The organism is Amycolatopsis saalfeldensis (assembly GCF_900110575.1).
Classification (GTDB): domain Bacteria; phylum Actinomycetota; class Actinomycetes; order Mycobacteriales; family Pseudonocardiaceae; genus Amycolatopsis; species Amycolatopsis saalfeldensis.
Window position 1 is genome coordinate 230,687 of record NZ_FOEF01000012.1, and the last position, 56,782, is coordinate 287,468.

51 protein-coding genes (1 of these 51 only partly in view) are annotated in these 56,782 nt (G+C 71.5%); 26 read left to right on the plus strand and 25 right to left on the minus strand.

Translation table 11 applies throughout. The features are described 5' to 3' along the window. Both BMY97_RS26230 and BMY97_RS26235 read left to right on the plus strand, forming a co-directional pair. Positions 1–520, plus strand: the 3' portion of a protein-coding gene (locus tag BMY97_RS26230; protein ID WP_143086300.1) for a hypothetical protein. It extends 740 nt beyond the left edge of the window; only the last 520 of its 1,260 coding nucleotides appear in the window; its start codon lies beyond the left edge, outside the window; its stop codon occupies positions 518–520. A gap of 6 nt (positions 521–526) precedes the next feature. Beyond that, positions 527–1,090 carry a chloramphenicol phosphotransferase CPT family protein gene (locus BMY97_RS26235; protein WP_091621118.1) on the plus strand — a complete coding sequence of 188 codons (564 nt, stop codon included), beginning with the start codon at positions 527–529 and terminating at the stop codon, positions 1,088–1,090. 349 nt (positions 1,091–1,439) lie between these two features. Here the strand turns inward: BMY97_RS26235 and BMY97_RS26240 are convergent, their stop codons facing one another. Further along, positions 1,440–2,015: a TetR/AcrR family transcriptional regulator gene (locus BMY97_RS26240; protein ID WP_091621120.1), complete on the minus strand. Its 576-nt coding sequence runs from the start codon at positions 2,013–2,015 to the stop codon at positions 1,440–1,442. Positions 2,016–2,110: 95 nt separating this feature from the next. Between BMY97_RS26240 and BMY97_RS26245 the strand changes: the two genes are divergently transcribed. Continuing rightward, positions 2,111–3,187 carry a saccharopine dehydrogenase NADP-binding domain-containing protein gene (locus BMY97_RS26245; protein ID WP_091621123.1) on the plus strand — a complete coding sequence of 359 codons (1,077 nt, stop codon included), beginning with the start codon at positions 2,111–2,113 and terminating at the stop codon, positions 3,185–3,187. A gap of 1 nt (position 3,188) precedes the next feature. On the opposite strand, the gene BMY97_RS26250 is transcribed toward BMY97_RS26245, so the two are convergent. Then, positions 3,189–4,577 (minus strand): mercuric reductase, encoded by a 1,389-nt coding sequence (locus BMY97_RS26250; protein WP_091621126.1) that lies wholly within the window; start codon positions 4,575–4,577, stop codon positions 3,189–3,191. A 514-nt stretch (positions 4,578–5,091) separates the two neighbouring features. Here BMY97_RS26250 and BMY97_RS26255 point away from each other — a divergent pair. The 8 genes from BMY97_RS26255 (at position 5,092) to BMY97_RS26290 (ending at position 13,816) form a co-directional block, all read left to right on the plus strand. After that, positions 5,092–5,781, plus strand: a complete 690-nt coding sequence (locus tag BMY97_RS26255; protein ID WP_091621128.1) for a response regulator transcription factor — start codon at positions 5,092–5,094, stop codon at positions 5,779–5,781. After that, positions 5,774–7,528 carry a sensor histidine kinase gene (locus BMY97_RS26260; protein ID WP_091621131.1) on the plus strand — a complete coding sequence of 585 codons (1,755 nt, stop codon included), beginning with the start codon at positions 5,774–5,776 and terminating at the stop codon, positions 7,526–7,528. The genes BMY97_RS26255 and BMY97_RS26260 overlap by 8 nt, the downstream gene beginning before the upstream one ends. 57 nt (positions 7,529–7,585) lie before the next feature. Continuing rightward, positions 7,586–8,167 carry a hypothetical protein gene (locus BMY97_RS26265; RefSeq protein WP_091621134.1) on the plus strand — a complete coding sequence of 194 codons (582 nt, stop codon included), beginning with the start codon at positions 7,586–7,588 and terminating at the stop codon, positions 8,165–8,167. After that, positions 8,164–9,252 (plus strand): peptidoglycan-binding domain-containing protein, encoded by a 1,089-nt coding sequence (locus tag BMY97_RS26270; RefSeq protein ID WP_091621136.1) that lies wholly within the window; start codon positions 8,164–8,166, stop codon positions 9,250–9,252. The genes BMY97_RS26265 and BMY97_RS26270 overlap by 4 nt, the downstream gene beginning before the upstream one ends. Next, complete coding sequence (locus BMY97_RS26275) at positions 9,249–9,944, plus strand: ABC transporter ATP-binding protein (protein ID WP_091621139.1); 696 nt, start codon at positions 9,249–9,251, stop codon at positions 9,942–9,944. The genes BMY97_RS26270 and BMY97_RS26275 overlap by 4 nt, the downstream gene beginning before the upstream one ends. Then, positions 9,941–11,143 carry an ABC transporter permease gene (locus BMY97_RS26280; RefSeq protein ID WP_091621142.1) on the plus strand — a complete coding sequence of 401 codons (1,203 nt, stop codon included), beginning with the start codon at positions 9,941–9,943 and terminating at the stop codon, positions 11,141–11,143. The genes BMY97_RS26275 and BMY97_RS26280 overlap by 4 nt, the downstream gene beginning before the upstream one ends. A 110-nt stretch (positions 11,144–11,253) precedes the next feature. Beyond that, a complete protein-coding gene (locus BMY97_RS26285; RefSeq protein WP_091621144.1) occupies positions 11,254–12,234 on the plus strand; it encodes a LacI family DNA-binding transcriptional regulator in 981 nt (326 codons plus the stop codon). A gap of 139 nt (positions 12,235–12,373) precedes the next feature. After that, positions 12,374–13,816 carry a GntP family permease gene (locus BMY97_RS26290; protein WP_091621148.1) on the plus strand — a complete coding sequence of 481 codons (1,443 nt, stop codon included), beginning with the start codon at positions 12,374–12,376 and terminating at the stop codon, positions 13,814–13,816. A 102-nt stretch (positions 13,817–13,918) separates the two neighbouring features. Here the strand turns inward: BMY97_RS26290 and BMY97_RS26295 are convergent, their stop codons facing one another. Continuing rightward, entirely contained in the window at positions 13,919–15,391 is a 1,473-nt protein-coding gene (locus BMY97_RS26295; RefSeq protein WP_091621151.1) for a carboxylesterase/lipase family protein, read from the minus strand. Between the two features lie 23 nt (positions 15,392–15,414). Beyond that, positions 15,415–16,320, minus strand: a complete 906-nt coding sequence (locus tag BMY97_RS26300; protein ID WP_091621154.1) for an MBL fold metallo-hydrolase — start codon at positions 16,318–16,320, stop codon at positions 15,415–15,417. Between the two features lie 129 nt (positions 16,321–16,449). Between BMY97_RS26300 and BMY97_RS26305 the strand changes: the two genes are divergently transcribed. Beyond that, positions 16,450–17,334: a helix-turn-helix domain-containing protein gene (locus tag BMY97_RS26305; protein ID WP_091621156.1), complete on the plus strand. Its 885-nt coding sequence runs from the start codon at positions 16,450–16,452 to the stop codon at positions 17,332–17,334. Here the strand turns inward: BMY97_RS26305 and BMY97_RS26310 are convergent. Then, entirely contained in the window at positions 17,310–18,173 is an 864-nt protein-coding gene (locus BMY97_RS26310) for an SDR family oxidoreductase (protein ID WP_091621159.1), read from the minus strand. The two genes, BMY97_RS26305 and BMY97_RS26310, sit on opposite strands and share 25 nt — an antisense overlap. A 49-nt stretch (positions 18,174–18,222) precedes the next feature. Here BMY97_RS26310 and BMY97_RS26315 point away from each other — a divergent pair, with 49 nt between their 5' ends. Both BMY97_RS26315 and BMY97_RS26320 read left to right on the plus strand, forming a co-directional pair. Then, entirely contained in the window at positions 18,223–18,798 is a 576-nt protein-coding gene (locus BMY97_RS26315; protein ID WP_091621162.1) for a TetR/AcrR family transcriptional regulator, read from the plus strand. 271 nt (positions 18,799–19,069) lie between these two features. Continuing rightward, positions 19,070–19,846, plus strand: a complete 777-nt coding sequence (locus tag BMY97_RS26320; RefSeq protein ID WP_091621164.1) for an SGNH/GDSL hydrolase family protein — start codon at positions 19,070–19,072, stop codon at positions 19,844–19,846. Here the strand turns inward: BMY97_RS26320 and BMY97_RS26325 are convergent. After that, entirely contained in the window at positions 19,807–21,027 is a 1,221-nt protein-coding gene (locus tag BMY97_RS26325) for a PucR family transcriptional regulator (protein WP_091621167.1), read from the minus strand. The two genes, BMY97_RS26320 and BMY97_RS26325, sit on opposite strands and share 40 nt — an antisense overlap. 129 nt (positions 21,028–21,156) lie before the next feature. Here BMY97_RS26325 and BMY97_RS26330 point away from each other — a divergent pair, with 129 nt between their 5' ends. Together BMY97_RS26330 and BMY97_RS26335 are read left to right on the plus strand one after the other, a co-directional pair. Then, positions 21,157–22,095 carry an SGNH/GDSL hydrolase family protein gene (locus tag BMY97_RS26330; protein WP_091621171.1) on the plus strand — a complete coding sequence of 313 codons (939 nt, stop codon included), beginning with the start codon at positions 21,157–21,159 and terminating at the stop codon, positions 22,093–22,095. A 49-nt stretch (positions 22,096–22,144) separates the two neighbouring features. Then, a complete protein-coding gene (locus BMY97_RS26335) occupies positions 22,145–25,090 on the plus strand; it encodes an alkaline phosphatase family protein (RefSeq protein ID WP_091621174.1) in 2,946 nt (981 codons plus the stop codon). On the opposite strand, the gene BMY97_RS26340 is transcribed toward BMY97_RS26335, so the two are convergent. From BMY97_RS26340 to BMY97_RS26365, 6 genes are read right to left on the minus strand one after another with little or no spacing between them, the layout of a single operon-like run. Next, complete coding sequence (locus BMY97_RS26340; protein WP_091621177.1) at positions 25,078–25,635, minus strand: YbhB/YbcL family Raf kinase inhibitor-like protein; 558 nt, start codon at positions 25,633–25,635, stop codon at positions 25,078–25,080. The genes BMY97_RS26335 and BMY97_RS26340 overlap by 13 nt on opposite strands. Continuing rightward, a complete protein-coding gene (locus BMY97_RS26345) occupies positions 25,632–26,195 on the minus strand; it encodes a cysteine hydrolase family protein (protein ID WP_091621179.1) in 564 nt (187 codons plus the stop codon). The genes BMY97_RS26340 and BMY97_RS26345 overlap by 4 nt, the downstream gene beginning before the upstream one ends. Further along, on the minus strand, positions 26,192–27,901 hold the full coding sequence (locus tag BMY97_RS26350) for an MFS transporter (protein WP_091621181.1): 1,710 nt from the start codon (positions 27,899–27,901) through the stop codon (positions 26,192–26,194). Before BMY97_RS26350 ends, BMY97_RS26345 begins: the two co-directional genes overlap by 4 nt. A 13-nt stretch (positions 27,902–27,914) precedes the next feature. After that, a complete protein-coding gene (locus BMY97_RS26355) occupies positions 27,915–28,349 on the minus strand; it encodes a MarR family winged helix-turn-helix transcriptional regulator (protein WP_091621183.1) in 435 nt (144 codons plus the stop codon). A 27-nt stretch (positions 28,350–28,376) separates the two neighbouring features. Continuing rightward, positions 28,377–29,243, minus strand: a complete 867-nt coding sequence (locus tag BMY97_RS26360) for an alpha/beta fold hydrolase (protein ID WP_091621185.1) — start codon at positions 29,241–29,243, stop codon at positions 28,377–28,379. Beyond that, complete coding sequence (locus BMY97_RS26365) at positions 29,240–29,821, minus strand: GNAT family N-acetyltransferase (protein WP_091621189.1); 582 nt, start codon at positions 29,819–29,821, stop codon at positions 29,240–29,242. Before BMY97_RS26365 ends, BMY97_RS26360 begins: the two co-directional genes overlap by 4 nt. 117 nt (positions 29,822–29,938) lie before the next feature. On the opposite strand from BMY97_RS26365, the gene BMY97_RS26370 reads away from it, so the two are divergent. Then, positions 29,939–30,847 carry a GntR family transcriptional regulator gene (locus tag BMY97_RS26370; RefSeq protein WP_091621192.1) on the plus strand — a complete coding sequence of 303 codons (909 nt, stop codon included), beginning with the start codon at positions 29,939–29,941 and terminating at the stop codon, positions 30,845–30,847. Here the strand turns inward: BMY97_RS26370 and BMY97_RS26375 are convergent. Beyond that, entirely contained in the window at positions 30,844–32,913 is a 2,070-nt protein-coding gene (locus BMY97_RS26375; protein WP_091621195.1) for a phosphocholine-specific phospholipase C, read from the minus strand. The genes BMY97_RS26370 and BMY97_RS26375 overlap by 4 nt on opposite strands. A gap of 169 nt (positions 32,914–33,082) precedes the next feature. Further along, positions 33,083–34,429 (minus strand): ABC transporter substrate-binding protein, encoded by a 1,347-nt coding sequence (locus BMY97_RS26380; RefSeq protein WP_091621197.1) that lies wholly within the window; start codon positions 34,427–34,429, stop codon positions 33,083–33,085. 456 nt (positions 34,430–34,885) lie between these two features. Between BMY97_RS26380 and BMY97_RS26385 the strand changes: the two genes are divergently transcribed. Both BMY97_RS26385 and BMY97_RS26390 read left to right on the plus strand, forming a co-directional pair. Continuing rightward, positions 34,886–36,433: a choice-of-anchor A family protein gene (locus BMY97_RS26385; protein WP_245787499.1), complete on the plus strand. Its 1,548-nt coding sequence runs from the start codon at positions 34,886–34,888 to the stop codon at positions 36,431–36,433. A gap of 26 nt (positions 36,434–36,459) precedes the next feature. Then, entirely contained in the window at positions 36,460–37,011 is a 552-nt protein-coding gene (locus tag BMY97_RS26390; protein WP_091621201.1) for a hypothetical protein, read from the plus strand. Positions 37,012–37,152: 141 nt separating this feature from the next. Here BMY97_RS26390 and BMY97_RS47225 read toward each other — a convergent pair whose 3' ends face one another. Beyond that, positions 37,153–37,329 (minus strand): hypothetical protein, encoded by a 177-nt coding sequence (locus BMY97_RS47225; protein WP_177231555.1) that lies wholly within the window; start codon positions 37,327–37,329, stop codon positions 37,153–37,155. 307 nt (positions 37,330–37,636) lie between these two features. Between BMY97_RS47225 and BMY97_RS26395 the strand changes: the two genes are divergently transcribed. Continuing rightward, positions 37,637–38,287 (plus strand): DUF4232 domain-containing protein, encoded by a 651-nt coding sequence (locus tag BMY97_RS26395; RefSeq protein ID WP_091621203.1) that lies wholly within the window; start codon positions 37,637–37,639, stop codon positions 38,285–38,287. An 18-nt stretch (positions 38,288–38,305) separates the two neighbouring features. Here BMY97_RS26395 and BMY97_RS26400 read toward each other — a convergent pair whose 3' ends face one another. Beyond that, complete coding sequence (locus tag BMY97_RS26400; RefSeq protein ID WP_091621206.1) at positions 38,306–38,506, minus strand: hypothetical protein; 201 nt, start codon at positions 38,504–38,506, stop codon at positions 38,306–38,308. Positions 38,507–38,658: 152 nt separating this feature from the next. Continuing rightward, positions 38,659–39,489, minus strand: a complete 831-nt coding sequence (locus tag BMY97_RS26405) for a hypothetical protein (protein WP_091621209.1) — start codon at positions 39,487–39,489, stop codon at positions 38,659–38,661. A gap of 364 nt (positions 39,490–39,853) precedes the next feature. Between BMY97_RS26405 and dnaE the strand changes: the two genes are divergently transcribed. After that, positions 39,854–43,384 carry a DNA polymerase III subunit alpha gene (dnaE, locus tag BMY97_RS26410; protein WP_245787504.1) on the plus strand — a complete coding sequence of 1,177 codons (3,531 nt, stop codon included), beginning with the start codon at positions 39,854–39,856 and terminating at the stop codon, positions 43,382–43,384. A 5-nt stretch (positions 43,385–43,389) separates the two neighbouring features. Here dnaE and BMY97_RS26415 read toward each other — a convergent pair whose 3' ends face one another. Then, positions 43,390–43,893, minus strand: a complete 504-nt coding sequence (locus tag BMY97_RS26415; protein ID WP_177231556.1) for a GNAT family N-acetyltransferase — start codon at positions 43,891–43,893, stop codon at positions 43,390–43,392. A 24-nt stretch (positions 43,894–43,917) separates the two neighbouring features. Beyond that, positions 43,918–45,000 carry an aldo/keto reductase gene (locus BMY97_RS26420; RefSeq protein ID WP_091621218.1) on the minus strand — a complete coding sequence of 361 codons (1,083 nt, stop codon included), beginning with the start codon at positions 44,998–45,000 and terminating at the stop codon, positions 43,918–43,920. 154 nt (positions 45,001–45,154) lie between these two features. On the opposite strand from BMY97_RS26420, the gene BMY97_RS26425 reads away from it, so the two are divergent. Both BMY97_RS26425 and BMY97_RS26430 read left to right on the plus strand, forming a co-directional pair. Then, on the plus strand, positions 45,155–46,066 hold the full coding sequence (locus tag BMY97_RS26425; RefSeq protein WP_177231561.1) for an AraC family transcriptional regulator: 912 nt from the start codon (positions 45,155–45,157) through the stop codon (positions 46,064–46,066). 79 nt (positions 46,067–46,145) lie between these two features. Further along, positions 46,146–47,624, plus strand: a complete 1,479-nt coding sequence (locus tag BMY97_RS26430; protein WP_091621219.1) for a carboxylesterase/lipase family protein — start codon at positions 46,146–46,148, stop codon at positions 47,622–47,624. Positions 47,625–47,636: 12 nt separating this feature from the next. Here BMY97_RS26430 and BMY97_RS26435 read toward each other — a convergent pair whose 3' ends face one another. Both BMY97_RS26435 and BMY97_RS26440 read right to left on the minus strand, forming a co-directional pair. Further along, positions 47,637–48,386: an alpha/beta fold hydrolase gene (locus BMY97_RS26435; protein ID WP_091621221.1), complete on the minus strand. Its 750-nt coding sequence runs from the start codon at positions 48,384–48,386 to the stop codon at positions 47,637–47,639. 122 nt (positions 48,387–48,508) lie between these two features. Next, positions 48,509–48,958, minus strand: a complete 450-nt coding sequence (locus BMY97_RS26440; protein ID WP_091621223.1) for a MarR family winged helix-turn-helix transcriptional regulator — start codon at positions 48,956–48,958, stop codon at positions 48,509–48,511. A 72-nt stretch (positions 48,959–49,030) separates the two neighbouring features. Here BMY97_RS26440 and BMY97_RS26445 point away from each other — a divergent pair, with 72 nt between their 5' ends. Next, the gene (locus BMY97_RS26445) at positions 49,031–49,927 is read left to right on the plus strand and encodes an alpha/beta hydrolase (RefSeq protein WP_091621225.1); all 897 of its coding nucleotides are present in this window, start codon (positions 49,031–49,033) and stop codon (positions 49,925–49,927) included. A 20-nt stretch (positions 49,928–49,947) separates the two neighbouring features. On the opposite strand, the gene BMY97_RS26450 is transcribed toward BMY97_RS26445, so the two are convergent. The 4 genes from BMY97_RS26450 to BMY97_RS26465 form a co-directional block, all read right to left on the minus strand. Further along, on the minus strand, positions 49,948–51,132 hold the full coding sequence (locus tag BMY97_RS26450) for a cation:proton antiporter domain-containing protein (protein ID WP_091621272.1): 1,185 nt from the start codon (positions 51,130–51,132) through the stop codon (positions 49,948–49,950). A 106-nt stretch (positions 51,133–51,238) separates the two neighbouring features. Beyond that, positions 51,239–51,925 (minus strand): hypothetical protein, encoded by a 687-nt coding sequence (locus BMY97_RS26455; protein WP_245787500.1) that lies wholly within the window; start codon positions 51,923–51,925, stop codon positions 51,239–51,241. Positions 51,926–52,049: 124 nt separating this feature from the next. Then, positions 52,050–53,153 carry a sensor histidine kinase gene (locus BMY97_RS26460; RefSeq protein ID WP_091621226.1) on the minus strand — a complete coding sequence of 368 codons (1,104 nt, stop codon included), beginning with the start codon at positions 53,151–53,153 and terminating at the stop codon, positions 52,050–52,052. Next, positions 53,150–53,806: a response regulator gene (locus BMY97_RS26465; RefSeq protein ID WP_177231557.1), complete on the minus strand. Its 657-nt coding sequence runs from the start codon at positions 53,804–53,806 to the stop codon at positions 53,150–53,152. The genes BMY97_RS26460 and BMY97_RS26465 overlap by 4 nt, the downstream gene beginning before the upstream one ends. Positions 53,807–54,051: 245 nt before the next feature. On the opposite strand from BMY97_RS26465, the gene BMY97_RS26470 reads away from it, so the two are divergent. Next, positions 54,052–54,297, plus strand: coding sequence for a hypothetical protein (locus tag BMY97_RS26470; RefSeq protein ID WP_143086302.1), 246 nt, complete (start codon positions 54,052–54,054; stop codon positions 54,295–54,297). Between the two features lie 35 nt (positions 54,298–54,332). After that, on the plus strand, positions 54,333–56,782 hold a 2,450-nt coding region (lysX, locus tag BMY97_RS26475), incomplete at its 3' end, for a bifunctional lysylphosphatidylglycerol synthetase/lysine--tRNA ligase LysX (RefSeq protein WP_245787501.1).

Below are 56,782 nucleotides of genomic sequence, written 5' to 3' on the forward strand. Positions count from 1 at the left end.
ACTCCGCCCGGCCGCGCCCGGCCCGGTGCGCTACGGCCCGATCACGGTGACCTGGCGCAAGGTGCTGATTCAGCCGATAGCGTGGCCGGTCCCGCACGGCCGGACGTCGGCGAGCATGAGCGAAGTCCGCCAATACCTGGAATCCTGCTCGATTTCACCGGACCAGGTGGACGGCGATGCCCTCCGGCGGCTCCGGCGGCGGATGTACCAGACGGCGGTCGCGTGGCTCGAGGTGGACGTGACGATCAAGGTCGAACCCGCCTTCACGCGAAACCGGATCATCGGCCTTGCGAGCCGCTCCACCGAGCCTTCACCCGCTGCCGGTTGGGTGGACTTCCACCTGCGCGGGCTGGCCGCGGGGCGATCGGAGCTGACGATCAAGTCCTCCATCCCGTTCTCCTTGCAGGGCAAGGAAATGCCGGACGAGTCGTACACACCCGACTTGATCAGCATTCCCGAAGGGCTGACGAACGAGATCGCGCTGAGCGTCGACAACACGCTGATCTTCCCGTCGGCCTGATCGCGCATGCCACGCGGCCGCGTCGTCCTGCTCAACGGACCGTCGAGTTCGGGGAAGTCCGCGATCGGGCGGGCGATGCTGCCGCTGCTGCCCGATCCCTGGTTCCTCGTCCCGGTCGACGGCATCAGCGGGATGCGGTCGACGCAGTACACCCGCGCCCGCGACGAAGCCGAAGTGCGGGAGATCCTGCGACGCACCCGGCGTGGCTACCACCGCGTCGTCGCCGCGCTCGTGTCGACGGGCAACGACGTGATCATGGACTACCCGCTCAGCGAGCCGTGGCGCCTCGACGACCTGCTCGACGTTCTCGACGGCTACGACGTCACCCTGGTCGACGTCCGCTGTTCCGCCGGGGAACTCGACCGTCGCGAACGCGCGCGCGGCGACCGGCCCGTCGGTCTCGCGGCCTCGCAGACGCAGGTCTTTTCCCACGAGGACAACGACCTCGTCGTGGACACGACCCACCGCAGCGCCGCCGATTGCGCCCGCGATGTCGTCGACCGCCTCGACGGCATCGGCGGTCCGAAGGCATTCGAGCGGCTCCGCGCGGGCCGGATGCCCGCGGAGTGACCAAGGCCCTGCGGCCGCCCCGGTTTCCCAGGGCTTGTCCTCAAAGGACCCTGTGCGGGCACACCAGCACGCCGCCGGCGCCGGTCTCACCCAGGGGGGAGCGGATCCTGCGACGGACGGACTGAGCCAGATGATCACGCTAACGGTCGGTCTCGTGGCGGGCCCACCACTACGATCCATCTTCCTTGTGATGGTCATGGACGTCCGCTGTCGGTGGTGTTGACTGGCGCGGCCCGGCCCGGGCAGACACTGGACCCGACCACCGCGGCAACATCGCGCTATCGCCACCCGCCACGGCAAGACCGCCACCTCCCACCAAGGCATGATCAGGTGGCTTTGAGGACACGCCCTAGCGACGCCGCGGCCCGGCCACCGTGGCCCGGAGCGAGGCCGAGACTTCGTCCAAACAGGACCCGAAGTCGTGCTTTCCGCCGCCGTCGAGCCACTGGTCGAAGGCGTTCTGGAACACCACGACGGCGATCTGGGCCACCAGCCTGGCCTGCTGGGGTTCGACGCCGCGTTGCTGCAGCGCGTCGCGGATCGCGGTGGTGACCGCGGCGAACTTGGTGCGCTCGCGTTCCTGGAGTTCCACGCTGCTCTCGATCACGGCGCGGCGCGCCCCGGAGCCCTCGATGAGTTCGACGAGCTGTCCGCCGACCTTGCCGACGGCGTCGAGGACCGCCGGAAGCGGGGCGGCGGTCACGTCGGCGGCGAGGACGGCTTCGGCCACTGCGACGGGCAGCCGTTCCGAGCCCGCGAAGAGGACTTCACGCTTGTCCGGGAAGTACCGGAAGTACGAGCGCCGGGTGATCCCCGCGCGTTCGGCGATCTGCGTCACGGTCACGTTGTCGTACCCGTGCTCGCCGTACAGCTCCAGCGCGGCCTTGGTCAGGCGCTCTTCCGTTCCAGGATCCCATCTCGCCACCCCACGATGGTAGCAAGTGATGCCTCAGTGTGTCGTCACTCGTGCTAACCTCGGTGACGACACACTGAGACATCACCGTTCGAAGGGGATCACCGATGACACAGCACACGGGAAACGGCGAGGTCTGGGTGCTCGGGGCCACGGGCCGGATCGGCCGCGCGGTCGCCGCGCGCCTGGCCGCACGGGGTAGCACGCCGGTGCTGGTCGGCCGCGACCGTGAACGGCTGCTGAAGGTCGGGGCGGGCCTGGACCGAGAACCGAAGGTGGTGGTCGCCGACGCGGCCGAACGCGTCGCGGAGCAGATCACGCGGCAGCGGCCCGCCGTGGTCGTCAACACCATCGGGGATTACGCCGGCACTGCCGAGACGATCGCACGCGCCTGCCTGCCCGGCGGGCACTACGTCGACCTCGCCGCGGATCTGACCGCCATCCCCCGGCTGCTCGGCCTGCAGCCGGACGCCGCCGCCGCGGGCAGCACGTTCGTGACGGGCGCCGGATTCGGTGTGCTGGCAACGGAAGCCGTCGTGGCGAAGCTGTGCGAAGACCGTCCCACCCCACAGCGGGTACGCGTCGACGCGCTGGCTTCGGTGGCCACCGAAGCCGGGGTGATGGGCGCCTTCGCCGTCTCGTTCGTCGACGTGCTGACCACCGGCGGACGTCGTTACGCCAATGGCCGCCTGGTCAAAACGCGGCTGGGCGCGGACGCGCAGAAGCTCGCGCTGCCCGATGGGCAGACCGTGAAGTCCGCGGGAGCCCCGTCGGGTGAGCTGCTGGCCGCGCAACGGGCGAGCGGAGCGCCCTCGGTCACCGTCACCTCCGCGCTGGTGCCGACCGCACCGGCCGTGCGAGCGATGCTGCCCTTGCTCGGAGTGCTGTTGTCCGTTCCGGCCCTGCGCCGGCTGGCCATCCGCCGGATGGCGGTCATGCCGATCAAGGCGGCCGCCCGGCCCCGCGAGCACTCCTGGGGGCACGCGGTCGTCACCTGGCCGGACGGCACCAGCCGCGAAGGCTGGCTGCGCGCCGACGACGGCATGGACTTCACCGCCGACGTCGCCACCGAGGTGGCCGTCCGGCTCTCCCGGGGTGAGGGCAAGCCCGGCGCCTACACCCCGGCCGCCGCCTTCGGTCCCGATCTCGCCGTCGCCGCCGGCGGTTCCTTCGTGCTCGGCTGATTCACTCGTCGAACAGCGAGAAAAGGGTGTTGAGCCCCTCGGCCAGCAGCGGGTGCGTGAAGATCGCGTTCGCCATGTCGGCGGCGGTGAGCTTGCCCAGCATGGCGACCTGGACCATGGTCATGATCTCGCCGCCTTCGCTCCCGAGGACCGCGAAGCCCAGGATCTCCCCGGTGCGGGCCTCGACGACGGCCTTCATGAAGCCGCGCGTCTCGCCGGTTTCGAGGGCTCGGACGACCGCGTTCATCGGCAGCTTCGCCACCCGGATCTCCCGTCCCTGCGCCAGTGCCTCGCGCTCGGTGAGGCCGGCGCGGGCGAGCTGGGGGTCGGTGAAGACCGTGTGCGGGACGAGCCGGCCGCGCGTGCTTGCCTTCTCCCCCTTGACAAGCTGGGCGTGCAGGACGCGGTAGTCGTCGTACGAGGAGTGGGTGAACGAAGCGCCGCCGGTGATGTCCCCCATCGCGTACACGCCGGGGACGCTGGTCTCCAAGTGTTCGTCGACCTCGATGAAACCGCGCTCGTCGAGCCGGATGCCCGCTTCCCCTGGGGTGAGCGCCTCGGTGTTCGGGACGCGGCCGATGGCCGACAGCAGATGTGAGCCTTCGAGCTGCCGCTCACCGTCTTCGGTGCGCACGGTCAGCCGCAGGCGGTCCTCGCCGGCCGGTTCGGCCCGGACCGGCGTCGCCGAGGTCAGGACGGTGATCCCCTCGCCACGCAGGACCTCGGCGACCGCCTCCGAGACGTCGTCGTCCTCGGCCCGCATCAGGCGCGGGCCGTGCTGCACGATGGTGACCTCGCTGCCGAACCGGCGGAACATCTGGCCGAACTCCGGGGAGATGTACCCGCCGCCGAGCACGATCAGGTGCTCCGGGACCTCGTCCAGCTCCATGATCGAAGTCGAGTCGAGCACCGGGACCTCGGCTGCCCCGTCGATCTCCAGCGGCCTCGGCCGGGTGCCCGCGTCGACCACGATCACCGGCGCCCTCAGCTGCCGCAGCCCGCCGCCGGTCAACGCGACTTCGACGGTTTTCGGCCCGGTGAAACGGGCTTCGCCGGCGATCAGGTCGAGCCCGTCCAGCCCCAGCCGGCCCGCGTAACCCGCCCGGGCGCCGGCGACCATGTCCCGCTTGCGCTCCCGCACCGCCGCCAGGTCCACCGAAACCGGGCCGGTGCGCACGCCGTACTCGGCACCGCGGCGTGCCTGATACGCCAGGCGGGCGCTGGCGATCATCGTCTTGGTCGGGGTGCAGCCGGTGTTGACGCACACCCCGCCGAGCGGGCCACGCTCGACCAGCGCCACCCTGCGGCCGGCCTTCGCCAGGTCGAGCGGCAGGAACCGGCCGCCCTGGCTGGTGCCCATCACGATCACGTCGTAGTCCTCAGCCGCCATGATGCCTGCTCCCGTGGGTGCGAATACCGGCTCCTCCTCCGGGAAACTGTACTGGGCGGGCGGCTACCGGGGCGTTGGCCCGGTCGCTGGAAAGCAGGTTGTACTCGTTCACCGCCAGCACCGCCGGCCGCTGCCCGTCCGGGCTGGTGGCCCACATGCTCAGGTAGCCGAGGTCCGCGCCGTCGTGTGTCCACAGTGGAGATCATGGCGCCCGCGGTGCCGCCGAACTGGATGTCGGAGACCGTGACGTCGCGGACCAGGAGCTCGATGATCCGGCTCCGCACCTCGGCCGAGGGCTCGTTGCCGGTGACCGCAGCCAACCTGGACCCGAACCGGCCGTGGACCCCGCAGCAGCTGGTGGACCGAGCACGGTGGTCAGCAGCACGACACTCCATGAGCACCCGTCGGTTCCTCCCCTGCCTGCCGACTTCTCCGCGACGCCAAGGGCCGGGAATGAACTTCCGATGAAACGCCCGCAATAGGATCGCCGGAACAGCCGACCAGGGAGGCTTGGATGTGTGCGTTCGTGCTGGTCGCGGAGGATGACGTGAAACAGGCCGAGCTGCTGCGCCGGTACCTGCGCAGCGAGGAGCACTCGGTGCTGGTGGTGCACGACGGCCGGGAGGCCGTGGAGCAGGCGGCTTTGCGGCACCCGGACCTGCTCGTCCTGGACGTGATGATGCCCGGTCAGGACGGGCTGGAGGTGATGCGGGCGCTGCGGCGGGACTCCGACGTGCCGGTGCTGCTGGTGACGGCGCGCTCGACCGCCGAGGACAAGCTGGCCGGGTTCGACCTGGGCGCCGACGACTACGTGACCAAGCCGTACGACCCGAGGGAGCTGATGGCCCGGGTGCGGTCGTTGCTTCGCCGCGCGGAGCCGTCCGGCCGGCGGCCGGTGCTGCCGCTGCGGGTCGGCGAGCTGGTGCTCGACCAGATCCGGCACGCGGTGCGGCTGCGCGACCGGCCGATCGACTGCACGCCGGCGGAGTTCCGGATCCTGGAAGCGCTCATGGCCGAGCCGGGGCGGGTGCTGAGCAGGCGGCAGCTGCTGAACCAGGCGCACGGCCAGGACACCTTCGTCACCGAGCGCACCGCCGACGCGCACCTGAAGAACCTGCGCCGCAAGATCGAGGCCGACCCGCGGCGGCCCGAATACCTGCACACGGTGTACGGCGTCGGCTACAAGATCGCCCACGATGGCTAGGGCCGGGCTGCGGGTCCGGCTGCTGGCCGGCACGGTACTGGTCGCGGCCGGGGCGGTCGCGGCGACGGCGTGGCTGGCGGTGCAGGGGACCACGGGCTCCATCGCCGAGCAGCAGGGCATGGTGGACCAGGTTTCCGGCCAGGCGTACAGCGCGATGGTCGACTACGCGGCCACGCACGCCGACTGGCACGCGGTCCAGCCCACTTTGGCGCAACTGTCGGCGTACACCGGCACCCGGGTTGTCCTCACTCCCGTCGGCGGTGCGCCGATCAGCAGCGCAGCGGGCTCGGACGGCGCGCCAGCCGGGCCGTCGGTCCAGGTCGACCCGCTGGCCGTGGACAACTCGGTGGGCGGCACGCAGTTCCCCGACGGGATCGACCCCGTGGTCGCCGGTCCGTTCCAGCTGACCACCCAGGAGCACGCCGACCTGGAAGCCCGGATCGAGGGCGATCTGGACTGCCTGCGGGACGGGACGATCGCCGAAGTGCCCAGCGGGCGTCCGTACCTGCGCCTCGACCGGGGCCAGGAGTCCTCGCCGTGCCTCAAGATCCTGGCCGACGCCGGCTGGCCGATCGGCTACCAGGACACCCCCCGGGTGACGCCGACGCCGACCGAACAGGCCGCGCTGGACCGGATCACGCAGGCGATGAAGGACTGCCTGCCGCCGGAGAAGGACGCCACGGTCGTGGTGGACGCCCGCGGCGAAGTGCGCCCGGTCGCCGGGAAGCAGGACCCGCAGGTCGGCAAGTGCCTGGTGGACGCGCGGCGGCAGGTGCTGCGCCCTTACGTCGCGCCGATCGCGCACCTCCAGGTCACGGCGATGGAGAGCAGCCCGCAGGCCGGCATCGGGCTGTCCTCGGGCGGGCTGCTGCGCATTGCCGGGGTGACCGCGATCGTGCTGGTGCTGACCGTCGGGGTGGCGATGCTGCTGGCCAACCGGGTGATCCAGCCGGTCCGGACCCTCACCGCCGCGACGAGGCGCATGCGGGCCGGCGACGGCTCGGCGCGCGCACGGGTGCGGGCGCGCTGGGAGATCGCGGAACTCGCGGGCGCGTTCAACGAGATGGCCGAGCACGCCGCCCGGACCGAGGGGCAGCGGCGCGAGCTGATCAGCGATGTCTCGCACGAACTGCGCACGCCGCTGGGCACCATCCGCGGCTGGCTGGTCGCCGCGCAGGACGGGCTCGCCGACCTCGACGACGAACTGGTGACCTCGCTGCTGCAGGAAACCTCGTTGCTGCAACACCTTGTCGACGACCTCCGCGACCTGGCCCTGGCCGACGCGGGCATGCTGCGGCTGGAACGCGTCGAGCTGAACGCGACGGAACTGCTGCGCCACGTCGCGGCGGCGCACGGCGGCCGGGTCGAGGCCGACGTGCCCGATGATCTGCTGGTGACGGCCGATCCGGTGCGGCTGCGGCAGATCGTCGGCAACCTGCTGGCCAACGCCGTCCGCCACACCCCGCCCGGCGGACGGATCGTCCTGGCCGGCCGGCGGGACGGCCGGGACGTCCTGATCACCGTGACCGACACCGGCGCCGGCATCGCGGCCGACGATTTGGCGCACGTGTTCGACCGGTTCTGGCGGGCGGACAAGTCGCGCACCCGGCGGACCGGCGGCAGCGGCCTGGGACTGGCCATCGTGCGCAAGCTCGCCGAGGCCCAGGGCGGGGAGGTGACGGTGACCAGCGCGCCCGGCGAAGGCAGCGCCTTCACCCTACGGCTGCCCGCGCCCGCGGACCGGTGAAGGACCGTTCACGGCGTTCGCACGGGTTCTTCACAGTCGTCGGGCACGGTGGGCCGCGTGATACTTCCCCGATGGCTGGCCGCCGCGGCCGCGCTGGCCCTGCTCGCCGCCTGCTCGACCCAGGCCCCGCCGCCCGGCCAGGTCGCCACGATGTCCACTCCGGGCACCCCGGCCGCGGCCGCCACCTCGGCGGCGGATCCGGACAACGGCCGGCCTCGCGAACGCGTCGACATGACCGTCGACGATCTGAACGCGCTGGGCGCGCCCTACCGGACCTGCCTGGCCCAGAACGGTTCCCCCAAGGGCGCGGCCGACGGCTCCGGGCAGCCCGGCGTGACGATGCCCGGCCAGTCCGGCAAACAGGCGGAGGACCGGGCCGAGACGGCCTGCCTGGCCAAGAAGCCGCTGCCGCCGTGGGAGCTGGACACCGCCAACCCGCACGCCGCCGACTTCGTGCACGCGGTCGTGCAATGCCTGCGGGACAAGGGCGTGCGGTACGTCGACGCGGAGCCACCGGAGGGTGACCGGGAGGTCTACAGCTTCGGCGGGCCGCAGAACGACCCCGCCTCGATCAGCAAGGGCATGAACCTCGCGCCCACGTGCGAGAAGGAAGTCGCGGCCAGGGGCATCGGCCGGTGAGGAAACGCGTCCTCGCGGGCGTCTGCGCGGCGACGGTCCTCGTCGCCGGCGGGGCGACCGCCTACGCCTTCGCCGCCCGGCCCGCGCCGCCCACGGCCGCCGCGCAGCCGGCGCCGCCCGTGACCACGGCCGTCGTCAAGACCACCCTGACGACTTCGGTGACCCTGAACGGATCTCTCGGCTACGGCAAGGCCACCGTCTACACCGGACGGGAACCGGGCACGCTGACCTGGCTGCCCGCGCCCGGCACGGTGGTGCACCGCGGCGAGCGGCTCTACACGGTCGACGCGAAGCCGGTCCTGCTGTTCGTCGGCGACCTGCCGCTGTACCGGCCGATCGACGGCACCGCCACGCCGGGACCGGATCTCCGCGAGGTCAACGCGAACCTGCGGGCGCTGGGCTACCGCGGCGCGCCCACCGGCGATGCCTACACCGAGGGCACGGCGGCGGCGCTGAAGGCGTTGCAGCACAAGAACAAGCTCGATGAGACCGGCACGCTCGGGATCGGCGGCGCCGCCGTGCTGCCCGGCGAGGTCCGCGTCGACTCGCAGAAGGCACAGCCGGGCGCACCGGCGACCGCGGAGCTGCTCGCCCTGACCGGCACGGCCCGGCAGGTCACCGCGACCGTCGACCCCGCGCAGGTCGACGTCGCCCTGCTCAAGGCCGGCGGCAAGGTGGACCTCACCCTGCCGGACGGATCCCGGGCGGCAGGCACGGTCACGGCCATGGGGCCCGATTCCGCCGGGGCCGGCGGCGATCCGGCGGCCGGCGGCTCACCGGGCGGCGGGTCCGGCGGCTCCGCGCCCGGCCAGTCCGTGACGGTCTCCGTCGACGATCAGTCCAAAGTGTCCGCAATGGACTCCGGCGGCGTCGGCGTCGTGGTCACCCTCGCGCACCATGACAACGTGCTCGCGGTGCCGGTCGGCGCGCTGCTCGCGTTGCAGGAAGGCGGTTACGCCGTGCAGGTGGTCACCGGCGGGGCAACGAAGCTGGTCGCCGTGCGGACGGGCCTGTTCGCCGACGGCCGGGTGGAGGTCTCCGGCGACGGGCTCGCCGAGGGGCAGCGGGTGGTGACCGTGTCATGACCCCGGTACTCGCAATCCGCCGGGCCGGCAAGGAATACCCGGGCGGCGTGCACGCCCTGACCGACGTGTCGCTCGCCATCGAGCCCGGTGAGCTGCTGGCCATCGTCGGCCCCTCCGGCTCCGGCAAGTCCACATTGCTCAATCTGATGGGCACCTTGGACCGGCCGACCAGCGGCTCGATCGAGATCGCCGGGCAGGACGTCACCGCGCTGCCCGACCGGGCGCTGTCGGCCTTGCGCGCCACGGAGATCGGCTTCGTGTTCCAGCACTTCCACCTCGCCGACGGGCTGACGGCCACCGAGAACGTCGCCACCGGCCTGCTGTACGCGGGCGTGCCGCGGCGCAAGCGGCGGCCGCTGGCCGACGCGGCCCTCGACCGGGTCGGGCTGGCCCACCGCCGCGCCCATCGGCCGCATCAGCTCTCCGGCGGGGAGAAGCAGCGCGTGGCCATCGCCAGGGCGCTGGTCAACGCCCCGTCGCTGGTGCTGGCCGACGAGCCGACCGGGGCCTTGGACACCGGCACCAGCGCCGCGGTCCTCGACCTGCTGCGCGACCTGCACGACGGCGGCGCCACCATCGCCGTGATCACCCACGACCGCAGCATCGCGGCCGCCATGCCGCGCCGCGTGGAGATCCTCGACGGCCGGATCCGGTCCGACACGAACCGGCTCGCGGGGGTGGTGCCCGCATGAGGCGATCCGCGGTCCGCCTCGGTCCCGGCGACATCGCGCGGCTGGGCCTGCTCGGTCCCCGGACCCGCCCGTTGCGCGCCGCGCTGTCCTCGCTGGGCATTTCGATCGGGATCGCCACGATGATCGTGGTCATCGGCATCTCGAGCTCCGGGCAGCAGGCCCTGCACGACCAGCTTTCCGCGCTGGGCACCAATCTGCTGCGGGCGGAGGCCCAGATCGACGGCGACGGCCGGACGCTGCCGCCGGTGCCGGCCGTGGCGGCGAAGATGACCGCGCGGATACCGCCCGTGCGGATGGCGGGCCAGGTCGCCAACACCCATGCCGAGGTCCGCCGCTCACCGGCCATCCCGGCCGCCGAGGGCTCCGGGCTGACCGTGCTGGCCGCGGGGAACGACCTGCTGCCGGTCGTCGGCGCGCACGTCGCGTCCGGCACCTTTCTCGGCCCGGCCAACGCCGCGTTCCCGACCGTCGTGCTCGGCGCGGTCGCCGCGACCCGGCTCGGGATCACCTCGCTCGAGCCGGGCGGGCGGCAACCCGAGGTGTGGCTCGGCGACCGCGCGTTCACCGTGGTCGGCGTGCTCGCCCCCAGCCCGCTCGTCCCGGAGATCGAACGATCCGTGCTCGTCGGCTGGCCCGCGGCGATCAGCTACCTGAAGTTCGACGACCACCCCACCGTGGTGTACGCGCGGGTGGACGAAGCCCAGATCGACGCCGTCCGCGGTGTGCTCGCGCAGACCGTGTTCCCGCTCAACCCCGGCAAGATCCTCGTCAGCCGGCCTTCGGATGCCTTGAAGGCCAAGCAGCTCTCCGACACGGCCTTCTCCGGCCTGCTGCTCGGACTGGCCGCGGTGGCGTTGCTGGTCGGCGCCGTCGGAGTGGCGAACACGATGATCATCTCGGTGCTGGAGCGCACCCGCGAGATCGGGCTGCGGCGGGCGCTGGGCGCGACCCGGCGGCACGTCCGCGGCCAGTTCCTCGCCGAATCCGTCGCGCTGTGCCTGCTGGGCGGGCTCGCCGGCAGCGCCGTCGGCCTGCTGGTCACAGTGGACTACGCGGTGTCTCGTGGCTGGCCCGCCGTTGTTCCCGTCGCCGGGGTCGCGGGCGGCGTGGGCGCCGCGCTGATCGTGGGCGTGCTCGCCGGGATCCACCCGGCGGTACGGGCTTCCCGGCTCCCGCCGAGCGAAGCACTGGCCACGTGATCCCCCTGGCGCGTCCGTGAACGGCTTGGCGCCCCCGCGTGGGATGCCCGTGCCGTGCCGCCGGTGTGCGAAACTGGCGGAATCGGTTCCGGGCACCAGGGGGTCAGCACATGCGGCGTGTCTCGCTCGCAGATGTCGCGAAGGCGGCGGGGGTGGCGAAAGCGACCGCGTCGCGGGCATTGGCGGCCGAGCAGCACGACGTCGGCGCGGCGACCCGGGCGAGGATCCAGGAGGTCGCCGCGGACCTGGGCTACCGGCCGAACCGGGCCGCCCAGAGCCTGCGCACCGGACGGCGGCAGCTGCTGGGCGCGGTCGTCCCGGCCGGCGCGACCGGCTGGGAGCCGATCCTGCGGGGCGCGGCCGAGCAGGCCCGGAAACGGGGCTATCACCTGGTTCTGCACACCGTCGGCACCGGTTTCGACGGCCGGCGGCTGGCCGAGGACCTGACCGGGCTGACCATCGACGGGGTACTCCTGATCAGCCTGGAACGCCCGGTGCCCGCCCCCTCGCACGAGGACGGCCACCCGCTGCCCACCGTCCTGGTCGACGAAGAGCTGACCCACGCCGACGGCACCATCGTGCGCACCGCGCTGTGGACCGCCGGCCGCACCGCCGCCCGCCGGCTGCTGGACGAAGGGCGGACGGCACTGGCCGTCCTGGTCCCGCCCGGGCCCACGGCGAGCACGGCGGCGCTGGCGCAGGGATTCCGCGACACCTGCGCGGAGGCGGGCCACCCGGTCCCGGACGAGCGGGTACGGAGCCTCGATCCGGCGGAAACCGTTGACCTGCGGTCGTTCCTGCGCCCCGTCGACGGCCTGTTCGCCGGCAGCGGCCCGCTGGCCGTGACCGCGTTGCGGGCGCTGCGCCGGATGGACGTCGCCGTCCCGCGGGCCGCGTCGGTGATCGCTTACGGCGACAGCGACCTGCTCCGCCACGCCGAGCCCCCGGTCACGGTCCTGCGGCTGCCCCACGAGCTCCTCGGCGCCCGGGCCGTCGACGTCCTCGTCGACACGATCGAACAGGTCATCGCGCCGCCGGTGATGGTCGAGCTGGCCGCCGAGCTGGTCGTCCGGGGTTCGTCCGCGCCGTAACGCGCCGCCGGCCCACGGGCGGACTTGACCGGGTGCGGCTCGGGTGCCAGACTCCGGAACCGGTTCCGGAATCGGTTCCAGCGAGCGGCGCTGCTCTTTTCCCGACAGCCGCCGTGGTCGAGAAGCGGAGGCTTTCGCGGTGGGCGAGCGCACGTGGTTCCTGTTGGCGATCCTGGTGGTGGCCATCGGGCTGCTGGTGACGTTGATCAACTCCCGGTTGCGGCTGCACCCCTTCGTCGCGCTGCTGGTGGTGTCGCTGGCCGCGGGCCTGGCCGCCGGGGAGCCCGCGGGCCAGGTCGCCAAGTCGATGGAGACCGGGGCGGGCGACATCCTCGGCAACGTCGGCGTCACGCTGGCGCTGGGCACGATGCTCGGCCGCCTGCTCGCCGATTCCGGGGCCACCGACCGGATCGCGGCCACGGTGGTGGCCCGCTCGACGCCGCGGACGCTGCCGTGGCTGATGGCGCTGGCCGCGTTCATCATCGGGATCCCGATGTTCTTCGAGGTCGGCCTGATCGTGCTGCTGCCGCTCGTGTTCAGCGTCGCCGAGCGGCTCCGGCTGAGCGGTGCCGCCAAGACCTCGTCCTACACCCTGCTCGCGACGCCGACCATCGCCGCGCTGGCCACCCTGCACGGCATGGTGCCGCCGCATCCCGGCCCGCTGATCGCGGTGTCCGGGCTGCACGCCGACCTCGGCAAGACCATCCTGGTCGGCCTGGTCTGCGCCGTGCCGACGGTGATCCTCGCCGGCCCCGTCTTCGGCCGCTGGCTCTCGGCCCGGCTGAGCATCGAGCCGGACCGGGCACTGGTGGACCAGTTCACCCACCGCGGTGCCATCGACGAGCGCGACGGCGGACGCGACCTGGCCGGGGCCGGCGTGCCCGCGCGGGAAGCCGGCACCGGCACCCGCCGCCGGGCGGTGCCGACGCGGACCGCGGTCGCGGCCATCCTGGTGCCGGTCGCCCTGATGCTCCTGCGGACGCTGGCCGAGATCGTCCTGCCGAACGGCAACGGGTTCCGCTCCGCCGCGGTGCTGCTCGGCGAACCCGTCATCGCCATGCTGGCCGGCTTCCTGTTCGCACTCTTCGCGCTCGCCCTGCTGCGCGGCCGCGACGGCGAGTCCGTCCGGCGGTCCCTCGCCGACAGCCTGAAGCCGGTCGTCGGCATCCTGCTCATCATCGGCGGCGGCGGCGCGTTCAACGAGGTGCTGCAGGACTCGGGCATCAGCGACGCGGTCGGCTCCGCGGCCGCCGGGCTCAGCATCAGCGTGCTGGTGCTCGGCTGGCTGCTGGCGCTGCTGCTCTCGGCCTCCACCGGCTCGGCGACGGTCGGGATCGTGTCCTCGACCGGCATCGTCGCGCCCCTCCTGCCCCACGGCGGCAGCTGGTACACCTCGATGGTCGTGGTCGCCATCGGCGCCGGCTCGATCGGGCTGAACTACGTCAACCACGCGGGTTTCTGGCTGGTGAAGGAATCCTTCGGCATGTCGATGAGCCAGGCGACGAAGCTCCACACCACCGTGCAGACGCTGGTCAGCGTCCTGGGGCTGCTCATGCTCCTGGTGCTCAACCTGTTCGTCTGACAGCTTCCGCGGCGCTCATGCGTCCGCCGGGAAGGCGTGGTTCCGGCCCAGTACGAAAGCACCCGGAACCTGTTCGCCGACCGGGGGGCCGAAGCTGTCGGTCTACCACGCCGAGCCCGGTTCCCCGCTGAGCCGGGACGCGGTGAAGACCTCCGCAACGGGCCGCCGCGGGTCGTAGGCGGACCAGCCCGGGTCGCCGGTCCGGGCGAACGCGATCCAGGCGGCGTGCATCCGCGCCGCGAGGCCGGGCGGGGCGGGATCGGGGCCGAGCAGGCCCGTTTCCCCGTGCAGCCAAGGCTTTTCGGCGAGGTCGAAGACAAACGGCAGCTCCACGGTGTGGGCCGCGCCGAGCCGTCCGCCCAGTGCCGTCGACCGGTAGCCGAACGAGTAGACGTGCGTGTGGCCGTCCGAGATGCGCGCATGGGCCCGCGCCAGGCGCGCCGTGCCGGCCCCGAACAGCGCCTTCCCGAGTACCGCGGAACGCAGTTCGCCCGGTGACGCGCCGGGCCGGGCCGAGCGGTGCGTGGCGACTTCGGCCTCCGGGTCCGCGGCTGCCCGGGCGGCGACGGCCAGCACGTCCGCCTCCGTCGAGGACTCCAGATTTCCTTGCGGCACCAGGTAAAGGTGGCCTTCCTCGGTGGTGGTGCCGAGCAGCAGGCCGACGTCGGCGGCCGGGCCGGCGGCGAGGCCGTCGGCGGGCTGGACCGGGAGGACCAGGCTGAACGGGCTCAATCCGGCGAGCGGGTCGGTCGCGGTCTCGGTGCGCAGGTCGAGGCCCGCCAGTGCGGGCAGGATCGCCAGGAAGCGCTCGTCCGGGATCGGCGCGAACGCCTCGGCGACCGGTTCGACGCCCAGCGCGGCGGCGGCCGCGAGGGTGACGCGGCGCGCCTGCTCCGGGGTGAACGCGCCGGTGCCGCTGCCGCTCTGGACGATCGCCCGCCGGAACAGGCCGTTGGCCTCCGGTGTCGCGAGCAGCGCGCCGGTGAGCGTGGCGCCCGCGGACTGGCCGAAGACCGTCACGTTGCCCGGGTCGCCGCCGAACGCCGCGATCGTGTCGCGCACCCAGCCGAGCGCGGCGAGCACGTCGAGCAGCCCGCGGTTGGGCGGGGCGCCCGGCAGGTCGAGGAATCCGGGGATGCCGACGCGGTAGTTCACCGTCACGAGGACCACACCGTCGCGGGCGAACGCGCTGCCGTCGTAGAGCGCGGCGCGCGTCGAACCGGTGACGAACCCGCCGCCGTGCACGAAAACCATGACCGGACGCCGGTTTCCGTCGGCGGCCGGCGTGCGGACGTCGACGGTCAGGTACTCCTCGCCCCGCACCCAGCCCGGCCCGAAGTACGGCGTCATGTCCAACCGGCCGAAGTCGCGGGCCGGCTGGGGCGCCGTCGGCGAGGGCGCCGTGCCGTCGCGGACCCCGGCCCAGCCCGGGTGCGGCGCGGGCGGAGCGAACCGTCCGGCGCCGGCCGGGGCCGCCGCGTACGGGATGGCGCGGTAGAACTCGCCGGACTCGTCACGGCCGCCGCGCACGGCGCCCGCCGGGGTCTCGACGACCGGATTTGCTTGCTGGGTCACGGGAAACGCCTCCTTTCCGGGAATCACGCGATGCGGGACAGGCCCGCCCACTCCTTGATCACGAACTTCGACCCGTCCCGCTCGACCTGCGCGGCCCCCTGCCCGCCGAAGTGCGCGGGGAAGACGAGCGCGCGGTTCTCGGCGGCCTGGCCGAGCAGCTTGTGCCGGGTGGCCCGCGCCTCGGCCGGGTCCTCGCAGAAGCACGAGTTGGTCCCCGGCTCCACGATCTGCAGCGGGCTGTGCACCAGGTCGCCGACGAACAGCGCCCGGTCGCCGCCGGACTCCAGCGTGAGCACCGACGAGCCGGGGGTGTGCCCGGGCGCAAGGTCGAGGCGGAGGTTCTTGTCGATCCGGTACGACCCCTCCCACCGATGCGCCAGCCCCGCCTGCTGGACCGGCGTGACGCTGTCCTCGAAGACGTTCTGGTTGCCGCGGCCGAAGACGGTCTCGTACTCGTTGGCCGGGTCCCAGAACTCGAAGTCCTGCCGGGTCATCAGGTACGTCGCGTTCGGGAAGGTCGGCACCCAGGCGCGGCCGTCGAGCCGGGTGTTCCAGCCGACGTGGTCGATGTGCAGGTGGGTGTTGACCACGACGTCGACGTCCTCGGGCCGGACCCCGGCGGCGGCGAGATTGTCGAGGTACGCGGTGTCCAGGCGGCTCCACACCGGCGCGTACGGGCGCTCCTTGTGATTGCCGACGCCGGTGTCGACCAGGATCGTGCGCCCCTCGCTGCGCAGCAGCCAGGACTGCAGCGCCGACTGGCACTGGCCGGTCTCCGGGTCCCAGAAGTCCGGCGCCAGCAGGCCGCGGTGCTCGGCGGGCGAGCCTTCGGGGTGATCGGGGAAGAACTGGCCCGGGGTCATCTCGACCGAGCCGTAGAACTCCTTGATCCGGGTGACCGTGACGTCTCCCAGGGTGAGCTGCTCCATGTGGTCCCGTCCTCGAGTTCGGTGGATGACCCCGAGCCTGGACACGCCGGCGGGCGCGAGCCACTCCCGCGTTGTCCTACCCCGCGCAGGGTGTGGCTCGGGCCCGGCGGCGCCACGGATACTGGGGTCATGGACGGACCTGGCCCCCTCGGCGACTTCCTGCAAGCCCGGCGGGCGCGGCTGCGGCCGGAGGACGTCGGGCTGCGCGACCTCGGCCCGCGCCGGCGCGTCAGCGGCCTGCGGCGCGAGGAACTGGCGCAGTTGGCCGGGGTCAGCGTTTCGTACTACACGCGGCTGGAGCAGGGCCTGTCGCGCGGGGCGTCGGCCGAGGTGCTCGACGCGATCGCCCGCGCCCTGCGGCTCGACGGCCACGAGCGCGACCACCTCGACCGGCTCGCCGGCGCCTCCCGCCACACGCCCCGGGTGCGCCGTCCCCGGCCGGAAAGACTCGCCGACGAGACGCGGGACCTCCTGCGCGCCGTCGACGGCGTCCCGGCGCTGGTGCTCGGCCGGCGCACGGACGTGCTGGCCTGGAACGCCCTCGGGCACGCATTGCTGGCCGGCCACCTGGACTTCGCCGGCCCGGAAACCCCGGCGCGGCGCCCGAACATGAGCCGGCTGGTGTTCCTCGACCCGCACTGCCGCGAGCTGTACACGGACTGGAAGCGCAAGGCCCGCGCCGTGGTCGGCAATCTGCGCATCGCCGTCGGCAAGCACCCGGACGACCCGCTGCTCGCGGAGCTGATCGGCGAGCTGACGATGAAAAGCCCGGAGTTCGTCGCGCTGTGGGCGGACCACCGCGTGCTCCCCTGCGATGCCGCGTCCTACGAACTGCACCATCCCGTCGTCGGCGCGGTGACCGTGACCCAGCAGACGCTGGCGGTCGCCCGTTCACCGGAGCAGGCGCTGATCGTGTGCACGACGCCCGCCAGGTCGCCCTCCGAGGAAGCGCTCGCGCTGCTCCGGCACACGGGATTGCCGTCCGTGGCTCAGGCGGCAGCCGCCTTCGGGTAGTGCGGCCGGAGGTTGGCGGCGAGGATCCGGTCGAGGAGCCGGTCCGGCAGCACGCGGGCGAGCCGGGTGAGGAGCGCGGCGTCGCGGCCGATGGTGTAGCGGGTGCGGGGCCGGCGGTCGGTGACCGCCCGCGCGATCACGAGGCCGGCCTTCTCGGCGGGCAGCCCGGTGCGGGCCATGGCGGCCGACTGCCCGATGATCGCCTGGACGAGCGGGCCGTAGCGGTCGTGCTGCCGGTCGGTCATGCCGCCGGCCAGCTCGGTGGCGGTCGCGATGCCGCGAGCCGACATCCGCGTGCTCACCCCGCCGGGCTGGACGACCACCACCCGCACGCCCAGCGGGCCGACCTCCCGGCGCAGGGAGTCGCTGACCGCTTCGAAGGCGAACTTCGTGCCGGCATAGGCCCCGTACGTGGCCATGGCGATCCGGCCGCCGACCGAGCTGATGTTGACCACCCGGCCCGAGGCGGCCAGCAGCGCGGGCATGAGCGCCTGGGTGACGGCGATGTGGCCGAAGAGGTTGACCTCGAACTGCCGCCGCCATTCGTCCAGCGGCAGCGTCTCCACCGGGGCGTTCACGGCGATGCCCGCGTTGTTCACCAGCGCCCGCAGCGGCCGGTGCGCGGGGTCGGCCTCGATGCGCTTGGCGAGCGCCTCGATCTCGCCGGGCCGGGTGATGTCCAGGATCACCGGCTCGAGGTTCGGGCCTCGAAGAGCGTCGCTTTCCCGGCGAACGCCCGCGAGGACGTGAAAGCCCCGGCCGGCCAGCTCACGGGCGGCGGCCGCACCCATCCCGGTGGAGGCTCCGGTCACGACGACCAGTTCAGTTGACGTTGTCATCTCAACAACGTAGCACGCCAGATGACACTGTCAACTGTAAGCTGCGGCCATGGTCACCCGTCTGGAGTCCGCGGCCGCCACCCGCCGGGCCCTCATCGATGCCGCCGCCCAGCTCCTCGACGCCGGAGGGCCCGAAGCGGTGACGCTGCGCGAAGTCGGCGCCCGCGCCGGCGTCTCGCGAGGCGCGCCGTACCGGCATTTCGCCCACAAGGGCAGCCTGATCACGGCGGTGGCGACGGAAAGCTGGGAGCGCATCGCCGACGCCTTCCACACGATCCGCGCCACGCCCGACGCCCCGCCCGCGCAGCTGCGGCGGGCCCTGATGACGCTCATCCAGGTGGGCCGGAACCAGCCCCACCTCTATCTGATGATGTACAGCACCCCCACCGGCGACCCCGATGCCGCCGTGCGCGCCGCCTCCCGCGCCCAGGAGGAGTTCCTGGCCATCGTCGCCGCCGTCGTCGGCCCGGACGAGGCGCGGCGGTACGGCGCCCTGCTCTTCACCAGCGCGCACGGCGTCGCCGGAACGGAGCTCAGCGGGCATCTGACGAAGGAGAAGTGGGACACGACAGCCGAGGACATCGTCACCACCCTGGTGGACCTGACCGCCGGCCGGACCGGCTAGGCAAGCGTCCACTTCGGACGAGGGCGAGCCCGGCCAGCACCAGCGCAAGCGCCGCGCCAGGAGAACGCGTCACCGATCACCCGGCAGGGAGCCGGGAGGGGACTTCGGCGCACCAGACCCCGGCGTCGACCGTCGAATCCTTTGTGGGCAGCAGCCTCGACGGTGACCAGCTGGCAACGCTCGTGCGTCTGTTCGGTATCGCCTCGGTGCACCGGCCCAGAAGCCGGAGTAACCGGCTAACACTCCGAAACCCGTCAGCGATAGGGCGAAAATGAAACTCCGCGCGAAATACGCCGCCGCCGTCCTGCTCATCGCCGGGCTGACCACGGGGGCGGGGCTGGTGCCCTCGGCGCAGGCCGACACCACGACCAAGCCCGCCTGGTGCGCCGACCACTCGGACGTCTCCATCCTCGGCACCTCCGCGGACACCGGTTACGGCACCACCGGCTACCCCGCCGGCCGCGACCTCCCGGCGCCCACCCAGTACGGCTGGACCACGAAGTTCACCAACGACCTCCACGCGCAGTGGGGGACCAAAGTGGACAATCGCGCGCACAACGGCGCGATGGCGAGTGATTACCTGCCCGGCGGCCGCTGGAGCGACACCACCACCGCCACCGCGGGCATGGCCGCGTCCCAGCCGGACCTCGTGGTGATCGACCTCGGCGGCAACGAGTTCCTGATCCAGAAGGACCCGGCCCAGTTCGCCACCGACTTCGCGAAGGTGATCGACAACGTTCGCGCCGCGCGGCCGGACGCGACCATCCTGCTGTCCATCTACGCCGAGCTCAAGTGGTCGAAGACCCCGTCGTCCCCGCCCACCCAGACCCACACCTGGAGCGAGTACGCCACCCAGATCTACAACACCGCAGTGGCCAAGGGCGTCGCGCTCGTGGATCTCCGCCAGTACGTCCCGCCCGCCGCTTCCGCGACGCTGCCCAACCCGTCGCCGTGGCTGCCGGACAACGTCCACCTCAACGACGCCGGCAACCTCGCCGAGTACGGCGCCTACTGGGGCTGGGCTTCCTCCATCGCCTCGATCTGCTGATCCCGCTGGTCCATTGCCTTCGTGTGCGGAAACACGCGCAGGGCGATGGCGAGCGCGAACCGGCCCGCGGGGTCGTCGATGGTGCCGCCGAACAGGTCCCTCAGCTGACGGAGCCGGTACCGCACGGTCTGGACGTGGACGTGCAGTTCGGCGCCGATGGCCTGCGGCTGGTCGGGCCGGGCCAGCCAGGCGGCGAGCGTTGTGGTGAGCCGCTGCCGGACCGGCTCGGCCAGTCCGGCCAGCGGGGCCAGCACTTCCGCCGCGAACTCGGCGGCGAGTTCGCGGTCCGCGGTGAGCATGAGGTCGATGTGATGGTCGGCCGCTCGCACGACCGGCGCGGTGCCCAGCGTGCCGCCGGTCGCCAGCCGCCACAGCGCGGTGGCGCGGCGGGCACTGCGCGCCGTCTCACGCAGCGCGACGACGGGGCCGAGGCCGGCCTGGTGCGCACCGAGCAAGCCGCGCAACCGGTCGAGGTACCAGTCCGCCCGGTCGGTGGGGATGATCGCCACCGTCAGGTCGAGGCGCCGGCCGGCCAGCACCCGGCTCGGCAGCCGATCGAGCAGCAGCGACGAGACTTCGGCGCTGGTCACCGCGACGAGGACCCGATCCGGCGGCAGCCAGGACGCGTCCCTTGCGGCGTCGTCGAGCAGGTCCGGCGCGGTCGGGGGCTCGGCCAGCAGCAGGCCGAGCAGACGGTCGCGCTGCGCCTGCCCCGCGCGAGCCGCCCGGGAACGGGCTTCGGCGTAACCGTCGGCCGCCGAAGCGGACAGCTCGGCGATGAACGCGAACAGCGCCTCGCCCAGCTCGACCACCGCGCGGATCGGCAGTTCGGCGGCGTGCGCCGAGGAGGTGAGCTGCCGCCAGACGCCCAGCGCGCCCAGCTGGTAGAAGCGGAGCATCTCCTCCAGGCTCCGGCCCGCGGTGTGCTGCGCCCGCCCCTGCGCGCGGTAGACCTCCCGGTCCGCCACCGTCTCCGCGTGCTCGATCTCGGCGAAGAACGCGGTCAGCGCGGCGGTCACGGTCGTGCGCAGATTCGCCGCCGTAGCCTCGTCCAACGGCTGTTTCAGCCCGGCCCGGACCTGGTCGATCGCGGCCGCGGCGATCACCGTCACGTCCGGTTCCAGCCGGGCGAGCACGGCGGGGTCGAGCCGGCGCCACAGCTGCACGGAAGCCTCGGTCATAGAGGAAGCCTACAAAAACCCTGATCACAGACGCGCGGGATCGACGTAGTCCCGGCGCGCCTTCGTCACGGATGCTGCTCACGCCAGGTGAGAATCTTTCACGTTGCACCGTCGCCACCGGAGGCTCTCATGATCGCGCCCACCCGCCGTTTCCGCGGCTTCACCCGGGCGGCAGCCGCCGTCGCCCTCGCCGCGGTGGCGATCACCGGACTCGGCACCCCCGCGAGCGCCGCGCCGGCCAAACCGGTTTACGTCGCGATGGGCGACTCGTTCGCCGCGGGCCCGCTCATCCTGCCGCAGAGCGACCTGTTCACCTGCGCGCGATCGAGCATCAACTACGCCGGCCTGCTCGCGAAGGCGATCAACGCTTCCGTGCTGCGTGACGTCACCTGCAGCAGCGCGACCACCAAGAACTTCGCCGGACCGCAGGCAGGCAACGTCTTCGGCACCGCCGCGCCCCAGTACGACGCGTTGTCCGCCGACACCACGCTCGTGACCGTCCAGATCGGCGGCAACGACATCGGCCTCGTCGGGCTCGCCGAATCCTGCCTCAACCTGCTGCCGCAGAACGGGGTCACCGACGCGCCGGTGCTCGGCAAGTCCTGCCAGGCCACCGACACCGCGGGCGGGGTCGACCAGTACGCCCGCAAGATCGACGCCTTCGCGCCTGCTTACGCCACCGTGATCAAGGAAATCCGCCACCGCGCGCGTAACGCGCGGATCCTGCTGGTCGGTTACCCCACCGGCATCCAGCCCGGCGGTTGCTGGCCGTTCGTGCCGGTCCTGCCCCAGGACGCCGACTACATCCAGGCCAACATCGACCGGCTCAACACCCGCATGGCCCAGCAGGCCGCGGAAAACGGCGCGACCTACGTCGACACGCGCACGCCCAGCATCGGCCACGACGCCTGCCAGGGCATCGGCACCAAGTGGATCGAGGGCGTCCTGCCCACCATCGTCGACAACGGCATCGCGCCGCTGCACCCGAACGCCGCCGGAATGGCCGCGGTCGTCCCGGCCATCCGGCAAGCGCTCGGCACCGGCCGGAAGACCGATGCCCGGTCCTGACGGGCTTTCCCGTCTCGTCTTCAGCTGATCGTCACGTCTGGGGTTGGTCATGGATCGTCGTGGATTCCTGCGGAACGCGGTCGGCGGCGTCGGCGCGCTGTCGCTGCTGCCGGCCAGCATGGTGCGGGCGCTGGCGGCACCCGCGCCGCCGGGCGGGCTGGGCAACGTCGAGCACGTGGTGATCCTGATGCAGGAGAACCGCTCCTTCGACCACTACTTCGGCACCCTGCGCGGAGTCCGCGGCTTCGCCGACCTCAACGCGGTGCAGCTGCCGACCGGCCGGTCGGTGTTCCACCAGCCCGGCGGCAGCGAGGGTTACGTGCTCCCGTTCCCCACCAGCCTGCAGAACCTCAACGGCCTCGACCATTCGCTGGGCAGCGGCAACCAGGCCTGGCACCTCGGCCGGTACGACCAGTGGTGCGCGGCGAAGTCGCCGACCACCATGGCCTACTACCCGCCGGAAGAACTGGAGTTCTACCACCAGCTCGCCGGCGCGTTCACCAGCTGCGACCACTACCACTGCTCGGTGGCCGGGCCCACGCTGCCGAACCGGCGGTACCTGATGACCGGGAAGGTCGACAACCCCGCGGCCTACGAGAACATCGAAACCCTGATGCGGGACGTCATCCTCGGCAGCGACGCCGGCCTGCGGTTCGCGCTGGCCTTCGGCGACCAGGCCGTCGCCGACGGGGTCGCCGCCCTGCTGCGCGGCGTGGCGAGCCCGCCCGTGGCCAGTGTGCTCGGCCCGCTGGTGAAAGGCGCCGTGGGCTTCGACCTCAGCTCACCGGTCTACCGGAGAATGACCGACGACCCGAACCTGCCGGCGAACCTGCTCGAAGCACTGCAAGGGTTCCGGTGGACCAGCTACCCCGAGCGCCTCGAGTCCCGCGGGGTGAGCTGGCGGGTCTACCAGGAGTGGGACAACTACGGCGACAACGTGCTCGACTACTTCGCCCCCTTCGTGCGGGTCATGGAGAAGGTCCTGCGGAACACCGGCACCGGCGCCGCTCCCCTGCCCTACCGCACGCTCGAATACTTCTACCGTGACGTCGCGGCCAAACCGGCCGACCGGCCCCGGCTGCTCAAGCTGCTCGACGCCGGGCTCAAGACGCTGACCCCCGCGGAACTCCGGCTCTTCGAGCGGGGGCTGTACCGCGCCGAGGCCGGCGGTCTGCTCGGCGAGTTCCGCCGCGACGTGGAGAACGGCACCCTGCCCACGGTGTCGTGGCTGGTGTTGCCGGAACAGCAGACCGAACACCCGGTCTGGGGCCCGGCTTACGGCGCCAAGGCCGTCCACGACCTGCTCGACGTGGTCTGCTCGGACCCGAAGACCTGGAACAAGACGGCGTTCCTGCTCAACTACGACGAGAACGACGGCTTCTTCGACCACGTGCTGCCGCCGACGGCGCCACCGGGCAGCGGCGGCGACAACGCCCTCGGCATCCCGGTCGGCCTGGGCGCCCGCGTCCCGATGACGGTGATCTCGCCCTGGAGCAAGGGCGGGGTGAGTTCGGAGGTCTTCGACCACACCTCCGTGCTCCGGCTCCTCGAACTCGTGACCGGTGTGGACGAGCCGAACATCTCCGCGTGGCGGCGTTCGGTCACCGGCGATCTCACCACGGCGCTGGACTTCACCACGTCGGCGCCGCCCTCGCTGCCCCCGGTCCCGGCGCCCGCCGAACAGCCGGGGACCGGGAAGAACCAGCCCGTGCCGTCGCCGCAGGCCGCGCCCGTCCAGCGGGCGGGGACCACGGCGAAACGGCCGCTGCCCTACGCCCCGCTGGTCAACCTCCGCCAGGACGCCGCGCACGGCCAGGTCGTCGTGACCATGGGCCACGGCGGCGCCCCCGGTTCGACGAGTATCCAGTATTCCTTGCACGCCAACGCCTTTCGCGACTTCGCCACGGCCGAGGCGGCACCTGCGCGTTACGACGTGGCGCCCGGACAGCCCGTCACCGAGAACGTCGACGCGACCCGCGACGGCGCGGCGGGCAAGTACGACCTGAGCTGCTACGCCCCCAACGGTTTCCAGGCCCGCTTCGCCGGAGACCTCACCCAGGCGGGCGCGACGATCGAGGTCACCGCCGCTACCTCACCGCTCGGCGGCCGGCCCCTCACCCTGACCCTGGCCAATACCGGCAAGAAACCCGTGGTCTTGACCGTCAAGGCCAACGCCTACCGCGCCGGCGGCCCCTGGACCTTCGCGGTCGCTCCCGCGGCCACCGTGACCGCGCCGTTTCCCACCGCGGCGCCCCGAGAAGGCAGCGGCTGGTACGACCTGACCATCACCGCCGACGCCGACGCGGGCTTCCTGCGCCGGTTCCGCGGCTACATCGAAACCGGCCGGCCCGGCTTGACCTCCGACGACGCCGCCCCGTTCAACCGGCTCCAGCCGGACCGGTCCCTCTACGAGTGGGGCCGCGGGTTCGTCATGGCCTACGACACCGCGACACCGGTTTCCGAACACCAGCTCGCCGTCTACGCGGACCCCGACGCCACTGCGCTGTTCAGAGTTCCCAGCGAGCCGCCGAAGCTGGCCGTCCCGCTCCCGCCGGGCAGCGCGCGCGGCACCGTCGACGTCCCGGCCGGGAAGGCGCCCCTGCCCAGCGGCAGCTACACGGCTTACCACCTCACGGCGGACGGGCGCCCGCTCGCGCCACCGGCACGCGTGCGGGTCGCCCCTCGCCTCACCACCGAGAAGACCGCTTACCGTCCGCAGGATCGGGTTTCCGCGGCCTACACCACCGACCGGCCCAGCGGCTGGAACTGGATCGGGCTCTACCTCGACCACGGGACGGACCCGGACTACCACGACTACCTCGAATACCAGTGGGCCGACGGCGCGGCCGGAACCCGCGAATTCGTCCTGAAGGACCGCGCACCAGGGACCACGCTGTTCGTCTGCCTGCTCGCCGCGAACGGTTACGTCCCGCTGTCCGAACCGGCCCGGTTCCGCATCGTCGATGGATCCACTGTGGATGGTCAGCGTTCGTAGACGCCGGTCAGCCGGGCGCGGCCGAGCACGGGCGCGGTGACGGCGGACAGCAGCGTCCGAGGCCGGGCCCCGGCGATGGCACTGTCCACGGGGGACTCGAGCGCGAACAGCTGGAACACGTAACGGTGCGGTCCATGACCCTTGATCGGCCCGGGCCCGCGGTAGCCCCGGCCGATGGTGGACCGGAGCGCCTGCACCCCGGCCGCGGGCTGCCGTCCGTTCAGGGCGCCGAGGTCGAGGGGCCCGGCAGCCGGGTCGATCAGCGCGAGGCAGTGCACGGCGGGTTTGTTCAGGGGCACGTCGATGTCTTCGACGACCAGGAGGAGCTGGGCGGTGCCGTCGGGCGGCGTGGTCCAGGCCAGGTGGGGCGACCGGTCGCCGCCACCGATGTTCTTCGCGCAGTTCTCCAGCGACAGGGCTTCGCCGTCGCCGAACTCCCGGCTGGTGAGGGCCAGCTGCTCGGGGCCTTGCAGCTGGGGCCGGAGCCACGCCATGTGGGTTTCGCCGGCCTTGCGGTTCTTCAGGAGCTGTCCGAGCAGAGTCATCGGGTCGCCTCGATTCGGCCGAGGATTTCGGCGGTGGTGGCGGTTTCGCCGAGCTTGGGGAAAACGCGCCCGACACTGTGCCGGTGCGCTTCGGCGTCGGGATCGGCCATCGCATCGGTGGCCAGGACGACGTGGTAGCCGTGGTCGGAAGCCGAGCGGGCGGTCGACTCGACGCCCGAGCCGGTCGAGATGCCGGCGAGCACGACCTGGGTGACACCGAGGTCCCGCAGGAGGGTGTCGAGGCCGGTGTCGTGGAACGCGCTGCGCCGCCGCTTGGTGATCAGGTGGTCGGCCGGGCCGGCGTCGAGCTCGTCGATGAGGTCGGCCCAGCCGGGCGTCCTCGCCCCGCCGCGGTCACGTCCGGTTTCGGTGCGCCCCGGCGGGCGCCCGGTGACGTTCACCAGGACCACGGGCAGGCGGTGCCGCCGGAATTCGCCGGCCAGCCGCGTCGCCTGTTCGACGGCGGCGGAGATCGGATCGTCGCCGCGGGCCCCGACGATGCCCTTCTGCAGGTCGATCACGACCAGCGCGGGGCTGGGATCGATGGTGGTCAGCGTCATGAGTGTTGTTTCTCCTGTGGCTGCTTGCCGATGACCGGGTTGGTGCCGCGCAACCCGGACGCGATCGCGGCGAGGAAGGCGAGAGCGGCACCGAAGGCGAACACGATGACCAGTCCGGAGTGGAACGGACCGGCGATCAGCGCGGGGAAGAACTCGCGTCCGGTCAGGGTTTGCTGCTGCGCCGCGGTCAGGTGGGCCAGGGTGCCGCTGGGTTCGAGCAGGTGCTGGATCGGGTTGACGCCCAGTTGTGCGGCGAACAGCGACGAGACCGGCGGCAGGCTGCCGACCTGGGCGGCGACGTCGGCCGGCACGCCCTGCTGGTGCAGCCCGCTGGTGAGGGTGTGCGGCAGGCTGCCGGCCAGTCCGGCGATCATCAGCGAGAAGAACAGCCCGATCGAGACGGCGGTGCCGGAGTTCTGGAAAGTGGCGCGCATGCCGGACGCGACCCCACGCGAAGCCGCGGGCACGCTGCCCATGATCGAGGACGAGTTGGGCGAGGCGAACATCCCGCTGGCGATCCCGTTCAGCGCGATCAGCAGGGCGAAAACCCAGTAGCCGAAGTCGATCGGCAGGATCATCAGGCCGAGGAAGCTGGCGCCGAACAGCACCGCGCCGCTGGTGGCCAGGCCCCGCGAGCCGAGCCGGTCGGACAGGTAGCCCGAAACCGGGCCCGCGGCGAGGAAGCCGGCGGTCAGCGGCAGCATGAAGATGCCGGCCCACAGCGGTGTGTCGCCGTAGTCGTAGCCGTGCAGCGGCAGCCAGATGCCCTGCAGCCAGATGATCAGCACGAACTGCATGCCGCCGCGGCCGATCGAGACGGCCAGCCCGGCCAGGTTGCCGAAAGTGAAGGCCCGCAAGCGAAAGAGCGACAGCTGGATCATCGGTGCGGCCACGCGGCTCTCGATGACGGCAAACGCCGCCAGCAGGATCAGCCCGCCCGCGATCAGGACCTCGACCAGCGGATTGGTCCAGCCCATGGTGTGCCCCTGATACGGCTGCAGGCCGAAGGTGACCGCGATCAGCACCGCGCTGAGCCCCACCGCGAAGGTGAGGTTGCCCCACCAGTCGATCCGGCCGCCGCCGCGTTTCCCGGTGTCACGCAGGGTTCGGTAGGCCCACAGCGTGAAGAACACGCCGACCGGCACGTTCACCCAGAACACCGCCCGCCAGTCCCAGGCCGAGAGCAGTCCCCCGGCGACCAGGCCGATGAACATCCCGGCCAGGCCGGCGACCTGGTTGATGCCCAGCGCGAAACCGCGCTGCTCCTCGGGGAAGGCGTCGGTCAGGATGGCGGCCGAGTTCGCGGTCAGCATCGAGCCGCCGACCGCCTGCGCCACCCGCCAGCCGATCAGCCACATCGCCCCGTGGCCGCCGTCGAACGGGTCGAACGACAGCAGCACCGACGCCACGGTGAACACGCCGAAGCCGGCGTTGTAGATCCGGACCCGGCCGTACATGTCGCCCAGCCGCCCGACCGTGACCACCAGCACGGCCTGGACCAGCCGGTAGCCCATGATCATCCACAGCAGGTACGCGATGTTGCCCGGCGCCAGCGGGTCCAGGTCCACGCCCCGGAAGATCGCCGGCAGGGCGATCAGCACGATGGAACCGTCCAGTGCGGACATGAAGACCGCGGCGGTGGTGTTGGTCAGCGCCGTCCACTTGTACCGGTCACCGGCCGCGCGTTTCTGTGCGGTATCGGTCATCAGCCCACTCCCCTCAGATGTGCTGGGCGAGCCGCTCCAGCAGCGGCGCGGCCACGCCGAGCTGCTCGAGCTCCTCCGGCGTGAACGCCCCGCTCGCCAGGACCCGGGCGACCAGCTCGCTGCGCGCGTTGCGCTTGTCCTTCAGCGCCTGACGGCCGGCGTCGGTCACCTCCAGCACCACACGCCGGCCGTCGTCCGGGTCCGGGCCGCGGTCGACCAGGCCCTTGGCCCGCAGCGAGCCGAGCGTCGCCCCCATGGCCTGCGCGGTGATCTGCGCCTCCCGGGCCAGTGCCGAAGAGGTGGTGGGACCGGACCGCTCGAGCCCGGACAACGCGTTCCGCTCGGGCATCGTCAGCCCGCCCTCGACGGGCACTTGCCGCACCCTCCGGATCAGCGCGCTGACGCCCACCAGCAGGGCCGAGGCGACCTCGTCCGCGTCTTCGCTCATGTACTAAGGCTACCTTATAAATCAGCCTTAGTACATTCGCCCGGCCAGCTCGTCGAAGATCTCCACCAGCTCGGGCCGGTCGAACGGGCCGACGTGCGGGGCCGCGACGCTGCGCACGTCGGTCGGGTTGCCCGGGGTGAGGCGGTCGGCCTCGGCGATGAACCGGTCCTGCAGCGCCGGCGGGATCAGCCGGTCCCGGGTGAACCGCACGTACGTCCGGGGAATCCGGCCCCAGGTGTGCGCTTCGCCGCGGGCGTCGGCCAGGGGGATGCCGACGGGCTCGTCCGGCTCGAGCAGGTTGAGCAGCCGGCCCAGCGCCTCGTCGGTGAAGTCGCCGGCGAGGCACTGCCTGATGCCCTCGATCACGGCCGGGTCGGCCGAGCGCCAGTTGATCCGGGCCACCCCGAGCACCGCCGGATCGGCGACCATCGCCCGGGTCACGTTGGGCAGCAGGCTTTCGCGGTTCTCCGGCGTTTCGAGATAGGCGGTCATGGTGGGCAGGTCGACGCAGCAGTACGCCGCCAGGTACACGACCCGGTCGAGCAGCTCGGGAACGGCGTTGCCGACCCGGCTCACGGTGACGCCGCCCTGGCTGGCGCCGGCCAGGACCACCGGCCCGTGGCGGCGGGCGCGGCGCACCACGCCCACCACCCGCTCGACGTAGTCGCCGATGGTGAGCTTCGCCAGCGGCGACGGCTCGGTCGCCAGCCCCGCCACGTCCTGCGGAGCCTGGTACGAGCGGGGAAAGAACCCTTCGGTGCCGTGCCCCGGGAGGTCGACGGCCACGCAGCGGTGCCCCCGCAGGGTGAGCTCGGTGATCAGCCCCGAGCAGAAGTACGCCGAGGAATTGGTGCCATGCACGAAAACCAGGGTCGGTGACGGACTGGTGGTCATCGGGATTCTCCTTGGTGTGGTTCGTGGTTTGCCCGGGTCATCGGCCACAGCGGCGGACTGTCCGCCACCCGCACCGGTTCGCCGAGATCGGTGAAGCCGTGACGCAGGTAGAGGGCGCGGCTCCGGGGCGAACTCGCCTCCAGGTACACGGCGAGCCCGACGGCGTCCGCTCGTGCCAGCCCGTGCCGCAGCAGCAGCGAGCCGAGCCCGGCGCCCTGCCGTCCCCGCGCCACCCCCATGCACGAGAGGTAGAGGTGCGGCTCCCGGCGAGGATGCCGTTCGGCCAGCGCCCGCCCCAGAATTGCCAGCCGCTCGCCGTTTTCGCCGAAAACCGGGCTGGGTGCGTCTTCTTGGAGGGCCTGGCCCGCGGCCAGCGACAGCCACACCGCCGCGCCCTCGCCACGGCCGAGCAGGTAGGCCTCGGCGGCGGCGCTGTCCAGCAGCTGCCTGTAGAAGGACGACTGGAGACGGCCGCGTTCCGTCGCATCCGGGAAGAGCCAGGAGGCGACCGGATCGTCCGTGAACGCCTCGGTGAGGACGTCCGACACCGCCTGCCGGTCGTGGGTGGGTTCGATCATGCGTACACCGTATTCAGAGCGCCGCCGGATCGACTCGAAATCCCGTTTCTGAAGCAAGAAAGTGTACTATCAGCCGGGAAAGTGAACTAGTACATTCAACCGGACTGGAGGCCACCTGTGCCTGCGGAACCGCCGTACCGGCGGATCGTCGAGGAGATCCGCGGCCGCATCCGGACCGGCGAGTTGCGGCCGGGCGAGCGGATCCCGTCGGTCCGGCAGATCGCGCGGCATTGGGGCGTCGCCGCCGCGACCGCCGCCAAGGCGATGACGGCGTTGCGCGAAGACGGGCTGGTCGAGGCGACGGTCGGTTCCGGCACGGTGGTCAGCGCCCGCCGCAAGCCCCCGGCCACGCCGCCGCGGGCCGTCGGCGCCAAGCAGCCGCTGAGCCGCAAGCACGTGCTCCGTGCCGCCATGGCGATCGCCGACGTCGAAGGACTCGACGCGGTGTCGATGCGGCGGCTCGCGGCCGAGCTCGGTGCCGCGCCGATGTCGCTTTACCGGCACGTGGCGAACAAGGACGAACTGGTCACGCAGATGGCCGACGAGGCGTTCGGCGAGGCCGAGTTGCCCACGGAAGGACCGGACGGGTGGCGGGCGAAGCTCGAGCTGATCGCCCGCCGGCAGTGGGAACTGTGCCGTCGGCACCTCTGGCTGCCGAGGGCGGTCTCCTTGACCCGCCCGATGCTCGTGCCGAACATGATGGCGCACACCGAATGGACGCTGCGCGCACTCGACGGGCTCGGCCTGCCGATAGCCGTGCGGACCCGCGAAGCGCTGACGCTCCACGGCCTGGTCATCACCGTCGCGCTGGCCATGGCGGCCGAGGTCGAGTCGGAGCAGGAAACCGGGGTGACGCTCGACGGGTGGCGGCTGGCCCAGCGCGAGCGCACCGGCCAGCTCCTCGACAGCGGGCGTTTTCCTTTACTGGCAGCGGTTCCACCCGAAACGGCGGCCGACCTCAATGGACTGTTCGAGTACGGGCTGGCCTGCCATCTCGACGGTTTCGCCGCGCTCGTGTGCGCCTAACCGGTCGCGATGGCCGGATCGCTGGTCGACGCCTTCCCGTTCTCGACATGGCCGGAAAAGCGGCGGACGTAGGCCTGGTCGGCGTCGATCGTCACGGTGATGTCGTACCACTGGTTCGCCTGACTCACGCCCCAATTGGGCACGACCTGTGAGGCGCCGGCGGCCACGTGGTAGGTGTAGCTCTGGGACGGGTCGTACGCGTCGGTGCCGACGAACTGCACCGGCGAGCTGCCGGGATTGACGAAGGTGAGCGTGACGTGGCCGCTCGTGGCGTCCTCCCGGGCGACGACCTCCGGGCCCACCGAACCGGTGGTGCCGGCCAGCTCGCGCAGCCAGCCGTTCGGGCCGAAGATCGAGAGCTGGTACTCCGCGCCGCTCGGCAGGGCCCAGCTGTCGGTCTCGGACGCGCCCGCGCCGACGGTGTACACCCACGGGATGTCGGTGCGGATCTTCGAGGTGATGTAGAAGGCCGCCCCGGCGTCACCGGAGTTGATGAAGGTCAGGTACATCCGCCCGTCCTTCGCCTGGTAATCGACGGCGAGGTTGTACGGCAGCGGGCGAGCCTTGCGCAAACCGCTCTCCTGCCGGGGAAGCGAGCCGCCGGCGGGCGGCACCGGGGTGTAGACCGGCGGGGTGCTGTGGTCGGGCGGCGGCGCATAACCGCCGGTGTCGGGCAGGCCGGGGACCGTGCTGTTCGCCCCGGTGAAGTCGAACGCGCGGGTCAGGTCGCCGCACACCGCGCGCCGCCACGGCGAGACATTCGGGCTGCGCACGCCGAAGCGCTGTTCGATGAACTGGATGACCGAGGTGTGGTCGAAGGTCTGGGAGCAGACCCAGCCGCCCACGCTCCACGGGGAAAGGGCCAGCAGCGGGACCCGCGGCCCGAGCCCGTACGGGTTGTCCTTCTGGTAGTCCGCCGAGGCGCCGCCCTGGTAGACCTCCCCCGTGGTGTCCACAGTGGATAGCCCCCAGCCGAAGTCCAGCGGCGGGAACGGCGGCACGACGTGATCGAAGAAGCCGTCGTTCTCGTCGTAGGTGATCAGGAAGACCGTCTTGCTCCACACGTCCGGGTTCGAGGTGAGCGCGTCGAGGATGCCGGAGATGTACCAGGCGCCGTAGTTGGCCGGCCAGGACGGGTGCTCGCAGTAGGCCTCGGGCGCGGCGATCCAGGACACCGACGGCAGCCCGCCCGACTGCACGTCCGCCCGCAGCCGGTCGAAGAGCCCGTCGCCGTTCTCCACGCTGGTGCCGGTGCGGGCCTTGTCGAACAGCGGGTCGCCGGCCTGGGTGTTCTGGTACTGCTTGAAGTACAGCAGCGAGTTGTCGCCGTAATTGCCGATGTACGGGTTGTCCGTCGTCCAGCCCCAATGGCCGGCGAGGTCCAGGCCGTGCCCGGCGTCCTGGTAGACCTTCCACGAGATCCCGGCCGCTTCCAGCACTTCCGGGAACGTCGACCAGCCGTAGCCCGCCTCCTCGTTCCCGAGCACCGGCCCGCCGCCCGAACCGTCATTGCCGACGTAGCCGGAGTAGAGGTAATAACGGTTGGGATCGGTGGAGCTCATCAGCGAGCAGTGGTAGGCGTCGCACACGGTGAACGCGTCGGCGAGGGCGTAGTGGAACGGGATGTCGCCCCGGTTCAGGTAGGCCATCGTCGGCTGGTTCTTCGCCGGGATCCAGCCATTCCAGGCGCCGCGGTGCCAGGCGTCGTGCGTGCCGTTCCAATCGTGGTTCAGGTCCTGGAAAAACGTCAGGCCGAGATCGTCCTTGTCCGGCCGGAACGGCAGGGTCACCTGCCCGCCGGAATCGGGCTGGTGCCAGACGGACTGGCCGCCCGGCAGGTAGACCGGCCGCGGGTCGCCGAAGCCGCGGACCCCGTTCATCGTGCCGAAATAATGGTCGAACGACCGGTTTTCCTGCATCAGCACGACGATGTGCTCCACATCGGCGAGCGTGCCGCTGGAGATCGCGGCCGGAATCGACGCCGCGCGGGCGATGCTCGGGATCGACGAAGCCGCGGCCGTCGCCGCGGCCAGCTGGAGGAATCTGCGGCGATTGACTTCTACCATCGGTTCCTCCTCGCTGCGGCCGACCGCGAGACCCGTTGTCTCCCAACCGGTTAACAAACGCCGAAAGGATGCGCGGGCGCCCGCGCCGTGTCAACCGACGATCGGACCGATCTACCCCCCGGAAGGACTTCCGGACATCCGCCCGTGCCCGAACGGCCGCCCCGCGGGATCATTTGCGGTATTTGACCGCGACCTGTTCGGCGAGATCCTGGGACCGCTGGAGCGCATCCTTCACCGTCAGGTCGCCGGCGATGGCGGAGCTGAACAACGCCGAGGTCTTGTTGCCGAGGTCCTGGAACTCCGGCACGTCGACGAACTGGATCCCCACCGTCGGCCGGGGCTGGACTCCCGGTTTCAGCGGATTGACCGACTCGATGGCGAGCTCGGTCGGGCTCGCGAACGCCCCCGAATCCGCCAGGTACTGCGGGTCGCTGTAGGTCGACCGGCGCTTGCCCGCCGGCACCTTCGCCCCGCCGAGGGTCTGGGCGGCCAGCTGCTCGTACTTCTTGCCCGAGGCCCAGGAGATGAACTTCCAGGCCGCGTCCTGGTGTTTGCTCGCCCGCTCGATGCCCCACGCCCACGCGTAGAGCCAGCCCGAAGAGCCGGTGTTCACCACCGGCGCGGCGACGTAGCCGATCTTGCCCCGGACCAGGCTGTCCGGGGCTTCGAGCTGGGTGGCGCCCGCGGTCGCGTCGTACCACATCGCCACCTTGCCCTTCAGCATCGCGTCGAGGCATTCCGCGTACCCGGAATTGGCGGCGTTGTCCTCGCCGTGGTCGTGGGCCAGGCCGATGTAGAACTTCGCGGCCGCGGTGAATTCCGGCGAGTCGACGGTGGCCTGCCAGTCCTGGCTGAACCAGGCGCCGCCGAAGGTGTTCACCACCGTGGTCATCGGCGCGATCATCTCGCCCCAGCCCGGCTGGCCGCGCAGGCAGATGCCACGCATGCCCTTGCCCGGCTGGTCGGCCGCGGCCGCCGCGTCGGCGACCTGCTGCCAGGTCGGGGTGGCCGGCAGCTTGATCCCGAGCTGGTTGAGCACGTCCAGCCGGTACATCAGGAACGAGGACTCGCCGTAGAACGGCTCGGCGTAGATCTTGCCGTCGTCCCCGGTGAGCGACGACCTGATGGAATCGATGATGTCGCCCTGGTCGAAATCCGTGTCCTCGGCGGCGTAGTCCGACAGCGGCGCGAGCAGGTTCTCGCGGGCGAACAACGGCGTCTCGAAGTTGCTGATCGAGGCGACGTCGTACCGGCCGGTCTGGGCGGTGAACTCTTTCTGCACCTCGTCGCGCAGCTGGTTCTCCGGCCGCAGGGTGAAATTGACCTTGATCCCGGTGTCCCGGGTGAAGACGTTCGCGGTGAGCTGCTGAAGCTCCACCATCTGCGGATTGTTGACCATCAGCACGTTGATCGTCTCGTCAGCCTGCTTCGACGCCCCGCAGGCCTGGGCGCCCAAGAGCACCACCGCCGCCGAGAAAATGAGGAAAACCCTGCCACGACGCACGCTCTCGACCATCCAGCCGTTCCTCCCGCCTCAGGGCGCGGCCCCCGATCACCAGTGATCGCAGAATCACCGGAAAGGGTGGCAACGTCGTCACCATCGGTACGTGTGATCGCACGCAAGGTACCGGACCTCCCCCGATCAGGCGAGTCGAACGCGGCATCAGGTCGAGTATTCGTGACAAACCAGCGTCATCGGCACAGTTCGGGGCGGGCCCCGTCCGGCGCCTCGACGGAGCGACTGCCGGCCACGCCGGCCGTGGGAAATAGCGCGTCGATTACCGGCGAATGGGGAGGAGCCGCTTTCCTCGCCCGGTCGGGGGGATTTCCCGTTTCCGGTTGTGCCCGATGGACGTAATGGCACAAGAATCGGGCTCATGCGCGCCCGGCGGTTTGCCTCGATCTCGGCCAGTGTCGCCGCCGCCGTGTGCGTGGTGGCCATTGTGGTTCTCCCGGCGCGACCGCCGCGCCGTTGCCGGGCGGGCTCGGCCCGTGCCTCGGGAGCGCTTGCCCCAGCCCTTATCCGCCGGTCGGCAATGGCCCGCTGGCCGGCCGGGACGAAGGCATCAACGTCTACGTCGGCGGCGGCTTTCAGGTGGGCGGCGCGGCCGCCGAAGCCGAGGGGAAACTGGTGGTGCTCGGCGATTTCGCCATGGCGAAGGGAGCCGGTGGGTCCTCTGTGTACAACGTCGGCATCGTGGGCGCCGGCTCGCGCGTGCCGCCGCCCGACGGTTCGGATTTCCTGACCGCCGGCGGCGGCGTGACCGTCGCACCGGGACAGCGGCTGCTCGCCGACGGCGGGGTCGTCCGGCACGCGGGCGCGCTGACCGGGACCGTCACCGGCACGACGGTGGCCGACCCGGACGCGACCGAGCCGTACCGGGATCTGCGCGCCCAGCTCGGTCAGGCCAGCCGCTGTTACGCCTATCCGGATTCCGGACCGCGGCCGGCCACGGGCACGGCCCGCAACGAGGGCTACCGGACCCTGTTCACCGGCGACGGGAAGTCGGCACTGCAAGTGTTCACTGTGGACTTCGACCTGACCGGCCCGGGCGGCGGCATGCAGGGCCTCGAGTTCCAGGGCATCCCGCCCGGCGCGACGGTGCTGGTCAACCTGACCGGCAGCGCCCGCGCGATCAACACCTACAGCGGCGACCTCGCCGACCAGGACGGCCTGAACAAACTGCGGGAACGGCTCCTGTGGAACTTCCCGGACGCCACCAGCGTACGAATCGCCGGCGGCGCGCAATTCCAGGGCAGCGTGCTGATCGGCAACCAGGACAGCCTGGCGACGGTCACCGCCTCCGGCATGAACGGCCGCTTCTTCACCACCGGCTCCCTCCTGCACACCTCGGAGCCCACCGGCGGCGGCGGTCAGGAACTCCACGCCTACCCCTTCGACGGCGACCTGCCCGACTGCACCACCACCCCGACCACCACCCCGACGACCTCGAGCACAACCACGTCCAGCCCGACCACGTCCAGCCCGACCACGTCCAGCCCGACCAGCAGCTCCACCACGAGCAGCCCCACCAGCAGCACCGACACCAGCAGCCCGACCGCCAGCAGCTCCAGCCCAACGAGCCCGACCAGCAGCAGCCTCACCCCCACCACGAGCCCGACCAGCAGCAACCCGACGACGAGCAGCCCCACCACAAGCAGCCCGACCACGAGCACCACCCCGACAACCAGCAACCCCACCAGCACCAGCAGCCCGGCCACCAGCACCAGCCCCACCAGCAAGACGAGCACCACCGGCCCGCCGACCAGCACCACGTCGGCATCCGGCACGAGCACGACGTCCAGCACCGGCCCCGGCGGCCCAGGGGTGACCACCGGCACCACGCCGGGTCAGCCGGCGGGGCCCGGCACCGGTCCGGGCAGCGGCCCGTCCGGGGGCAAGCCGCTGGCGTCGACCGGGTCCGACCTCCGCGGCACGCTGACTGTCGGCGTCTTCCTGCTGACCCTCGGCGGGGTGCTGGTGGCGCTGACCCTCCGGCGCAAGCGCCGCGCATCCTGATCCGCCGGGCCTGTTGTAATGGCCCGATGGACCAGACGATCCGCCGGAACCTGGACGACATCCGCGGGCCGGACAAGACCGCTCGGAGCCGCGCGTTCGAAGCCGTCATCGCGGAGACGGACAGTTCCGTCGACTGGGCCTACGACGTCTGGGACGAGGTCGTCGCCGACCTGGGCCACCAGGACAACCACGTCCGCGCGATCGCCGCCCAGCTGTTGTGCAACCTGGCGAAGAGCGACCCCGAAGTGCGCCTGGCAACGGACTTCCCGGCCCTGCTGAACGTGACCCGCGACGATCGATTCGTCACCGCACGCCACTGCCTCCAGGCACTCTGGAAGGTCGGCGCAGCCGGACCACGCCAGCGCGAAATCTGGCGCGAAGGCCTCGTCCTGCGCTTCACCGAATGCCTGGCCGAGAAGAACTGGTCGCTGATCCGCTACGACATTCTCCAAAGCATGCGCAACGTCCACGACATCACGAAAGACGACGGGATACAAACCACGGCGCGAGACCTGATCGCCGGCGAAACCGACGAAAAATACCGCAAGAAGTACGCCAAACTCTGGAAGGACAGCTGACGAAGAGCGGCGGCGCAGCATGGCCGTCGCGCAGGCGGTCCGGCTCCCGGCAGGTCAGGCCGAAGCGGACAGGGTTGGTGAGCGGCGCGAGATAGTTGAGCGCCGAGGGCACATCCGACCCGTCCACCGGCAGGGGCACCATCAGCGCGTCGAGCAGGCCGCTGGTCTCTCCTTGGCCCGCAACGCGACCGGTTCGTGGCGGTCGTCCATGTCGTCCGCGGTCAGGTCCTCGCGGCCCGGGCCGGGCCGCGTCCACAGTGGACGCAACGGTGCGCGACGACCCGATCCGGCCGGACGTCCACCTGCGGAAACAGCCACCGCCGTATCCCCCGCACGGGGGTTAATGCCCGGCGCGCCCGTCATGCGTCCACGCGGCGGAGGTTTCACCGGCGCACCCGTCGCGCGGGCGGGTGCGGGGATGGGCGCCGGGCCCGCGTAGGGGGCGGGCCCGGCACCAACCCACAGGGGCCATTCGAGAAGCCGCCCGTGTACGGCCGGGTAACCGGGCCTCGGGCCGGCAACCCCTCGGGCGATCAAGCGTCCGTTCCAGTGAGTAGTTTGACGGGGAAAAGCTCACGAAGAAGGGACGACAGTGGTGAAGCTGCGACAAGCAGGTGGGCGAGCGGTGCTGCTCGCGACGGGGGCGCTGGTCGTGGCGGCGGTGGCCGCCTGCGGGGGAAGCCAGACGGCGTCGGGCAGTTCGGCCGGCTCCGCGCCGGCCGAGGCACCGGCGAACAGCCAGAGCCAGTCCGGGGCCGGCGGCGCGGGCCAGCCGGCGACCGCGAAGGCGCCCCAGAACGGCGGCGCCTGCCGGTCCGCCGACCTGAAGGCCGCTTTGGGCGCGAAGCAGGAGGTGCCCACGGACGTGCAGGGGCAGCTCGGCGCCGCGGGCACGCACTACAAGGTCAACCTCGTGTGGACCAACCACTCCGGCCACTCGTGCACCATGCAGGGCTTCGGCGGGGTCGACGTGGTCGGCCCGGGCCAGGGCTCCAACCACCCCACGTTCTCGCTGCCCCGCATGGGGGAAACCCCGGCCGTGGTCAAGCTCGCGGCCGGCGGCACCGCGCACACCACGATCAACTACATCGACCCGAGCGGCGTCCAGCCCGACTCGCAGGCCGCGCAGCTGTGGACGCCGACCCACCTCTCGGTGACGCCGCCGAACGAGACCACGCACCTGTCCGTCCCGTGGACGCTCGGCACGCCGTTCTACCAGGACTCGGAGGCCGGCATCGCCGCCGCCGGCATCTCGCCGGTCATCGCCGGTTCCTGAACCCCGGACGGGGAAGCCTCACCCCACCGGCGGACGCGCGACCCGCGACCTGATGTCCTCCAGCGCCTGTTCGAGCGCGGCCTGGTTTCCCGGGGTGAACCAGGCCGCGCGAAGCTGCTCGTTGATGCCGCCGCGGGTTTCGTGGGCCCGGCCGAGGTCGGACAGGCTAGTGCCATGGTCGTCGAGCGCGGCCTCGACGTTCGAGAACATGGTGCGCACATAACGTTCCGCCTCGCCGGACCCATGTCCAGGTAATGCAGATGGGCCGAGATCGACGCGGTGGCAGCGGAATCGCGCGGACGACCGTCACCTCGTTGCCCGGCAAGGCCCCCAGCTTCGACCAGGCGCCCGGGCGTCACGGGCCGGGCGGGCTACTTACGACTCGCCGTGTAGTTCCGGAAGAGCAGGTAGGTGTCGACGATGTCGGACGACGCGCTCTGCACCGACCGGTAGATCCCCCACTTGGGCCGCACGTAGTCGCCCTGGTCGGGGATGTTCACCTTGGTCATGCTGCCCTGCGCGGCGATCGGCGCGCCCGAGCCCGCGCCGTCGCGGATGAGGAACGCCGCGGTCCCCTTGGCGCCGATCGTCAGCGTCCACTGAACGCTGACCCACTTGTCCCGCAACGGGGCCAGGTCGGTCGAAGCGATGCTGGGCGAACCGGGATTGGCGTACGCCCGCGCCGAGATGAGTTCCTTGCCACCACTGCGGGTCAGGTCCAGCGTCACCCACGGGCCCGCGTTGGTCGAGGGGGTCTTGGTCTGGAAGATGTGCGTGAACTTGCTGGTGCCGTGCAGGGTCGACGGCAGGTACATGTCGTAAGCGATGGTCCAGGTCTCGCCGTCGTGCATCTTGAGCGCGGTTCCGTTCTGCACCATGCCTTTCACCTCGGTGCGCTGCCGGTCGCCGCCGCCGGTGGTGTCCCGGTCGTCGCGCCAGATGTTGAACCGGTAGTGGTCGCCGCCCTCGGCGTAGACGTACTTGCGGGTCGGGTGGAGGTGGCCCCGGTCGGCTTCGACGCCCTCGAAGGCCTTCAAGCCGTCGGTCGACGGCACGGGATGCCAGAGCGAAGCCGCCTTCGGCGATCGGGGTGCGGCGTTGGCCGAAGACCCGAGCGCGACCGGCACAGCGACCGCGGCGACGGCCAGCGTGCGGAGCGCGGTCCGGCGGGGGAACGCGCGGGAAAACGGGGAATCAGACATTTCGGTGTGTCCTTCCTGGCTGTGGTGCTCAGGGGGTACACATCGGCCGGCGGGTGGCACCGGCCTCAAGGGGCCGGAACATCCGATGTCTTGCCCCCTGACGGTAGGGGCGGGCGGCTGACCGTGTCAACGCTCAGGCCCGGTGATCGAGACCTGCCGCGGGGCGCGAAAGCACGCCGGGCAGCCGTTGCGGAGCACTACCCAGGGCAGCACCGGGTAACTTTGGGTGACAACCAGCGTGGTGTGAAGACAGCCGCTCGCGAGTCACTAACGTAGGGGGCCGCAGTGCCGGCGCCGCGAGTTCAGGGAGTAGTCAACCGTGTCCGATTCGTTCGTCCACCTGCATGTGCACACCGAATACTCCATGCTGGACGGCGCGGCCAAGGTCAAGCCCCTGCTCGCCGAGGCCGAGCGGCTGGAGATGCCGGCGATCGCGATGACCGACCACGGCACGATGTCCGCCGCCGCCGAGTTCTACCGGGTCGCGAAGAAGAGCCCGGTCAAGCCGATCATCGGGGTCGAGGCTTACCTGGCGCCGGAGAGCCGGTTCCACAAGAAGCCGGTGTTCTGGGGCCAGCGCAACCAGCGCGGGTCGGACGAGTTCGGTGAGGGCGGCGACGTCTCCGGCGCCGGCTCGTACACGCACATGACGATGTGGGCGCGCAATTCCCAGGGCCTGCGGAACCTGCTCCGGATGTCCTCGCTGGCGTCGTTCGAGGGCTACTACCGCAAGCCCCGCATGGACCGCGACCTGCTGGTCGAGCACCACGAGGGCATCATGGCCACCACCGGCTGCCCCTCCGGCGAGGTGCAGACGCGGCTGCGGCTGGGCCAGCGCGAGCAGGCGATCCAGGCCGCCTCGGACTACAAGGACCTGTTCGGCGCGGACAACTTCTTCCTCGAGCTGATGGACCACGGGCTGCCGATCGAGCGGTCGGTGCGCGAGGGCCTGCTCGAGATCGGCCGGCTGCTCGACCTGAAGCCGGTGGCGACCAACGACTCGCACTACGTCACCCAGGACCAGGCCGAGGCGCACTCGGCGCTGCTGTGCGTGCAGGCGGGCAAGACGCTCAACGACCCGACCCGGTTCAAGTTCGACGGCGACGGCTACTACCTCAAGTCGGCCGAGGCGATGCGGGAGTACTGGGACAAGGAGGTCCCGGGCGCCGCGCAGAACACGCTGATGATCGCCGAGCGGGTCGAGTCCTACGCCGACGTGTTCGACTTCAAAGATCGGATGCCCCGGTTCCCGGTGCCCGAGGGCAAGACCGAGGACGACCTGCTGCGCGACGAGGTGGAGAAGTTCGTCCCGAGCCGGTTCCCGGGCGGCTTGACCCAGGAGTACACCGACCGGATCGACCGCGAGCTGGGCATCATGGCGAAGATGGGCTTCTCGGCCTACTTCCTCGTGGTCGGCGACCTGGTGCGGTGGGCGAAGAACGAGAAGATCCGGGTCGGCCCCGGCCGTGGCTCGGCCACCGGCTCGCTGGTCGCGTTCATCCTGCACATCACCGACCTGGACCCGATCGAGCACAGCCTGCTGTTCGAACGGTTCCTCAACCCGGAGCGCGTCAGCCCGCCCGACATCGACCTCGACTTCGACGACCGCCGCCGCGGCGAGGTCCTGCAGTACACGATCGAAAAGTGGGGCGCGGAGAACGTCGCCCAGGTCATCACCTTCGGCACGATCAAGACGAAGGCGGCGATCAAGGACTCGGCGCGGGTGCACTTCGGCCAGCCCGGCTTCTCCATCGCCGACCGGATCACCAAGGCCCTGCCCCCGCCCATCGCGGCGCAGGACATCCCGCTCTCGGGCATCTTCGACCCGCAGCACGAGCGGTACAAGGAAGCGACCGAAGTCCGCACCCTGACCGACACCGACCCCGAGGTCTCCCAGATCATGGGCACCGCGCGGGGCCTGGAAGGGCTGATCCGCAACGCCGGTGTGCACGCCTGCGCGGTCATCCTCTCGTCCGAGCCGCTGCTCGACGTGATCCCGCTGTGGCGGCGCGACGACGGCTCCACCATCACCGGCTTCGACTACCCCTCGTGTGAAGACATGGGGCTGCTGAAGATGGACTTCCTGGGCCTGTCGACGCTGACGATCATCGAGGACACCGTCCGCGCGGTGAAGGAGAACCACGGCCGGGACATCGACCTGGCCAGTCTCGAGCTCGACGACAAGAAGACCTACGAGCTGCTGGCCCGCGGCGACACGCTCGGCGTGTTCCAGCTGGACGGCGCGGCCATGCGCAGCCTGCTGCGCGCGATGGCGCCCACGCACTTCGGTGACATCGCCGCGGTCCTCGCGCTCTATCGGCCGGGCCCGATGGCCGCGAACGCGCACACCGACTACGCCGAGCGTTCGAACGGACGGCAGCGGATCACCCCGATCCACCCCGAGCTGAAGGACGCGCTCGAGCCGATCCTCGGCGAGACCTACCACCTGCTGGTCTACCAAGAGCAGGTGATGGCGATCGCGCAGCAGCTCGCCGGCTACAGCCTCGGCGGCGCCGACCTGCTCCGCCGCGCGATGGGCAAGAAGAAGAAAGAGATCATCGAGAAGGAGTTCGAGCAGTTCCGCGCCGGCATGCTCGGCAAGGGCTTCTCCGAACAGGCCTGCCAGACGCTCTGGGACGTCATGCTCCCGTTCGCCGGGTACGCGTTCAACAAGTCCCACACCGCGGGCTACGGGCTGGTGTCGTACTGGACCGCCTACCTCAAGGCCAACTACCCGGCCGAGTTCATGGCGGCCCAGCTGACCTCCAACGGTGACAACAAGGACAAGTCCGCGATCTACCTCGCGGAGTGCCGCCGCATGGGCATCAAGGTCCTCCCGCCGTGCGTGAACCAGTCGAACCTCCAGTTCCGCGCGATCGGCTCCGACATCCGCTTCGGCCTCGGCGCGGTCCGCAACGTCGGCGCCAACGTGGTCGACTCCATCGTCAAGACCCGCAAGGCCAAGGGCGAGTACACCTCGTTCAGCGACTTCCTGGACAAGTCGGAATTGGTCGCCTGCAACAAGCGGGTGCTGGAATCGCTGATCAAGGCCGGCGGGTTCGACTCCTTCGACACCACCCGGCTCTCGATGGTCAAGGTGCACGAGGACGCCGTCGAAGCGGTGGTGCCGCTCAAGCGCCAGGAAGCCATGGGGCAGTTCGACTTGTTCGGCTTCGGCGGCGAAGAAGAGGGCGACGCGGAAGTCGCCGCGTCCTCGTCACCGCTGGCCCACCTGAAGTTCGAGGACGAGGAGTACCCGCGCAAGCAGCTGCTCGCCTACGAACGGGACATGCTCGGCCTGTACGTCTCGGCCCACCCGCTGGACGGAGCCGAGCGGATCCTGCGCCAGCACGCGCCGAAGCCGATCGCGCAGCTGATCGACGACGCGCCCAAGGAAGGCGAAGTCGTGCTGTCCGGCATGATCTCGGTGGTCGACCGCCGGGTCAACAAGAAGGGCGAGCCCTGGGCGATCGTCGCGGTCGAGGACCTCGACGCGTCCATGGAAGTGCTGTTCTTCGCCAAGTCCTACTCGATGTGGCAGGCCGAGCTGGTCCAGGACTCCGCCGTGGCGATCAAGGGCCGGGTCAACTGGCGCGACGACAAGATGTCCGTCTTCGGCGGCAACGTGATCACCCTCGACATCAGCGACGCCGAGCTCAACCCGTCCGAGGGCCCGCCCCCGTTCGTGATCCGCGCGGACGCGGTGAAGATCGACCGTGACGTCGTCGCCGAGCTGCGCGGCACCCTCACCGCCCACCGCGGTGACACCCCGGTCCACCTCGTGCTCGCGGGCAGCCGGGAAACCGTCTTCGTGCTGGACAACTACTCGGTCAACGCGACCGCGTCACTGGCCGGCGAGCTGAAGGGGATCCGCGGCATCTCGATCGGCGCTTGAGCCGGTCACGACGCGTTCCCCAGCCGTTTGACCAAGCGGAGACCGGCATCGCCGAAGCCGGCGCGGGCGTAGAAGCGCACCGCGCCGGCGTTGCGGTGATGGATGCCGGCGGCCAGGTACCGGATCCCCTGGCCGGTGGCCCACCGTTGCGCCGCCGCCAGCAGCGCCGCGCCCGTTCCCCCGCCACGGACGTCGCCCAGCACGACCGTGTGGACCTCCGCGGACGGCTCCGGGCGCAGGATCTGGTGCTCCGGCGGCCCGGGGTGACGCAGCACCTCGACCAGGCCGACAACCCGGCCCTCGGGGGTTTCCGCGACGAAAACCGCGTCCTGGCTTGCTTTTTCGGCCAGTGCCGCCGCGAAGTGCCGGGCCACCACGTCCCGAGCCGGCACGCGGTAGGTGTCCGGGTCGAGGGCCACGTGCGCCTCGGCGTTGGCGATGCGCAACTCCACCAGCGCGGGGACATCCGCCGCGTTCGCCAGCCGGATCGTCAGCTCTGTCGTCTCCACGAGGCCGATCTTAGGCGGAAACCCTCAGTAGCGGACGTCGCTCGCCAGCAGCGCCTCGTACACAGTGGACGACTGTCCGTCCACTGTGGATCCGGCGAACTGGAGCATCGCCCGCGCGGCGCCGTGCATCGGGGCCGGGTAGTCCAGGCTCGGCGCGGAAACCTCGTCCAAAGCGCGGAGGTGATCGGGGCTGAGGCTCACTTCCAGCGCGGCGAGGTTGCTTTCGAGGTGCTCGACCCGCCGGGCGCCGACGATGGGCACGACGGTGCCTTCCCGGGCGCGCAGCCAGGCCAGCGACACCGCGGCCGAGGTGGTGCCGAGTTCCTCGGCGACGGCGGCGACGGCGTCGATCACCGTGAACTCGGCCTCGCCGGGGCCGCCGACGTAGGCGGCCCGGGCCGAGTCGGCGACCTGGACGCCGCGCCGGTACTTCCCCGACAGGAAGCCGTTCTTGAGCGGGCTCCAGGGCACCAGCGCCATCCCCTGGTCCAGCGCGAGCGGGGCCAGTTCGCCCTCGACGGTGCGCGCCAGCAGGGAGTACTCGACCTGCAGCGCGATCAGCGGGGTCCAGTCCTTGAGCAACGCGGTGGTCTGCGCCTGGGCGGTGACCCAGGCCGGGGTGTTGGAGAAGCCGATATAGCGGATCTTGCCGGCGCGGACCAGGTCGTCGAGCGTCCGCAGGGTTTCCTCGATCGGCGTGCTGCGGTCCCAATTGTGCAACCAGTACAGGTCGAGGTGGTCGGTCCGCAGCCGGCGCAGGGACTCGTCGAGCTGGGCGGTGATCGACCCGCGGCCCGCGCCGCCGCCGTTCGGGTCGCCGGGGAACATGTTGAAGAAGAACTTCGACGCCAGCACCACGTGCCCGCGCCGGCCGGGACGGGCGGCGAAGTAGTCGCCGAGGATCTTCTCGGAGTGGCCGTTGGTGTAGAAGTTCGCGGTGTCGACGAAGTTCCCGCCGCGGTCGAGGTAGGTCGAGAGGATCTTCTCCGACTCCTCGACGCTGCACCCGGCACCGCCGGGATCCTCGCCGAAGGTCATCGCGCCGAGGGCGAGCGGGCTGACCCGGAGCCCGGAGCGGCCGAGGGTGACGTAGTGGTCGAGCGACATGAGCAGGACTCCCAAGCTGGGGGAAACGGTCCTCTTCATCGAAGCGCGCGGGCCACGGGCACGGTAGGTCGATCCGCTTCGATCGTTGCCTGATCCGATCGCGTTCGCCCGGATCGGGCTTGCCAGGAAGGCCTCCCGGATGCTTCCGTGGAGCATGCCTGCCACCCTGCTCGACGAGATCCGCGGCCTCATCGCGGCCCACGCCCGGCCGGACGGCCGCACGCCGATCGCCGGGCTCCGGCTGTCCAGTGTGGACAACGAGGAGCCGCACCACTCGCTGACCGAGCCGCTGCTGGTGGTCATGGCCCAGGGCGGCAAACGGCTGCTGCTCGGTGAGCGGGTCTACGAGTACCGGGCCGGGCAATGCCTGGTCGTCACCACCGATCTCCCGGTCACCGGCCACTTCCTCGACGCCGGCCCGCGAACCCCGTCGCTCGCGATGGGGCTGGAACTGCGCCCGGCCACGATCGCCCCGCTGCTGTTGCGGGCTCCCGCTGCACGATCCTCGCGCGCGGCGGCCGAGCTGCCCGCGATGGCGACCGGCGAGGCGGGCCCCGGCCTGCTCGACGCGGTCACCCGGCTGCTGCGGCTGCTCGACCATCCCGAGGACGCGCCCGTGCTCGCCCCGCTGGTGGAGCAGGAGATCGTCTGGCGGCTGCTCACCGGCCCGCACGGCGGCCTGGTCCGCCAGGCCGGGCTGGCCGACAGCTACCTGTCGCACGTCGGCCGGGCCATCCAGTGGATCCGCGAGAACTACGCCGAACCGCTCCGGATCGAGGACCTCGCCCGGCTGGCCGGAATGAGCGCTTCCGCGTTCCACCGGCACTTCCGCGCCGTCACCGCGATGAGCCCGCTGCAGTTCCAGAAGCGCATCCGGTTGCAGGAGGCCCGCTCGCTGCTGGTTTCGCACGCGGGCGACATCGCCGGGGCCGGGCATCTGGTCGGGTACGACAGCCCTTCGCAGTTCAACCGCGAGTACCGCCGCCAGTTCGGCGCCCCGCCCGGCCAGGACGCCGTGCGGCTGCGCGCGGAGACCACCCCGCGCGAGGTCCGGCACCTGCCCTGACCCACGGCCGGCTGGCGCGGGCGCGCCGCCGCCCCGGATACTGGGCCGCGACGAAGCCGCCCGATCTCCCGGAGGACCGTTGACCACCGTCACCACGAAGCAGGGGGACGTCCGCGGGTACACCTCGGACGAGGGTGTCCTTGTCTTCCAAGGCATCCCCTACGCGGCGCCGCCGGTCGGCCCGAACCGCTTCCGGCCGCCGCAGCCGCCCGAGCCGTGGACCACGCCGCGCGACGCCACCCGTTACGGCCCCACCGCGCCCCAGGAGGACAACAGCGGGGAAGGGCCGCTGGCGGACATGGTGCCGCGGCTGGTCATCCCCGGCGACGACTACCTCAACCTCAACGTCTGGACCCCGGGCACCACCGGCCGGCTGCCGGTGATGGTGTTCATCCACGGCGGCTCGTTCACCAGCGGCTCCGGCTCGCTGCCGGCCTACGACGGCAGCCGCTTCGCCCGTGACGGCGTGGTCCTGGTGACGCTCAACTACCGGCTCGGCGCGGACGGTTTCCTGTGGTTCGGCGACGGCCCGCCCAACCTCGGCCTGCTCGACCAGATCGCCGCGCTGGCCTGGGTGCGCGACAACATCGGCGGGTTCGGCGGCGACCCGGGCAACGTCACGATCTTCGGCGAGTCGGCCGGCGCGATGAGCGTGTGCACACTGCTCGCCATGCCGGCCGCGGACGGCCTGTTCCACCGGGCCATCGCCGAATCCGGCGCCGGGCACAGCACCGTCACCCCGGCCACGGCCCGGCTGATCGGCACCCGGCTGGCCGCCATCCTGGAGGTCGAGCCGACCCGCGAGGCGATCGCGGAAGTCCCGATGGAGCGGCTGCTCGCGGCGCAGGCGCAGCTCGGCCAGGAGGTCATCGCCAGTCCGAGCACGAAACGGTGGGGTGAGGTCGCCCGCAACGTGATGCCGTTCGAGCCGGTGGTGGACGGCGACCAGCTGCCGGCCACGCCCATCGAGTGCATCGCGGCGGGCGCGGGCCGAGGGGTCGACGTGCTCATCGGCACCAACAGCGAGGAGGCCCGGCTCTTCCTCGTCCCCACCGGCGCCGCCGCGAAGATCAGCACCCCGGTCCTGCACGCCGCCGCGTTGCGCTATCGGCTGCCGGCCTTCCGCGCGGTCCGCGGCTATCGCGCCGGCCGCCCGGGCGCCACCCCGGGCGACCTGCTCGCCGCGATCGTGACCGATTGGTACTACCGGATTCCCGCGCTGCGCCTCGCGGAAGCGCACGAGGGCACCTTCGTGTACGAGTGCGCCTGGCGTTCGCCTGCCTTCGACCAGACGCTCGGCGCCTGCCACGTCGTCGAGCTCCCCTTCGTCTTCGACAACCTCGACAATCCCGGATTCGCTCCCCTGCTGGGGGACCGGCCGCCGCAGCAGCTGGCCGACGCCATGCACCAGGCCTGGGTGGACTTCGCCACCACCGGCGACCCCGGCTGGCCCGCCTACCGCCCGGACCACCGCGTCGCCATGCGCTTCGACACCGACTCGGCCACCACCGTCGACGACCACGGCGCCGAACGCGTGCTCTGGGACGGCCGGCGCTGAGCGCCTGCCCGGTCAGTCCGCCAGGCTCGAGTGGAAGTCCTCCAGCACCGCCGCGCCCCGCTTCGGATCCTGCATCATCCACCAGTGCCCGAGCCCGTCCAGCCGGGCTTCCCGCGCGCCGAACCGGACCGCCGAGCGGTGGGCGAGCTCGGGCCCGCCGACGTACTGGTCCTCCGACGCGGCGATGACCAGCCCCGGCCGGCGTTCGGCCCGTTCGAGTTCGTTGCCCCAGTTCACCGGGGCGGGCGGCACGGCCGAGCGGTACAGCGGCAGGATGCAGGCGCCCATCTCCGGCCCGTTGGCCCGGGCCGACGCCTCGGCCGCCTCGGCGGTCATCCCCAGCCCGACGTACGCCGCGACCTGCTTGTCGAATGGCACCGCGGCGGTCTCCGCGACGACGGCCTCGCCGACCCCCGGCGTCTGCCAGCGCTGCGCGAGGTCGTGCCAGACGTAGTCCGGGTCGAAGCCCCCGGCGACGTCACTGCACCAGGACCGGATCAGCTCGGGCCGCCGCGCCGCGAGGATCAGCACGTGGATGCCGCCCCAGTCGTGCCCGACCAGGTCGATCGGGCCGTCGATCCGCTCCAGCTCGGCCACCAGCCAGCCGTGGTAGTCCTCCGCCGTCGCGCCGAACCCTTCCGGCACCGGCGCGCCGAACCCCGGCGGGGACAGGGTGACGACGTCTTCGCGGCCGAGTTCGCGGAGCAGGGGCTGCCAGATCGCCGCGGTCTCGGGAACACCGTGGACGAAGACAACAGACATCAGGAACCTCCCGGGATGACGGCCCTCGGCCGTCGCCAGGTCGAGCCTAGTGCCGCGCCCGGCGGAGTGGGGCCGCAGGCAGTGGAGTCCATTGTGGACTCAGGAACGGAAACCCGATCAGCTCATCCGGCGGGGAGCCCCAGCCGGCGGTCCTCGAGGTCCGAACGCAGGCTGCCGAGGATCCGGGCCAGCGCCTTCAGCCGGTCAGCGGTGACGGCGCCGCCGAGGATCTCCTGGATCGCCGTCTGCCAGACGGGCTCGGCCTCGGCCACCACCGATTCGCCCGCGGGCGACAGCGCGAGCAGGGACGAGCGCCGGTTCGCCGGGTTCGCACGGCGCTCCAGCCAGCCCTGTTTCTCCATCCGGTCGACGATCTTGCTGGTCGTCCCCACGCCGATCGCGAAGGCGGCGGCGATGTCGCCGACCCGGGCGTCCGCGTGCTCGCGGACGTAGCGCAGCAGCTCGAAGTGCCCGGCCCCGAGACCGGTCTCGGCCTTCAGCCGCTCGGCGACCGCGTTGTACAGCCGGGTCTCCACGCGGACGAGGTCGGTGAAGACTGTGTCGAACGCCATCAGATCTTCCTTCACATTATCTGCCACGGCATATACTGTAGTTGCAGGAACCTCGGAACGGAAGGGAAGACGATGTCGAACGTCCAGCGTGAAGAGCTCGACGCGCAGTTGCGCGGCACCGGTGTCGGGCCGGAGCTGTCCGTCGAAGAGGCCCGCGAGGGGTTCGCGAAGATGATGGCCACGATGCCGGTGCCGGAAGACATCCGCACCGAGGAGACGTCACTGGGCGGACGCCCCGCGCTGCGCGTCAGCCCGGAGGCCGCGGCCGGCACCGGGACCCTGCTCTACTTCCACGGCGGATCGCACGTGGTCGGCTCGCCCCGGACGGCGCTCGGCCTCACCGCGGGCCTGGTGGTCCGGACCGGGATGACCGGCGTCTCCGTGGACTACCGGCTGGCGCCGGAGCACCCGTTCCCGGCGGACGTCGAGGACGTCGTCGCCGCCTACCGGGAACTGCTCGACCAGGGGCACGCGCCCGGGTCCATCGCCTTCGCCGGCGACTCCGCCGGCGGCGGGCTGACCATCACCGGCGCGCTCGCGGCGCGCGACGCGGGGCTCCCCCGTCCGGCGGCGATCGTCGCGTTCTCGCCGGGCGTGGACGCGACGCGAGCCGGCGAAAGCATGGTGACCAAGGCGGACGCGGACCCCCTGCTGGACCGGGCGAGCGTCGACCGCATGAGCAGCCTGTACGTCGTCGGCCACGATCGCCGCGACCCGCTGCTCAGCCCGGTGGTGACCGCCGATCTGACCGGCCTGCCGCCCGTGCTGGTGCAGGTCGGCACCAACGAGCTGCTGCTCGACGACGCCCGCCGGCTCGCCCTGCGCGCGTCCGACGCGGAGGTCGACGTCATCCTCGACATCACCGCGAAGGTGCCGCACGTGTTCCAGTCCTTCACCAACACGCTCGACGAATCGGGCGAAGCGCTGGACCGGGCCGCGCTCTTCCTGCGCCAGCGCGTCCGCGGCTGAGGCGGCCGAAACCCGCTCGGCTACGGGCGTTTCCGGCCGGTCAGCAGCGACGTGCTGACGCCGTGGACGAGCACACTGCCCAGCACCGTGATGACCATGATCGTCAGCGAGACGTCCGCGGCCTCGTTGTCGAGCGAGTTGAAGGCCAGCAGGCCGAACACAATGGACGCGGCGCCGCGCGGGGCGAGGAAGCTGATCGTCATCCGGTCCCGCCACCGCAGGTCCGAGCCGAGCAGGACGGCGAGCACCGGCGCCGCCCGCGCGACCGTGAGCGCGACCGCCGCGACCACGACCGTCCCCCAGGTCACGCCGAAGTCGAACAGCAGCAGCGCGGCGAGGCCGAAGACGAACCACATCCCCAGGCCGCACAACGCGCTGACGTCGTCGACGAGGACGAACTCGGCTTCGCCGGAGTCTTTGCGGGCGGCCTTGTAGGCGATTCCACAAAGGAATGCCGCGACGAAGCCGTTCCCGCCCACGGCGATCGCGACGCCGTAGGTCAGCAGCGGGATGGCGACGGTCGCGATCCGCGTGGAGTGCTCCGTGGCCCAGCGGTGCGCGGTCGCCTTGTTCATCGCCAGCGCGGCCAGCCCGCCGACCAGCACCCCGACGACCACGGCCAGCACGGCGGCGGGAACCGCGGTCTGCAGCGCTTGGACGGGGGTGCTCGCCTGGGTGTGGCTGCCGGCCAGGATGAGCGCGAAGAGGAACACCGGGGCGACGACGCCGTCGTTGTACCCGCTCTCGACGTTCAGGACGTGGCGGATGCGTTCCGGGATGCGGGCGTCACGCACGACCGACGTCGCGGGGGCGAAGTCGGTCGGCATGATGATGCACGCGATCAGCAGCACCGCCGCCCACCCCAGCCCCGGCAGCACCAGCAGGCCCACGCCCATCGTGATCAGGATCGACAGCGGCAGCGCCACGAGCAGCAGCCGCATGACGGTCCGGCCGTCGCGCCCGAGGTAGCCGCCCTTCACCGCCGTGGCGTCGACGAACAGCAGCAGCGCGAGGATGAGTTCGGCGATGTGCTGGGCGATTTCGGTGTTGAGGCCGCTGCCGAGCACGTCGCGGGTGGTGAAGCCGATGGCCAGCCCGGCGGCGACCATCGCCATCGGGGCGCTGACCCGCCACTTCTCCAGCCGTCCGGCGGTCAGCGACCACAGCAGCACGACCACCGTCGCGGCGATCACGCTGGGGATCACCGGCACCTTCTTCCGTCACGCATCCGCGGGAGTCCGCACCGGGGAAGCGTAATGAGGGCCTCCGGGCGGCGCCGGGAAACGGCCGCGCGACCGCTGGATCGGGTGATCAGAAGATGGCGCCGTCGTCATCGAAGCCGACGTCGTGCTGTCCCGCGTCGTAGCCGTCCTGCCAGGTGCTCGCGTCGGCGACGCCGGGCATGCCCGCGAACATCGCGCCGAACAGGACCGCCGCGCCCAGGCCCCACGCCCCGCCGATCAGCGCGGGCTTCCACCACGGTTCGCTGTACCACCCCTGCGGCACGGGCCGTCCCGCGACTTCGCCGCCGGGGTAGTAGTGCGGAGTGTCCTGTCCGGGTTCGGGTGAAGCGGCGTAGGCCTGTCCGTCCACATCGACCTGACGGTGCTCGGTGACCTTGCCCGCCCGCTCGCGTTCGGCCTCGTCCGGCAGCGCGGGGCCGGGGTCCATGTCCATCGCGACGCGGGCGGCCCGGATGTAGTAAAGGCCTTCCAGCGCGGTTTCCGTCGCCAGCCGGGCCTGCTCCGCGCTCTCGGCTTGCTCCACTTGGGACGCTGCCGCGTTGTAGCGCTCCGCGGCGTCGGCGAGCGCCTGCTGCGAAGCGGTGTCCGTGCCGGTCAGGGTCAGGACCTGGCCGCCGAGCCGTTCGATCCAGCGCCGGGCGTCGGCGGCCGCGTCGTCGAGCTTGCGCTGCCGGTCGGCTTGCCACCGCAGCACGGCCGCGCGGACCGCCAGGATCACGGCGGCGAGCACGGCCAGGACGATCACGAGGGTCATCGGTTACTCCAGGATCAGCAGTGCAGGCAAGGGAGAAGCCGAGGTCCAGCCTCTCCGCGCGCCGCCCGCGCGACCACCCGTTGACGGTCGGGGCCGCACCCCCCGGTCGACCGGAACCGCTCCGTCAGCCGGCGTCCGCGGGCACCCGCAGGCGCACGGCGAACCCGCCTTCGGGGGTGGGCCCGGCGGTCAGCGTGCCGCCGAGCAGCTCCGCGCGTTCCCGCAGCCCGACCAGCCCGTGCTGCGCGCTCGGCAGCGGCACCGGGGTGCGGGTCGGCGGGCCGTTGACGATCCCGACGGCCAGCCCGTCACCGGTCTGTCCGATGTGGATGGTCACGGCCGCACCGGGCGCGTGCTTGCGGACGTTCGTGAGCGATTCCTGGACCGTGCGGTAGATCGCGCGCTGCAAGGGCGCGCTGATGTCCCCGGGGAGGCCGCCCCGCACCTCGGCGCCGACGCCGCTGGTGGCGATGAGCCGCTCCAGCTCGGCCAGGGTCGGCTGGGGCGTCAGCTCCGTCGGCCGGCTGCCGGACGCCCGCAGCAGCGTCACCATGTGGCGCAGCTCGTCGAGAGTGTTGACGCTCAGCGAACGAATCGTCGACGCGGCTTCCTTCGTCTCCGAGTCGGGCGCACCGACCTGCAACGCGCCCGCGCTGACCGCGATCAGGCTCACCTGGTGCGAAACGACGTCGTGCATCTCCCGCGCCAGCTGCGTCCGCTCGCGGGCCAGTGTCTTCTGCTCGATCAGCACCCGCTCCTGCTCCCGCGCCTGCTCGATCTCCACGAGCCGTTCGCGCAGCTCGTTGTGCGTCCTGGTCAGGATTCCCAGCAACGCCGGCGCGGCGGCGGCCATCGTCGCGTAGAGCACGTCGAGCAGGACCGTGGAACGGGTCGAGTCGCCGACCCCGGACGGCGGCCAGGGAAAGGCGCAGCCGACGGCCACGAGCACCGCGCACCCGACGGCCACCCGGCGGTCCCGGGTGTGCACGGCGACCGTGTAGAGGGCGATGAGCGCAGCGATCACCGTCGGCCCCAGGAACAGCGCGGGCATTGTCACCGCGAAGACCACGTACGGGAAGCGACGGCGCAGCACGAGGGCCACGGCCGCCACCGCGGCGCAGACCAGCTCCAGGTCGTCGGTGTAGTCGAGGTTCAGCCACACGTCGAGCAGGGCCAGCACGACGAGTGCGCCATCGGCCGCGAGCACGGCCGGCCGGCGCGTGGTCATCGGTCGTCGCGCGGGGCCAGCAGCCCGGCCTGCTGGGCCAGCAGCGCGGCCTGCACCCGCGTGGACACCTTGAGCTTGGTGAAGATCGCGCTGACGTGGTCCTTGACCGTGCCGACGCTCAGGTGGACCCCGGCGGCGATGTCGTTGTTGGACAGTCCCTCGGCGAGCTGGATCAGAATCTCCCGCTCGCGGTTGCTGAGCTTGTCGATCCTCGCCGACGTCGGCGAGCCGGCGCCGCTGTCGAGGAACCGGTCCACCACCGATCGGGTGACCTTGGGCGACAGGACCACACCGCCGCCGGCCAGCGTCCGCACGAGGTGGGCGAGCTGCTCGGGATCGGTGTCCTTGAGCAGGAACCCCGAGGCGCCCGAGCGCAAGGCGGCCGCGATGTACTCGTCGGAGTCGAACGTGGTCAGCATCGCCACGACCGGCGGATTCGGCAGCGCGCGGACCTCACGCAGGACCGTCAGCCCGTCGACGTCGGGCATCCGCACGTCCAGCAGCACGACGTCCGGCTTCTGCAGGCTGATCTCGCGCACCGCCTGCGCGCCGGTCGCGGTGGCCACGACCTCGATGCCGGCCGCGGAGTCGAGGATCAGCCGGAAGCCGGAGCGGACCAGCGCTTCGTCGTCCACCACGATCACCCTGATCACTTCGGCTCCCTCCCCCGCGCACCACCCTGGCCCGTCCCCGGCCGAGGCTAGGCCAGCCGGTCGGCGGGGTGCGCTCCCGCCGACCGGCGGGGGCCTGGACGCCGGTCAACGGATGGTAACCGCCGCCGTCCCCGATGACGCTATCGGAGGAACGGCGCCGCGCGGCGGCCCGCGATGAAGGCCGCCCGCGGGGCCCGGCGCCCACTGTGGCCAGGTAGGCCCGACCCGGCGATGGAGGACGAGTGGTGACCGACGAGCTGGACGAGCCCGCCGCCCGGCGCCGCGAGCAGCCGGCGGTGGTGCCGGGCCGGCCGGAACAACTCCTCGTGCGCATGGTCTTTGTCGGGCTCCTGGCGCAGAGCGGCTGGTCGGCCGCCTCGCGCCGGGTCGTCACCGTCGCGGCGATCGCCGGAGCAGTGGCCGTCTTGTTCGCCATGCTGATGTGCGCGTTCTTCGGCGCGATCCACCGCACCCGGCCGGCCCGCCCGTGAGCCCCGGGGTCCGCTGGCGGGACCGCGCCGGTGGCGTGGTCGCGACTGTCGTGCAGGCCGGCGCGGTCGTTTCGCTGTTCTTGTTGCTGTCCAACGGAGGCGGCGCCTTCGGCGATTGGCTGGTGACCCTGTTCTCGGTGCTCGGCCTGCCGGTCGAGAGCGCGCTGGTGATCGTGCTGGTGCTCGTCGCGCTCGGGGCGGCGCTGCGGGCCCGCAAACGCGCCGCGTTGCTCACGCTGGTCTGGTTCCAGGCCGGTTCCGCGCTGTTCTCCCTGCTGTGGATCACGGCCCTGCTGGTGGATCCCGGCGAGTTGCTCGACGTCGAGGACCATCCGGACGTGACCGGCCCGGTGATCTGGAACGCCGGCGCCACGGTGATCTCGGCCGTGCTGATCGCTCTGCTGCTGGCGCTGCGTCCGGTGTTCCCGGCCCGGCTGGCCCGCGGCGCGTGGTGGCGCGGGCTTTCGGTGCTGGTGGGCGGGCTGGCCGCGGTGATCGTCGTCGGCTTCCTGGTGACCGAGGTGGTGCCCGGCACCCTGCGCGGCGCCGGTGACCAGCTCGCCTGGGTGGCCAACCACACCACCGGCGGGCTCTTCCAGTTGCGCTGGATCGGCGCCGGGCCGGGCTGGCTCGACGGGACGCTCGACGCGCTGGCGGCGTTCGCCGGCGTGGCCGCGCTGGTCGTCTTCTTCCGCGGGGTGCGCTCCAGTCGCATGAGGACGGACGCGGAAGAGCTGCGCGTGCGCGAGCTGCTCGCCGAACACGGCGAAGACGACTCGCTCGGCTACTTCGCCACCCGACGGGACAAGAGTGTGGTCTTCGCGCCGTCCGGCCGGGCCGCGGTGACCTACCGCGTGCTCGCGGGGACCACCGTCGCCAGCGCGGATCCCGTCGGCGACCCCGAAGCGTGGCCGGACGCCGTGCGCGCATGGCTCGACGAAGCGCGGGTCTACGGCTGGACCCCGGGTGTGCTGGGGGCGAGCGAACACGGCGCGAAGGTGTACGCCGCGGCCGGGTTGAAGGCGCTGGAGATCGGCGACGAGGCGGTGCTCGACGTCCGCGACTTCAGCCTCGCCGGGCCGGACCGGCGATCCGTGCGCCAGGCGGTCAAGCGGATCCAGCGCGCCGGCTACACCGCGCAGGTTCGCCGGCACAGCGAGATACCTGCCGACGAGATGGCCGTGCTGCGGGCCCAGGCGCAGCGATGGCGCGGCGACGAGACCGAGCGCGGCTTTTCGATGGCGCTGGGACGGCTCGGCGATCCCAGCGACGGCCGCAGCGTGATGGTCGAGGCCTACGACGCGCGAGGCGAGCTGCGCGGCCTCCTGTCGTTCGTGCCGTGGGGCCGGCGCGGGCTCTCGCTCGACCTGATGCGCCGCGACCGCGACGCCGAAAACGGGCTCAACGAATACCTGATCGCGGAGGTCGTCCAGGCCGGCCCTCAGCTTGGCGCGCAACGGATTTCGCTCAACTTCGCCATGTTCCGCGCGGTGTTCGCCGCGGGCGAGCGGATCGGCGCCGGGCCCGTGCTTCGGCTGTGGCGCGCGATTCTGAGCCGCGCGTCGCGGTTCTTCCAGCTGGAGTCGCTGTACCGGTCGAACGCGAAGTACGGGCCGGACTGGGAGCCGCGGTTCCTCTGTTATTCCTCCGCGCGGAAACTGCCGCGGGTCAGCATCGTGGCCGGGGCCCTCGAAGGGTTCCTGCCCACCGGCACCGCCCGGCGCGCGCTGCGGCTCGAGGCGGTGTCCGACGAGTTCGTCGCCCAGGCGAAGGAGATCGACGAAGCCGCCGCCCGGCTGGTGCCGAAGGCGGCCCGGCGGCCCCAGCAGGTGCGCGTCCGGATCGCGAAGCTGGACAAGCTGCGGGACTGGGGCATCGATCCGTATCCGGTGGGTTTCCGGCGGGAGGATCTGCTGGGTGACATTGTGCGGAAGTACGCGGATCTGGGGCCGGATTCGCGGACGGGGCATCGGGTTCGGGTGGCGGGCCGGGTGCTGGCGTTGCGGACGTTGGGTGGGTTGTGTTTCGCGCGGATCAAGGATTTCTCGGGTGAGTTGCAGTTGATGCTGGACGCTCGTGAGCTTGATTTGACGGGGTGGCGTGGCGGCGTCGACCTGGGTGACCATGTGGGTGTGAGTGGCCGGGTGGTGACGTCGCGGCGGGGTGAGCTGTCGGTGCTGGTGGACGAGTGGACGGTGACGGCGAAGTGTCTGCATCCGTTGCCGGACAAGCGGAAGGGGCTGACGGATCCGGAGACGCGGGTGCGGCAGCGGTATCTGGATCTGGCGGTGAACCCGGAGTCGGCGCAGATGCTGCGGTTCCGGTCCACTGTGGTCCGTGCGGTGCGGGAGCGGTTGCACCAGGGTGATTATCTCGAGGTCGAGACGCCGATGTTGCAGACTGTCCATGGTGGAGCGAACGCGCGGCCGTTCGTCACGCACATCAACGCGTATGACATGCGGATGTATCTGCGGATCGCGCCGGA

Excerpts from the sequence above, each read along its gene's own strand:
- BMY97_RS26235 (WP_091621118.1), top strand. The coding sequence starts at position 527 with ATGCCACGCGGCCGCGTCGTCCTGCTCAACGGACCGTCGAGTTCGGGG.
- BMY97_RS26245 (WP_091621123.1), top strand. The coding sequence starts at position 2,111 with ATGACACAGCACACGGGAAACGGCGAGGTCTGGGTGCTCGGGGCCACG.
- BMY97_RS26250 (WP_091621126.1), bottom strand. The coding sequence starts at position 4,577 with ATGGCGGCTGAGGACTACGACGTGATCGTGATGGGCACCAGCCAGGGC.
- BMY97_RS26255 (WP_091621128.1), top strand. The coding sequence starts at position 5,092 with ATGTGTGCGTTCGTGCTGGTCGCGGAGGATGACGTGAAACAGGCCGAG.
- BMY97_RS26260 (WP_091621131.1), top strand. The coding sequence starts at position 5,774 with ATGGCTAGGGCCGGGCTGCGGGTCCGGCTGCTGGCCGGCACGGTACTG.
- BMY97_RS26275 (WP_091621139.1), top strand. The coding sequence starts at position 9,249 with ATGACCCCGGTACTCGCAATCCGCCGGGCCGGCAAGGAATACCCGGGC.
- BMY97_RS26280 (WP_091621142.1), top strand. The coding sequence starts at position 9,941 with ATGAGGCGATCCGCGGTCCGCCTCGGTCCCGGCGACATCGCGCGGCTG.
- BMY97_RS26285 (WP_091621144.1), top strand. The coding sequence starts at position 11,254 with ATGCGGCGTGTCTCGCTCGCAGATGTCGCGAAGGCGGCGGGGGTGGCG.
- BMY97_RS26300 (WP_091621154.1), bottom strand. The coding sequence starts at position 16,320 with ATGGAGCAGCTCACCCTGGGAGACGTCACGGTCACCCGGATCAAGGAG.
- BMY97_RS26305 (WP_091621156.1), top strand. The coding sequence starts at position 16,450 with ATGGACGGACCTGGCCCCCTCGGCGACTTCCTGCAAGCCCGGCGGGCG.
- BMY97_RS26310 (WP_091621159.1), bottom strand. The coding sequence starts at position 18,173 with ATGACAACGTCAACTGAACTGGTCGTCGTGACCGGAGCCTCCACCGGG.
- BMY97_RS26315 (WP_091621162.1), top strand. The coding sequence starts at position 18,223 with ATGGTCACCCGTCTGGAGTCCGCGGCCGCCACCCGCCGGGCCCTCATC.
- BMY97_RS26320 (WP_091621164.1), top strand. The coding sequence starts at position 19,070 with ATGAAACTCCGCGCGAAATACGCCGCCGCCGTCCTGCTCATCGCCGGG.
- BMY97_RS26325 (WP_091621167.1), bottom strand. The coding sequence starts at position 21,027 with ATGACCGAGGCTTCCGTGCAGCTGTGGCGCCGGCTCGACCCCGCCGTG.
- BMY97_RS26330 (WP_091621171.1), top strand. The coding sequence starts at position 21,157 with ATGATCGCGCCCACCCGCCGTTTCCGCGGCTTCACCCGGGCGGCAGCC.
- BMY97_RS26335 (WP_091621174.1), top strand. The coding sequence starts at position 22,145 with ATGGATCGTCGTGGATTCCTGCGGAACGCGGTCGGCGGCGTCGGCGCG.
- BMY97_RS26340 (WP_091621177.1), bottom strand. The coding sequence starts at position 25,635 with ATGACTCTGCTCGGACAGCTCCTGAAGAACCGCAAGGCCGGCGAAACC.
- BMY97_RS26345 (WP_091621179.1), bottom strand. The coding sequence starts at position 26,195 with ATGACGCTGACCACCATCGATCCCAGCCCCGCGCTGGTCGTGATCGAC.
- BMY97_RS26350 (WP_091621181.1), bottom strand. The coding sequence starts at position 27,901 with ATGACCGATACCGCACAGAAACGCGCGGCCGGTGACCGGTACAAGTGG.
- BMY97_RS26355 (WP_091621183.1), bottom strand. The coding sequence starts at position 28,349 with ATGAGCGAAGACGCGGACGAGGTCGCCTCGGCCCTGCTGGTGGGCGTC.
- BMY97_RS26360 (WP_091621185.1), bottom strand. The coding sequence starts at position 29,243 with ATGACCACCAGTCCGTCACCGACCCTGGTTTTCGTGCATGGCACCAAT.
- BMY97_RS26365 (WP_091621189.1), bottom strand. The coding sequence starts at position 29,821 with ATGATCGAACCCACCCACGACCGGCAGGCGGTGTCGGACGTCCTCACC.
- BMY97_RS26375 (WP_091621195.1), bottom strand. The coding sequence starts at position 32,913 with ATGGTAGAAGTCAATCGCCGCAGATTCCTCCAGCTGGCCGCGGCGACG.
- BMY97_RS26380 (WP_091621197.1), bottom strand. The coding sequence starts at position 34,429 with ATGGTCGAGAGCGTGCGTCGTGGCAGGGTTTTCCTCATTTTCTCGGCG.
- BMY97_RS26390 (WP_091621201.1), top strand. The coding sequence starts at position 36,460 with ATGGACCAGACGATCCGCCGGAACCTGGACGACATCCGCGGGCCGGAC.
- BMY97_RS26405 (WP_091621209.1), bottom strand. The coding sequence starts at position 39,489 with ATGTCTGATTCCCCGTTTTCCCGCGCGTTCCCCCGCCGGACCGCGCTC.
- dnaE (WP_245787504.1), top strand. The coding sequence starts at position 39,854 with ATGCTGGACGGCGCGGCCAAGGTCAAGCCCCTGCTCGCCGAGGCCGAG.
- BMY97_RS26420 (WP_091621218.1), bottom strand. The coding sequence starts at position 45,000 with ATGTCGCTCGACCACTACGTCACCCTCGGCCGCTCCGGGCTCCGGGTC.
- BMY97_RS26425 (WP_177231561.1), top strand. The coding sequence starts at position 45,155 with ATGCCTGCCACCCTGCTCGACGAGATCCGCGGCCTCATCGCGGCCCAC.
- BMY97_RS26435 (WP_091621221.1), bottom strand. The coding sequence starts at position 48,386 with ATGTCTGTTGTCTTCGTCCACGGTGTTCCCGAGACCGCGGCGATCTGG.
- BMY97_RS26440 (WP_091621223.1), bottom strand. The coding sequence starts at position 48,958 with ATGGCGTTCGACACAGTCTTCACCGACCTCGTCCGCGTGGAGACCCGG.
- BMY97_RS26445 (WP_091621225.1), top strand. The coding sequence starts at position 49,031 with ATGTCGAACGTCCAGCGTGAAGAGCTCGACGCGCAGTTGCGCGGCACC.
- BMY97_RS26455 (WP_245787500.1), bottom strand. The coding sequence starts at position 51,925 with ATGACCCTCGTGATCGTCCTGGCCGTGCTCGCCGCCGTGATCCTGGCG.
- BMY97_RS26460 (WP_091621226.1), bottom strand. The coding sequence starts at position 53,153 with ATGACCACGCGCCGGCCGGCCGTGCTCGCGGCCGATGGCGCACTCGTC.